General features: G+C 33.2%; 59 protein-coding genes, 1 tRNA gene and 1 pseudogene (2 of these 61 cut by a window edge). 43 read left to right on the forward strand and 18 right to left on the reverse strand.

Annotated elements, in window-relative coordinates:
* The 3 genes from fmt to M0214_RS14365 form a co-directional block, all read left to right on the forward strand.
* Positions 1-33 carry the 3' end of a methionyl-tRNA formyltransferase gene (gene fmt / locus M0214_RS14355; protein ID WP_248723251.1) on the forward strand. It extends 915 nt beyond the left edge of the window, so only the last 33 of its 948 coding nucleotides appear in the window; its start codon lies off the left edge, out of view; the stop codon is at positions 31-33.
* 189 nt (positions 34-222) lie between these two features.
* On the forward strand, positions 223-495 hold the full coding sequence (locus M0214_RS14360; protein ID WP_248723252.1) for an HU family DNA-binding protein: 273 nt from the start codon (positions 223-225) through the stop codon (positions 493-495).
* Between the two features lie 128 nt (positions 496-623).
* On the forward strand, positions 624-1,184 hold the full coding sequence (locus M0214_RS14365) for a YqgE/AlgH family protein (protein WP_248723253.1): 561 nt from the start codon (positions 624-626) through the stop codon (positions 1,182-1,184).
* On the opposite strand, the gene M0214_RS14370 is transcribed toward M0214_RS14365, so the two are convergent.
* Together M0214_RS14370 and M0214_RS14375 are read right to left on the reverse strand one after the other, a co-directional pair.
* Positions 1,181-2,023, reverse strand: a complete 843-nt coding sequence (locus tag M0214_RS14370; RefSeq protein ID WP_248723254.1) for an aminotransferase class IV — start codon at positions 2,021-2,023, stop codon at positions 1,181-1,183. The two genes, M0214_RS14365 and M0214_RS14370, sit on opposite strands and share 4 nt — an antisense overlap.
* Positions 2,024-2,088: 65 nt before the next feature.
* On the reverse strand, positions 2,089-2,481 hold the full coding sequence (locus M0214_RS14375; RefSeq protein ID WP_248723255.1) for an START-like domain-containing protein: 393 nt from the start codon (positions 2,479-2,481) through the stop codon (positions 2,089-2,091).
* A 129-nt stretch (positions 2,482-2,610) separates the two neighbouring features.
* Here M0214_RS14375 and M0214_RS14380 point away from each other — a divergent pair.
* The 3 genes from M0214_RS14380 (at position 2,611) to M0214_RS14390 (ending at position 4,802) form a co-directional block, all read left to right on the forward strand.
* A tRNA-Met gene (locus tag M0214_RS14380) sits at positions 2,611-2,684 on the forward strand.
* A gap of 53 nt (positions 2,685-2,737) precedes the next feature.
* Positions 2,738-4,066, forward strand: coding sequence for a site-specific integrase (locus M0214_RS14385; protein ID WP_248723256.1), 1,329 nt, complete (start codon positions 2,738-2,740; stop codon positions 4,064-4,066).
* Positions 4,059-4,802: a hypothetical protein gene (locus M0214_RS14390; RefSeq protein WP_248723257.1), complete on the forward strand. Its 744-nt coding sequence runs from the start codon at positions 4,059-4,061 to the stop codon at positions 4,800-4,802. Before M0214_RS14385 ends, M0214_RS14390 begins: the two co-directional genes overlap by 8 nt.
* 237 nt (positions 4,803-5,039) lie before the next feature.
* On the opposite strand, the gene M0214_RS14395 is transcribed toward M0214_RS14390, so the two are convergent.
* Positions 5,040-5,426, reverse strand: coding sequence for a hypothetical protein (locus tag M0214_RS14395; RefSeq protein ID WP_248723258.1), 387 nt, complete (start codon positions 5,424-5,426; stop codon positions 5,040-5,042).
* Positions 5,427-5,507: 81 nt separating this feature from the next.
* Between M0214_RS14395 and xerA the strand changes: the two genes are divergently transcribed.
* The 6 genes from xerA to M0214_RS14425 all read left to right on the forward strand — a co-directional run bounded on the left by xerA (position 5,508) and on the right by M0214_RS14425 (position 12,933).
* The gene (xerA, locus tag M0214_RS14400) at positions 5,508-6,638 is read left to right on the forward strand and encodes a site-specific tyrosine recombinase/integron integrase (protein ID WP_248723259.1); all 1,131 of its coding nucleotides are present in this window, start codon (positions 5,508-5,510) and stop codon (positions 6,636-6,638) included.
* Between the two features lie 107 nt (positions 6,639-6,745).
* Positions 6,746-8,464, forward strand: coding sequence for an ATP-dependent endonuclease (locus tag M0214_RS14405; protein ID WP_248723260.1), 1,719 nt, complete (start codon positions 6,746-6,748; stop codon positions 8,462-8,464).
* 273 nt (positions 8,465-8,737) lie between these two features.
* Positions 8,738-10,324: a DNA methyltransferase gene (locus M0214_RS14410; RefSeq protein ID WP_248723261.1), complete on the forward strand. Its 1,587-nt coding sequence runs from the start codon at positions 8,738-8,740 to the stop codon at positions 10,322-10,324.
* Complete coding sequence (locus tag M0214_RS14415) at positions 10,296-11,405, forward strand: hypothetical protein (RefSeq protein WP_248723262.1); 1,110 nt, start codon at positions 10,296-10,298, stop codon at positions 11,403-11,405. Before M0214_RS14410 ends, M0214_RS14415 begins: the two co-directional genes overlap by 29 nt.
* Before the next feature lie 148 nt (positions 11,406-11,553).
* A complete protein-coding gene (locus M0214_RS14420) occupies positions 11,554-12,087 on the forward strand; it encodes a hypothetical protein (protein WP_248723263.1) in 534 nt (177 codons plus the stop codon).
* 174 nt (positions 12,088-12,261) lie between these two features.
* Positions 12,262-12,933, forward strand: coding sequence for a hypothetical protein (locus tag M0214_RS14425; RefSeq protein ID WP_248723264.1), 672 nt, complete (start codon positions 12,262-12,264; stop codon positions 12,931-12,933).
* A gap of 464 nt (positions 12,934-13,397) precedes the next feature.
* Here the strand turns inward: M0214_RS14425 and M0214_RS14430 are convergent, their stop codons facing one another.
* The gene (locus M0214_RS14430; RefSeq protein ID WP_248723265.1) at positions 13,398-14,675 is read right to left on the reverse strand and encodes a DUF5686 family protein; all 1,278 of its coding nucleotides are present in this window, start codon (positions 14,673-14,675) and stop codon (positions 13,398-13,400) included.
* Positions 14,676-14,888: 213 nt separating this feature from the next.
* On the opposite strand from M0214_RS14430, the gene M0214_RS14435 reads away from it, so the two are divergent.
* The 17 genes from M0214_RS14435 (at position 14,889) to M0214_RS14515 (ending at position 32,803) form a co-directional block, all read left to right on the forward strand.
* Positions 14,889-15,926 (forward strand): sensor histidine kinase, encoded by a 1,038-nt coding sequence (locus M0214_RS14435; RefSeq protein WP_248723266.1) that lies wholly within the window; start codon positions 14,889-14,891, stop codon positions 15,924-15,926.
* On the forward strand, positions 15,923-16,654 hold the full coding sequence (locus M0214_RS14440) for a LytTR family DNA-binding domain-containing protein (RefSeq protein ID WP_248723267.1): 732 nt from the start codon (positions 15,923-15,925) through the stop codon (positions 16,652-16,654). Before M0214_RS14435 ends, M0214_RS14440 begins: the two co-directional genes overlap by 4 nt.
* Before the next feature lie 382 nt (positions 16,655-17,036).
* Entirely contained in the window at positions 17,037-17,723 is a 687-nt protein-coding gene (locus M0214_RS14445) for a V-type ATPase subunit a family protein (protein WP_248723268.1), read from the forward strand.
* Positions 17,724-17,864: 141 nt separating this feature from the next.
* Entirely contained in the window at positions 17,865-18,395 is a 531-nt protein-coding gene (locus M0214_RS14450) for a hypothetical protein (RefSeq protein WP_248723269.1), read from the forward strand.
* A 148-nt stretch (positions 18,396-18,543) separates the two neighbouring features.
* Complete coding sequence (locus tag M0214_RS14455; protein WP_248723270.1) at positions 18,544-18,816, forward strand: hypothetical protein; 273 nt, start codon at positions 18,544-18,546, stop codon at positions 18,814-18,816.
* Positions 18,817-19,464: 648 nt separating this feature from the next.
* Positions 19,465-19,905 (forward strand): hypothetical protein, encoded by a 441-nt coding sequence (locus M0214_RS14460; RefSeq protein WP_248723271.1) that lies wholly within the window; start codon positions 19,465-19,467, stop codon positions 19,903-19,905.
* A complete protein-coding gene (locus M0214_RS14465) occupies positions 19,902-20,282 on the forward strand; it encodes a hypothetical protein (RefSeq protein ID WP_248723272.1) in 381 nt (126 codons plus the stop codon). The genes M0214_RS14460 and M0214_RS14465 overlap by 4 nt, the downstream gene beginning before the upstream one ends.
* A 298-nt stretch (positions 20,283-20,580) precedes the next feature.
* Positions 20,581-20,904: a helix-turn-helix domain-containing protein gene (locus M0214_RS14470; protein ID WP_248723273.1), complete on the forward strand. Its 324-nt coding sequence runs from the start codon at positions 20,581-20,583 to the stop codon at positions 20,902-20,904.
* On the forward strand, positions 20,901-23,405 hold the full coding sequence (locus tag M0214_RS14475) for a DNA cytosine methyltransferase (protein ID WP_248723274.1): 2,505 nt from the start codon (positions 20,901-20,903) through the stop codon (positions 23,403-23,405). The genes M0214_RS14470 and M0214_RS14475 overlap by 4 nt, the downstream gene beginning before the upstream one ends.
* Complete coding sequence (locus M0214_RS14480) at positions 23,402-24,580, forward strand: hypothetical protein (protein WP_248723275.1); 1,179 nt, start codon at positions 23,402-23,404, stop codon at positions 24,578-24,580. Before M0214_RS14475 ends, M0214_RS14480 begins: the two co-directional genes overlap by 4 nt.
* Before the next feature lie 262 nt (positions 24,581-24,842).
* The gene (locus M0214_RS14485; RefSeq protein ID WP_248723276.1) at positions 24,843-25,637 is read left to right on the forward strand and encodes a cation transporter; all 795 of its coding nucleotides are present in this window, start codon (positions 24,843-24,845) and stop codon (positions 25,635-25,637) included.
* Between the two features lie 150 nt (positions 25,638-25,787).
* On the forward strand, positions 25,788-26,720 hold the full coding sequence (locus M0214_RS14490) for a transglutaminase domain-containing protein (RefSeq protein WP_248723277.1): 933 nt from the start codon (positions 25,788-25,790) through the stop codon (positions 26,718-26,720).
* A 213-nt stretch (positions 26,721-26,933) separates the two neighbouring features.
* The gene (locus tag M0214_RS14495) at positions 26,934-27,407 is read left to right on the forward strand and encodes a hypothetical protein (protein ID WP_248723278.1); all 474 of its coding nucleotides are present in this window, start codon (positions 26,934-26,936) and stop codon (positions 27,405-27,407) included.
* Positions 27,408-27,656: 249 nt separating this feature from the next.
* The gene (locus M0214_RS14500) at positions 27,657-27,998 is read left to right on the forward strand and encodes a hypothetical protein (RefSeq protein ID WP_248723279.1); all 342 of its coding nucleotides are present in this window, start codon (positions 27,657-27,659) and stop codon (positions 27,996-27,998) included.
* 174 nt (positions 27,999-28,172) lie between these two features.
* Complete coding sequence (locus M0214_RS14505) at positions 28,173-28,739, forward strand: hypothetical protein (RefSeq protein WP_248723280.1); 567 nt, start codon at positions 28,173-28,175, stop codon at positions 28,737-28,739.
* 441 nt (positions 28,740-29,180) lie between these two features.
* The gene (locus tag M0214_RS14510; RefSeq protein ID WP_248723281.1) at positions 29,181-31,604 is read left to right on the forward strand and encodes a TonB-dependent receptor; all 2,424 of its coding nucleotides are present in this window, start codon (positions 29,181-29,183) and stop codon (positions 31,602-31,604) included.
* Positions 31,605-31,663: 59 nt separating this feature from the next.
* Positions 31,664-32,803 carry a PepSY domain-containing protein gene (locus tag M0214_RS14515; protein ID WP_248723282.1) on the forward strand — a complete coding sequence of 380 codons (1,140 nt, stop codon included), beginning with the start codon at positions 31,664-31,666 and terminating at the stop codon, positions 32,801-32,803.
* A gap of 451 nt (positions 32,804-33,254) precedes the next feature.
* Here M0214_RS14515 and M0214_RS14520 read toward each other — a convergent pair whose 3' ends face one another.
* The gene (locus M0214_RS14520; RefSeq protein WP_248723283.1) at positions 33,255-34,247 is read right to left on the reverse strand and encodes an IS110 family transposase; all 993 of its coding nucleotides are present in this window, start codon (positions 34,245-34,247) and stop codon (positions 33,255-33,257) included.
* A 264-nt stretch (positions 34,248-34,511) separates the two neighbouring features.
* Here M0214_RS14520 and M0214_RS14525 point away from each other — a divergent pair, with 264 nt between their 5' ends.
* Positions 34,512-35,687 (forward strand): hypothetical protein, encoded by a 1,176-nt coding sequence (locus tag M0214_RS14525; RefSeq protein WP_248723284.1) that lies wholly within the window; start codon positions 34,512-34,514, stop codon positions 35,685-35,687.
* 181 nt (positions 35,688-35,868) lie between these two features.
* On the forward strand, positions 35,869-36,411 hold the full coding sequence (locus M0214_RS14530; protein ID WP_248723285.1) for a hypothetical protein: 543 nt from the start codon (positions 35,869-35,871) through the stop codon (positions 36,409-36,411).
* 553 nt (positions 36,412-36,964) lie between these two features.
* Here the strand turns inward: M0214_RS14530 and M0214_RS14535 are convergent.
* Entirely contained in the window at positions 36,965-37,567 is a 603-nt protein-coding gene (locus tag M0214_RS14535) for a DUF1684 domain-containing protein (protein WP_248723286.1), read from the reverse strand.
* Between the two features lie 285 nt (positions 37,568-37,852).
* On the opposite strand from M0214_RS14535, the gene M0214_RS14540 reads away from it, so the two are divergent.
* Both M0214_RS14540 and M0214_RS14545 read left to right on the forward strand, forming a co-directional pair.
* A complete protein-coding gene (locus M0214_RS14540) occupies positions 37,853-39,109 on the forward strand; it encodes an MFS transporter (protein WP_248723287.1) in 1,257 nt (418 codons plus the stop codon).
* Positions 39,100-39,478 (forward strand): annotated as a pseudogene (locus tag M0214_RS14545) (VOC family protein). The gene M0214_RS14540 and the pseudogene M0214_RS14545 overlap by 10 nt, the downstream one beginning before the upstream one ends.
* A 3-nt stretch (positions 39,479-39,481) precedes the next feature.
* Here M0214_RS14545 and M0214_RS14550 read toward each other — a convergent pair.
* The gene (locus M0214_RS14550; RefSeq protein ID WP_248723288.1) at positions 39,482-39,925 is read right to left on the reverse strand and encodes an Lrp/AsnC family transcriptional regulator; all 444 of its coding nucleotides are present in this window, start codon (positions 39,923-39,925) and stop codon (positions 39,482-39,484) included.
* Positions 39,926-40,048: 123 nt separating this feature from the next.
* On the opposite strand from M0214_RS14550, the gene M0214_RS14555 reads away from it, so the two are divergent.
* A complete protein-coding gene (locus M0214_RS14555; protein WP_248723289.1) occupies positions 40,049-40,444 on the forward strand; it encodes a hypothetical protein in 396 nt (131 codons plus the stop codon).
* Between the two features lie 17 nt (positions 40,445-40,461).
* Here the strand turns inward: M0214_RS14555 and M0214_RS14560 are convergent, their stop codons facing one another.
* Entirely contained in the window at positions 40,462-40,953 is a 492-nt protein-coding gene (locus tag M0214_RS14560) for a hypothetical protein (protein WP_248723290.1), read from the reverse strand.
* A 226-nt stretch (positions 40,954-41,179) separates the two neighbouring features.
* Between M0214_RS14560 and purU the strand changes: the two genes are divergently transcribed.
* From purU to M0214_RS14575, 3 genes are all read left to right on the forward strand, one after another.
* Positions 41,180-42,034, forward strand: coding sequence for a formyltetrahydrofolate deformylase (gene purU / locus M0214_RS14565; protein WP_248723291.1), 855 nt, complete (start codon positions 41,180-41,182; stop codon positions 42,032-42,034).
* Between the two features lie 155 nt (positions 42,035-42,189).
* Positions 42,190-42,891, forward strand: coding sequence for a DUF4197 domain-containing protein (locus M0214_RS14570; protein WP_248723292.1), 702 nt, complete (start codon positions 42,190-42,192; stop codon positions 42,889-42,891).
* 111 nt (positions 42,892-43,002) lie between these two features.
* Complete coding sequence (locus M0214_RS14575) at positions 43,003-43,200, forward strand: Lacal_2735 family protein (RefSeq protein ID WP_248723293.1); 198 nt, start codon at positions 43,003-43,005, stop codon at positions 43,198-43,200.
* A 247-nt stretch (positions 43,201-43,447) separates the two neighbouring features.
* On the opposite strand, the gene M0214_RS14580 is transcribed toward M0214_RS14575, so the two are convergent.
* From M0214_RS14580 to M0214_RS14600, 5 genes are all read right to left on the reverse strand, one after another.
* Entirely contained in the window at positions 43,448-43,591 is a 144-nt protein-coding gene (locus M0214_RS14580; protein ID WP_248723294.1) for a hypothetical protein, read from the reverse strand.
* Between the two features lie 43 nt (positions 43,592-43,634).
* Complete coding sequence (gene pyrF / locus M0214_RS14585) at positions 43,635-44,465, reverse strand: orotidine-5'-phosphate decarboxylase (RefSeq protein WP_248723295.1); 831 nt, start codon at positions 44,463-44,465, stop codon at positions 43,635-43,637.
* Positions 44,462-44,830, reverse strand: coding sequence for a four helix bundle protein (locus M0214_RS14590; protein ID WP_248723296.1), 369 nt, complete (start codon positions 44,828-44,830; stop codon positions 44,462-44,464). Before M0214_RS14590 ends, pyrF begins: the two co-directional genes overlap by 4 nt.
* 62 nt (positions 44,831-44,892) lie before the next feature.
* Positions 44,893-45,966, reverse strand: a complete 1,074-nt coding sequence (gene prfA, locus M0214_RS14595) for a peptide chain release factor 1 (RefSeq protein WP_248723297.1) — start codon at positions 45,964-45,966, stop codon at positions 44,893-44,895.
* Positions 45,967-46,114: 148 nt separating this feature from the next.
* Positions 46,115-46,312, reverse strand: a complete 198-nt coding sequence (locus tag M0214_RS14600; protein WP_248723298.1) for a hypothetical protein — start codon at positions 46,310-46,312, stop codon at positions 46,115-46,117.
* A 57-nt stretch (positions 46,313-46,369) separates the two neighbouring features.
* Here M0214_RS14600 and M0214_RS14605 point away from each other — a divergent pair, with 57 nt between their 5' ends.
* A complete protein-coding gene (locus M0214_RS14605; protein ID WP_248723299.1) occupies positions 46,370-47,029 on the forward strand; it encodes an ATP-binding cassette domain-containing protein in 660 nt (219 codons plus the stop codon).
* Between the two features lie 52 nt (positions 47,030-47,081).
* Here the strand turns inward: M0214_RS14605 and M0214_RS14610 are convergent, their stop codons facing one another.
* The 3 genes from M0214_RS14610 to M0214_RS14620 form a co-directional block, all read right to left on the reverse strand.
* Positions 47,082-49,640 carry an adenosylcobalamin-dependent ribonucleoside-diphosphate reductase gene (locus tag M0214_RS14610; RefSeq protein ID WP_248723300.1) on the reverse strand — a complete coding sequence of 853 codons (2,559 nt, stop codon included), beginning with the start codon at positions 49,638-49,640 and terminating at the stop codon, positions 47,082-47,084.
* Positions 49,641-49,825: 185 nt separating this feature from the next.
* Positions 49,826-50,785: a DUF3078 domain-containing protein gene (locus tag M0214_RS14615; protein WP_248723301.1), complete on the reverse strand. Its 960-nt coding sequence runs from the start codon at positions 50,783-50,785 to the stop codon at positions 49,826-49,828.
* Positions 50,786-50,857: 72 nt separating this feature from the next.
* Complete coding sequence (locus M0214_RS14620) at positions 50,858-52,036, reverse strand: AIR synthase related protein (RefSeq protein WP_248723302.1); 1,179 nt, start codon at positions 52,034-52,036, stop codon at positions 50,858-50,860.
* A 249-nt stretch (positions 52,037-52,285) separates the two neighbouring features.
* Between M0214_RS14620 and M0214_RS14625 the strand changes: the two genes are divergently transcribed.
* The 4 genes from M0214_RS14625 (at position 52,286) to M0214_RS14640 (ending at position 55,604) form a co-directional block, all read left to right on the forward strand.
* The gene (locus M0214_RS14625; RefSeq protein ID WP_248723303.1) at positions 52,286-53,641 is read left to right on the forward strand and encodes a TlpA disulfide reductase family protein; all 1,356 of its coding nucleotides are present in this window, start codon (positions 52,286-52,288) and stop codon (positions 53,639-53,641) included.
* 185 nt (positions 53,642-53,826) lie between these two features.
* Complete coding sequence (locus tag M0214_RS14630) at positions 53,827-54,198, forward strand: transposase (RefSeq protein ID WP_248722598.1); 372 nt, start codon at positions 53,827-53,829, stop codon at positions 54,196-54,198.
* A complete protein-coding gene (locus M0214_RS14635; protein ID WP_248724937.1) occupies positions 54,198-55,049 on the forward strand; it encodes an IS3 family transposase in 852 nt (283 codons plus the stop codon). Before M0214_RS14630 ends, M0214_RS14635 begins: the two co-directional genes overlap by 1 nt.
* Before the next feature lie 180 nt (positions 55,050-55,229).
* Positions 55,230-55,604 carry a hypothetical protein gene (locus tag M0214_RS14640; RefSeq protein ID WP_248723304.1) on the forward strand — a complete coding sequence of 125 codons (375 nt, stop codon included), beginning with the start codon at positions 55,230-55,232 and terminating at the stop codon, positions 55,602-55,604.
* Positions 55,605-55,715: 111 nt separating this feature from the next.
* Here the strand turns inward: M0214_RS14640 and M0214_RS14645 are convergent, their stop codons facing one another.
* Both M0214_RS14645 and M0214_RS14650 read right to left on the reverse strand, forming a co-directional pair.
* Complete coding sequence (locus M0214_RS14645) at positions 55,716-56,357, reverse strand: transposase (protein ID WP_248723305.1); 642 nt, start codon at positions 56,355-56,357, stop codon at positions 55,716-55,718.
* A gap of 263 nt (positions 56,358-56,620) precedes the next feature.
* Positions 56,621-57,175 carry a transposase gene (locus M0214_RS14650; protein ID WP_248723306.1) on the reverse strand — a complete coding sequence of 185 codons (555 nt, stop codon included), beginning with the start codon at positions 57,173-57,175 and terminating at the stop codon, positions 56,621-56,623.
* A gap of 311 nt (positions 57,176-57,486) precedes the next feature.
* Here M0214_RS14650 and M0214_RS14655 point away from each other — a divergent pair, with 311 nt between their 5' ends.
* On the forward strand, positions 57,487-57,671 hold the 5' portion of the coding sequence (locus M0214_RS14655; RefSeq protein ID WP_248723307.1) for a YgcG family protein. 361 nt of this gene lie beyond the right edge of the window; 185 of the gene's 546 nt are visible here — the first part of the coding sequence; its start codon is at positions 57,487-57,489; its stop codon lies off the right edge, out of view.

Genomic DNA, 57,671 nt, shown 5'->3' on the forward strand with positions numbered 1-57,671 from the left:
TATTCTTTTACAGATAATGCCAAAGCGCTCTAAACCCTTGTAAACACTACCACTACAAAGAAACCAAACCATTGGTCTATCCTTTATTAACAAATGCTCAAAGTTATCAACAAAAGCATGCATTTCCCTTGTTATTACTTGCGTGATTTGATAATCCGTATAAATTTGTAGAGGATTTAACAAAAATGTTTAACCAATTTATTAATAATTAAACTTTATATTATGAACAAAACAGATTTAATCGATGCAATGGCAGAACACGCAGGAATTACTAAAGCTGCCGCTAAAAAAGCATTAGAATGTGCACTTATTGAAATTGAAGGAGCTTTACAAAAAGGTAACCGTGTTTCTTTAGTAGGATTTGGTTCTTGGTCGGTTTCTAAAAGATCAGCAAGAGAAGGAAGAAACCCTCAAACTGGTGAAACTATCAAAATCAAAGCTAAAAACGTTGTTAAGTTTAAAGCTGGTGCAGATTTATCAAGCGCTGTTAACTAATATAATTTAGTTACTAAATATAGACGTTAAAGCCTTCTAAATTTAGAAGGCTTTTTTTATGACCCAAAGTCAAGAGTTGCTTTTTTGATAAATAAATACTAGATTTAGATAAAATTCATCAAAAAAGCATGACAGCTACAAACCCCCAAAAAGGAGACTTGCTCATTGCGGAACCTGCAATTATTGGTGATGTATCTTTTAATCGCTCCATAGTTCTAATTGCAGACCACTCCAGCGATGGCTCTATTGGTTTTATTCTCAATAAACCTCTAGATTACACCATCGATGAACTCATTCCCGAAATAGAAGCCGATTTTAAAGTTTATAATGGCGGCCCTGTTGAACAGGATAATTTATATTTTATACACAAGGTACCCGAATTAATTCCAGACAGCATAGAAATATCGCTAGGTATTTATTGGGGTGGCAACTTCGATAAAGTTGTAGAACTCATCTCAGAATCTAAAGTTGAAGAGGGTGATATCAAATTCTTTTTGGGTTATTCTGGATGGAGCGCTCTTCAGCTCGAAGAAGAGCTTAAAGCCAACTCTTGGGTAGTCACCGAGAATATTTACAAAAAGAACATTATCGGTAAGGACTACAAATCATTTTGGAAAGAAAAAATGTTAGAATTTGGAGGTGAATACAGTATTTGGTCCAATGCACCAGAAAATCCTAATTACAACTAACCCAATCTTACTTTTGCGTTAAGTTTTCCTATCAATGTCTTGGCTAGATTATTGGTAAAAGTCTTTTTTCTATATTTTGTAACAGATTGAATACCAACAATAACATTGGTAAAAAAAATTTCATCTGCTTTTTGAAGCTCGAATGGCGATACAGAATCTTCAACTACGTTGTAGTCAGACATGGTCTTTACGATGTCAATAATTTGCTTCCTCATCACCCCTTTTAAACATCCATCAGAAATTGGAGGTGTTTTTACAGTATCTCCTTTTATGACAAATATATTTCCGTTTAAAGATTCTATAACCTGTTTGTTAGTGTTTAAGACCAAACAATTGTCCAAGTTGTTCTCTTTTGCATAGACACTACCAACAACGTTCAAAGCCTTGTTGTTGGTTTTAAGCGTAGATAATAAACTTGGTGACTGGTAATAATCTTTAAACAAATCGACTTCGTAAGAACCTTCATCTAAGGTGTAGAAATCATTGTCTAGCGCTTTGATGGTGATAAGAAAATCTACATCGTTGTTGGTTGGCGTGTATAACCCACCAGATTTCCTATTCACTATTAATTTAACTCTAGCTGTTGAAGCCGATAAATCGTTTGCCTGTAATGTTTCCTTAATTTGTTCTTCTATATATTCTAAGGTAAAATTCATGGGGATTTCCATTCTCATAATTCTCATGGAAGCCATTAACCTAAAGTAGTGATCCTCCAAGAACAGAATTTTACCCAAACTCACTTTTATGGTTTCGAAAACCGCATCACCATAGGCAAACCCTCTGTTTTCTATTGAAAGTAACGCTGTGTTTTCAGAAATATTTCCGTTAAAATTTATCATAAAAAAATCCCGTTTTCAGGTTTATTGAAAACGGGACAAATATAGTCTAATTATACTATTTAAATCTACACAGAGCCTAATACATGCTTTAAATCTGATATTTGGTTTTCCCATAGCATTTTAGCTTCATCGACTTCGTCCTCTTCGGCAAAATCGGTAACCATTAAGGAAACATCCTTGGTGATTTCGTCGACCTGAATTCGTATTTCAAAGTAACAAGAAGCGCCTTCTTCATCGTCTGCAACCCATCTAAATTTAACACGTTCCCCACTTTTTTTACTCAGTAATTTAGCTTGTTCTTCGCTATCGTCCCATATAAAGGTAAACAACTCACCACGTGAATTTACATTGTCTGAAAACCATTCTGAAAGTCCCGAAGGTGTTGATATATATTGAAATAATAATTGAGGTGAAGCATGAATTGGAAATTCGATATCGAATCTTACTTTGTCGTCCATAAGTACGTTAAAAATTAATGTAGCGTAATATATACATTAATTAATAAGTAATGCAATTTTTTTCGCAATAATTTATTTCACTAATGTTTGTTGAGATTAATTTTGTTTTTATATTTGCAGCCACAAAATGGCGAGGTAGCTCAGTTGGTTAGAGCGTCGGATTCATAACCCGGAGGTCTCGAGTTCAAATCTCGATCTCGCTACAAGACATAAAGTCAATAAAACAAGCGGTTTAGCCTTTCTAAACCGTTTTTTTATGTCTAATTTGAAACAGATTCTTACTTTTGCATACGATTTTGAATACGAAAGTGCATACGATTTGTCCCAGAAGAAAAACTTTTCCAATCCTAAAATTTACGTTGCAGATGGCGATTTGACCAAGCGTTGGTACGTGTATTTCTCTTTCAGAAACCCCGATTCTGGAAAAATGAAACGGATGACCCCATTTTATGGTGTAGCAAACAAGTACAAGACCAAGGGAGAACGTATGGAGGTGCTTTCAGTCTATCGCAAGACATTGCTAAAATTATTAAAACAGGGCTACAATCCCTTTAACGACAATACCGAGCTGTTCAATAAACTGAAGGGCAAAAAGGAAGCTCCTAAAACCCAACCACAAGAAACCGCAAGTTTACCAGAACCTGAACAACCAGAAACCGTAAGCGAAACAACTAAATTGTCATTGAAGGAAGCCTTTGACTTCGGACTAAAACTAAAGAAAAATGTGGTGAACGCAAGAACTCTAAAGGATTACGAAGGTAAAATAAATGCATTCCTGAAATGGTTGTACACGAAACACCCAGATATCAAGACCATTGACGGTATTAACAAAAATATTGCTCTAGAATACCTAAATGACATATTATGCCAGACTTCTGCAAGAAACCGTAATAATTATAGAGCGGATATTAGCAGTATCATGCAGGTTTTGGAAGACAATGAGATTATTGAATCCAACTTTATAAAGAAAATACCAGTATTAAAGTCTAAACCCGAAAGGCACAAGACTTATTCCCAAGAAATGCAAGATGACATATTCAAGCATTTAGAAAATGAGGATCCAGATCTTTTGCTCTATATCAAATTTATTCTTTATGGCCTGTTAAGACCGATTGAAATTAACAGAGTGAAAATCAAGGATATCAACCTAACGGACAAGATCATACAATATAAGGCCAAGAACAGTAATTTAAAGACTAGGATTATTCCGCAGATTCTTCTGGACGAACTACCGGACTTATCAAAAATGAACGGCGATGATTTTCTGTTCACACCAAGCAAAATTGGTGGCGCATGGAAAACTGGCGAAAATAACAAACGTGACTATTTTACCAAACGGTTTAGAAAGATGGTCAAGGAACCCCTTGGTATTGGTGAAGATTACGGACTATACAGCTTTAGGCATACCAGTATTACTAAACTTTACAGAGAACTGGTAAAGGAATCTTCACCTTTTAAGGCCAAAAGCGAACTTATGCAGATCACGGGGCATACCTCAATGACCGCCTTGGAAAAATATCTCAGGAATCTGGACGCAGAATTACCAGCCGATTATTCAGAAATGCTAAAAAAGAACAATGGATAAAGATTCATTATATAAATACTATCTGGGACTGATCCCTAACCTATTGGTGGAATTTCATTTCTTTTTAGCAAAGAACAAGATTCCGAAAGAAGTTTTGCAGGAAATAGAAATCTTTAAAACCGACAAGTATCTAGACAAAATCTACGTAGCAGATTATTACGATGGTATCGTTCCATATATAAAGGACAGGAAAAATGACCAATTTATTCTTAAAAGCAGCAAACTGAACAAGAATATCTTCAGTCTTTTGGAGAAGAAAAGCAAGTTGACAGAACCTGAATTTGATTACGTATTGAACCAATATTTCGAATTGGCGGAAACGTTTTTCTATTTTGCAGATTGGTTGAACGACAATCTAGAACTTTTGGAATTAAATGATCGAAGTACAAAAGGCCTATTCAATATACAGTTCCTTAACTACAAAAAGCACTTTGAATCGTTCATCAAGAACTTTTATCCCGATCACAAAGCAGTTCCAAAAGGAAACTTTAATGCCCTGGAAAGGATTAAAAGCATTTATCCCAATACTCCGCAAGGGTTGGCTAGTGCAAGTGCAATGAAAGGCAAGTTTAATTTTCCTGATTTCATTGAAGCAACAGAATCCAAGGAGGCCGCTTTTTCGGTTTCCAAAAAAACACAAGCATCAAAAAGCAAAATTAAAAAACCGCTTATCACCAAGGAGGAAGCCGAATCGGAATTGTTAAAAAAGTATTTTGTTATAGACAATAAAGTATAATGCTTAAAATATATTTGCACATTTTGGCAACCTATATTTCAAAATCGTGATAATTATTGTAATCAAAAAAAGATGTTGATTTTTTGTTGATGCCCATGAAAAGTTGTTGGTTTTTTGTTGCTTATCTGTTGCTAGATCGTTGGTTTTTTGTTGATATGATTATAATAGTAATCAGAAAATGCCTAAAAGTATGCTTTTAAGGTTTAATTTTTGTTGTAGAATTTTTTGAAATGATTTTTATTTCATTGCCATATAGTCCTGCCAAATAATCAACACATACTTTTCTGCATTGTACTCCTTTTTTTTAAGAAAACCGAACTCATAAACGAACCAGTAGATATCCCCTTTTTGGTTCTTCCAGTAGTGGGTAAAGAAATTAGGGTCGAACCCTTGTTCCAATAACACCTTTGACCTTATAATCGCCTTTCCTGCCCTATTATAATGTTTCAGCAGTTTTCTGTTAAGCTTTAACTGATTGTCCACTTTGTTGTAAAATCTGGGAGCTGCTGTTTTGGACTGCTGGTACTGGAAAGAACTTTTGCAATGGTTATCGCAGTACTTTTTATCAGACCTACCAGTCAATTCCTTGCCACAAGACAGGCACTTTTTCCTTTCCAAATTCATAACTGAATATTATACGGATAATATACATATAATATTCGGCTTTTATATTAAAAACCTCTAAATTTAAGTAAAATTTTTCGCATGAATAGATTACCAAACATCACTTTAAAAAACCTGCTGATCGACAACAGGAAAAAGATAGGCCTTCAATATTTTTCAAATAAGGTTATTGATGCACTGCTTAATAATTTACCCAATGTATCTTGGAGTTCCTTGTACCATATGCATTACATCCCCTACTCTAAAGATAATTTAGACCTGATTTTCAAGACGTATAAAGGTGTCGCCTGGATCAATGGTAATTATTTCTTTAAGAAAGATAATTCTAAAGCCCTGAACGAAGAATTTGACGTAGAATGGTTTAGAAACAGACAACTACCAATTGATTATAAACAATGTCCAGAAGCCTACTTGGACAAACTTGAACTTAAGCGCTATGCTAATAATACCGTGAAGACCTATGTTTCATGTTTTGAAAAGTTCATAAACCATTACAAGGACAAACACATAGATGAAATTAACGAAAATGATGTTAGGGACTACCTTAAAGTTTTAGTTCAAAACAAATGGTCGAACTCATACCTAAATCAATTTATTAACAGTATCAAATTTTATTATGAAATCGTTCTGGGATTGCCCAATAGGTTTTACGACATAGAACGTCCAAGGTCTGAGCGTAAGCTACCCGTGGTACTCTCAAAGGAAGAGGTTCGTGAAATTCTTGATGCAACAAACAACATTAAACATCGTTGTATCCTTGGTCTCCTTTATTCCGCCGGGTTAAGGCGCAGTGAGCTTATTAATCTGAAGCTTACCGATATAGACAGCAAAAGAATGCTCATCAAGATAGATGGAGCAAAGGGCAACAAGGACAGATATTCTCTTTTGGCACAATCAATGCTCGATGATCTGAGGGAGTATTATAAAAAGTTTAGACCTACCAAATATCTTTTTGAGGGGCAAAAGAAAGAAAAGTATAGTGCCACAAGTATTGTAAAGATACTTTCTTCGGCAGTATATAAGGTGGGAATCAAGAAACACGTTACGCCCCACACCCTGAGGCATAGCTTTGCAACCCATTTACTTGAAAATGGAACTGACCTTAGGTACATCCAAATACTTTTGGGGCATAATTCTACAAAGACGACCGAAATCTACACGCACGTTGCCACCAACACATTTAATTCTATAAAAAACCCATTGGATTTGTAAGAATATTAACTATTTTTATCCAAATAAATATAGTAGATATAAAGACAATTGTCTTTATACAACCGTTGTGTTTCATACCGCAACAGACTCACCAATAAAACTTAAAAATGTCAAATATTAGAATCAATTCTATATCAATAAAGAATTATCGTTCATTTGGAGAGGGACAAGATTTTTCATTTCCTAGTGTAGATTATTTAAAACCGACTGCAATTGTTGGTTATAATAATTCTGGAAAAACTAATCTTATGAGTGCAATTCTCTATGGTATTGGTGAAAAATTTATAAGTGAAAAAACGTTTGAGAAAATTGACCTTCATAATTTAGATATTGATAATCAAATCGAAATTGTTTCGAACTTGTCTGGCAGTAATTATGGGGTTGATTACAGAGGAAACCCTAAATCAATTTCAGGGGAATACACAATATCATCGCAATTAGATGATAATGAAATAAAATCAAAAATTAGTAAATCATTTTTTGGAGCAAATAAACACTATGGCATTTTCTATGTCAATTTCCACAATATAAAAGAGGAAATTATAACTCAGAAAACAAGTTGGGGAAACATTCGCTCATTTCTTGGTCGTCATATTCAAAAACTTGTAGATTCGGATGGCACAATGCAAGTAAAAAAAAGTGTGTTCGAGTCAGAAGTATCTGAAAGTACAGATAAAGTATTAGAAGAATCTGCTTTAAGTGAATTCATAGAAATAATTAGAAAAAACTACTCAACGAACTTAAGGAACAATGATTGTAAAGTAGATTTTGGATTACCTAGTTACGAGGACATATTCTTAAAAATGATGTTTAAAATTGGATTAAATGGTAACATTGACAACTTAATTCCAATTGACTATTTTGGAGATGGTTTTATTTCAATGTTTGTAATGGCAGTTATTCAATCAATAGCGGAATCAAACAATGAGGATAAGTGTCTATTTTTATTTGAAGAGCCTGAAAGCTTCCTACACGAAAATCATCAGGAATATTTCTACAAAACTGTATTATGTGGTCTATCTGAAAAGGGACATCAAGTAATTTATACTACACACTCAGATAGAATGATTAATCCGTTTGATACAAGAGGGTTAATAAGACTTGAAATGGATGATAACAATCAAACTATTTGTAAATACAACGAAATTCAAAATTTCAATGTAGAACAAGTTGATGAAGAAACGGGAGAAGTTATTACCCTATCAAGATATAATGAATTTATAAAAACAGTAGAACCAAATTTAAACAGATTACTGTTTAGTAGAAAGGTAATACTTGTTGAGGGGCCAAATGATGTATTAGTTTACAAGAATGGAATTAAGAAGAAAATTATTGACTTTATCACTTTAGATGAAACAATAGAAAATAAAGAAAAGTATGCAGATGCATACCTTAATTTTGAAAACATCTCTTTTATTTGTCATCATGGAAAAACCACTGCTTTATACTTGATTGAGCTATGTAAACATTTTGATGTTGACCACTTCGTTATTAATGATTGGGATTTTGAATCAGAAGAACTCACAATTGAAGAGGTTTCTATTTTTGAAACCTTGGCAGACTTAAAACAAAGTGATTTATATATAAATAGTCCGAGTAAATCAATGATAACTAATAATTGGAATCTTATTAATGCTACATCCGGTAATATCCATTTTAATATAAAAAAGTTAGAATCAGTAATAGGTTATACTTCTAATGATAAAAGTAGTATTGGTATATGGAATTTGTTAGAGAGTAAAGAAGCAAATGACTTTAATGAAATGATAATACCTTATTCCTTATTAGAGTTTATTAAGTTAACTGAAAATGAAATAGTAGTGTAAAAAAGTACGAAAACACAACAAGGTATAAAAAACATAGGGCGTTTGTGCTTCATTGAAAGGTCTGTGTGTTTTAACAAAGTCCGCTAAATATAAAATTTGGCGTTTATAGAAGAAAAGATAAAAGCAAAATATTCATATTTAGCTAAGTAATAAACCGAAACGAAAGTGCTTGTCACCTGCCCTACGTTTCTTATACTGAACGTTAGCCACAAGCTGAAAAAAACACGAACAAGATTTAAAATTCGTACCTTTGAAAATTAAATATTTGCAAGTTTGAAACAAAAAAGAGACAGATACGAAATGCACAAATATTGGGGAAAAAAACCCTCAAATAACCTTAAAGAATTAATTGAAAAATATTCAAATGAAGGAGATACTGTGCTAGACCCATTTTCTGGGTACGGAGTTTTCTGTTCAGAAGCATACATTTTAAATAGAAATGTAATCTCAAATGACCTTAACCCTGTTGCGAATTATATTAATGTCCAACTTTTAGAAAAGGATATTGACTTAAAACTTCTTGAAAAACAGTGGGAAAAAATCAAAACTGAATTTCAACCATTTAATGAAAAATGGTTTAGTTTTATTTACAATGAAAAGCAAATTGAACTTACAACAATTTTAAGGGATAAAAATGACGTTCCATTAATGGGTAAATTCAAACCTATAGGTTCAAAAAAGTGTATTGAATTCAATTTTTCGAAAATTGAATCAAACGATTATCTCGAATTTGAAAAAAATCAAAAAATTACCGATTGGTTTCCAACCACAGAATTAATTCAGAATTCTAGAATTTCTGCTAAAATCGGAATGAATGTATCTGACTTATTTACAAAACGAACTTTAGCTTGCCACGCAAGATTATTGCACTTAATAGATAAACATTCTAAAGGCAAAGAAAAGGATTTTCTGAAAGTAGCTTTTACAGCTAATTTAGCAAATTGTTCAAAATTATTGCCACCTATAAAAAGCAGAGGTCCAATGGCACCAGGTGCGTGGATGACTGGTTTTTATATTGGAGAAACATACTTAGAAAATAATGTGCTTCATTATTTCGAAAATAGATTAAAAAAGATAATCAAAGGAAAACAGGATTTCCTAAATCAATTTGAACCCGTTGGAGAATTTAACTTCTACCCAATAGAATACTCAAATTCTTATCAAACACTTCAAAATGATGCTAAATCTTTGAATATAAAAAGTGATTCTATTGATTATGTTTTTACAGACCCACCATACGGAGATGCTGTACCTTATTTTGAACAAAGTGTTATATGGAACTCTTGGTTAAAATTTATACCAGATTATGAAAATGAAATTGTAATATCTGACAGCAAAGAAAGAGAAAAGGATATTAATAATTTCGAAAAAGAAATTAATCAAGCATTTTCAGAAATTCGAAGAGTTCTTAAACCAAACAAATATTTTTCACTGACATACCATTCTTTATCAGGTTCAGAATGGAAGGCTATTACAAATGCTTGTATCAAAAATGGTTTTGAACTTAAAGATTATGAGTGGCTTGTTCAAAAATCCTTTACACCAAGACAAATTAACCGTCTAAAAACCGTAAAGGGAGATGTTCTCGTTACACTACAAAAAAATCCTAATCCTGAACAGACAATCAACAAAACGGACAAAGAAGTAGCTAAATTATTCAAAGAACAGATAGAGTTATGGTTACTCGAAGAAGAAGGATTGGATACTAATGAAATATTTTTGAGGATAATGAAAAAGGTTTTTTCTGATAAAATAATTATTGGAGATGTTGACCTACTTAAAATATTAACAGAGAATTTTGAATTCTCGGAACAAAAGCAATGGATATTAAATGACCAATTTGAACTTCAAACAACTTGATAAATGCTTTAGAGGAAATGATTTCCCAAGCATAGAAAACGATTCTCTTGGAATCCGATTTTTAAAACTTCGTAGTATGTCTCGAAAAGACACTATGGAGGAATTCGCAGAATTACACGATATAGATTTATCGGAACTAAAATCAAAAGAATATTTCGCACACTTGTTCGAATTGGAACAAATTAGTGATGATGAAATTAACGATTTTATTAATTCACAGTATGGAACAGAGAGAGCTGAAAGAATTGAAAATCAAGATTATTTAATTGACCAACTTAACAGATTACAACATTTTGACTGGGGAGGTTCATTCGGAAACAGTCTTGAAAAAAACATAGTAAATAACTACGTTAAAAAAATTCAATCTTATGATTTAATTAACGAAGAAATTGAAGGAAATTTACTTTCTAGTTTAAGAGGTTATACTTTAAACTCTTGGTATAATCACTGGACTTCGATTCTGATTGAAGACCTTTTCAAAGACCACGAAACAGTATTGCCGACAGTAGGTTTGGTAAAAAAAATTGACTTCTTCATTAATGACATTCCTTTTGATTTAAAAGTCACATATTTCCCTGAACAACTATTAGCTGACAAATTGAAAGAAAGAGGTTATGGAAATGAACTTACAAGGTTAAAACAAATTTGTAGGAAATTAAAGATTTATATTCCTGATGACCTTAAAAGTAAAGCATTAAAACTTCACTTACATAACATAGTTTCAGAAGACCAAAGAAAAGAAGCTAAAGACTTTATTTCAGACTTAAACGAACACAAAAAGGCAATAATATCGGAAGCTGAAGAAAATCCAACAGAATTAAAAAGATGGTTTTATGAAAACCAAGGAGAAGCTAGATTTGATGCTTCTAACCGCTTCTTTTTAGTTTTGACAGACGAAAATGATATGTCTAATAGCTGGAAATTAAAAAGGAATATTGTCTACTTACGTGAAAAAATAAATCAGCATTTAGACAGCTTATCAATGGATATGTCTAGCCTAGAAACTGAATTTTATTGGAAAGGAGACCAAAAGACTTATAACTGTAAATCTGACATTTTGTTCATCAAGTACAGTGGATAAAAAAAGCCAGTGGCTAACAATGTATAAAAATAATAGCGGTTTAATCGCTAAAACAAAAGTAAGTAAATACAAAAATGGTCTGTGTTTAACCGAAAAGTTAGTGAGTGAAAATCCGCTACTATTCTTATACTAGACCGTTGGCTGTAATATGAAAAAAATCGCGATTATAATATTAGCATTAAGTTTCAACCTTGGATTTGGGCAAGTTGAAATTCCTTTTTTTGAACAAATCGCTTTTGATTTTTACAAAGACAGTTTATTGACAAAATTCCCTGTCGACAAGCGAATAAAAATTCCTAAATACACGACTGACTTTCACTTCTCTTCTTATAAATTTCAAGTTAATGAGTGTCTGTCTGGAGAATTATTGACAGAGGGAAAGGAACTGGAAATTTTTGGAATTTATGCTCTGGAACAAATGGATTTTGATTCCCCAACTCACATAATGAATTATGACAACTTGGACAAAAAACAGTTTCGGATTAAAAAATCTAAAAGTAGTAGCGGTATGAATTTAAGAATTTCTCAACCATATCATAAAAAAGATTATTTTGAGAATTTTTATGTAATTGTATCGGAAAACTATAAAAGAAAAAGCACCACTTATTATCTATTAATTGACAAAAATGGAAACGTAAATAATTGGTGCAGGAAAGAATCGGAATTGGTAATAATATATTAACGGATGGAAAAAATACTACAGCCAACAATGTATAACCGCAATTACGGCGGATTCGACTACGTCCGAATCCACTCGGAATTGCTGACATCAGTGCTTAACCGAAAATTAACGCATATAAACCCGTAACTGACGGTTATACGAGACCGTTGGCAAACATTTGACCCTCATATAAAAATGAAAGAGCTTAAAGACAAACTCAAATTATGGCCTTTAAATTTCGTAAAGAAAAATCCTAAAACAACCCTTTGGATTTTAGGAGTCACATTACCTCTTTGTCTTTTATTCATTTTTGCAATACTATTTAATGGTGGTAGGATAAAATACAAGGAATATATCGATATTGACACTAGAAATATAGAAATTGTTGACACTATTAAAGTTGTTGAATATGACACTATCAATAAAATAGTATATGACACCATAACAAAAGAGGTGGTAAGAACAATAACAAAAAAAAGACCTAGCAATAATATTACTAATGGTTCAAACTCTAATTTCGGTACAAATTCAGGTATTATTGGAGATAATGGAACAATAAATAATTTTGGCGAAAAACCAATAACACTTTCGTTAAGAGAAAAACAAATCATACAAGATTCTTTAAATTATTATATTAATTCTAAATTAGACATAAACAAACGTATTAACTTAAACATAGAGCAATCTAGCGGAAACATTAGGTCGTATGAAAAATCTATGTTGATTTCAGAGTATATTTTTGGAAAAAATAATCCGAATTATGGTAAGTTATCAACTTATGTAACAACTTCTCCTTTATATAAAAAATTCGTCTTTAAGGTCAATCCAGCTGACAATTCAATATCAATAATGGTGGGTAACTATTAATCATTTTTCAGTAACTCTTCATAAACCAATATTATTACGACTATAAATAAGCAATTCCAAAATTGAATAAAACCCAGAGCAGTAAGCCAACCAACGGTAACTGAACATATATATCCAAAAAAAGTTTTTATCATGATGAGTTTAAATAAAAACGTTTGCCAACAATGTGTAAAAACCATTGCTTCGGACATTTCCTTCGGAAAGTCCTCGTCCACTCCTAATTTTGTTTCTTTTTTCTTTCATTTTTCTCTAAATTTACGCAACGGATTCTTACACGAACCGTTGTACGCAAGCTGAAAAAAGAGCCATCCCACATTCAAGCACATTTGGTTTTTGCCGAAGCTCAACCCAACGCTGAAAAAACCAAAAGAGCTTGACTTCCCCACCGCCACCCGATATTGGAAAAATTACAGTGAATATTCAATATCTAACAGGCAATAAATTCAGTGTATGAAAATGAATCATTAGTTAATATTAAATCCTATGCGTACCCCAAAACTCTCGTATTTACTATCACGCCAACTATTGTAAAAATCAACTCGCCAGTTGTCAAAAATTTTATCCATCCCAACACCAAGCTCAACATAATTTCCGCTAGCTTCTGTATAAAGATAATTTACCCCCACAACTGGTTGAAACTTTACTTCATCATAAATAGTATAGAGTGATTCAAAATAATGTTCGTAATGTCCCTGAATATAAAAATCTGCTGTACTATTACTATAATATTCCAATAACTGAAATTGGTTATTGCCATAAGTTCCATACACCGTTTCCTTCCCCTTAAAATGATTGAAATCTACAAAAGTCAGATTATCCTTTTTAAGGAAATCACCAACCTCAATAAAAAACCTTCCACGATTATAGCCTATTTCATAATCATCCTGAATACTTAAAGAAAGTTTTTCATAAGAGACATCGCCACCAAGAATGTCATCATTAGCATTTGTATAGGAAAGTGTAAGTGCAGGATATTTCCCTTTGGATATCAATTGCCCTCTCTTTCTTTCTAAACGATGACCTATTTGCCAACGTAGCTCTGCCTCAAACACTACAGCCGTGTTTTTTTCAAAAGCTGTATTTGCAAGTTCCACATTTTCAGGGTTGTTTGATGTAAAGTCTTCATCGTCTTCATATTTGGTTAGATTGTTCAGAGGATTCCGCTCATTCCAACTAAAGGTTGTGCTTAAAAGAAAGTTTTTAAACGGAGATACTGTTTGGCTAAATTCGATGTATGACCGCTCATAAGCTTTCAAGAAGTTTTCGCTAAAAGCGAAAGTGTACAAAGTGTTATTGAATGCGCTTAGTGTACTTTCATCATATAGTTGTTCAATAGCTCGACCACCAGACAGTTCAAGCAGTCCATTCTTATTCGGATTGTAGAAATACTGTGTTTTCAATTGTGCTTGAAAACGTTCGTTCCCAAATCCATATCTGAGATTTGGATTTAAGCTAAAAAACCGACCATCTTGATAATTTTGAGTAAACTTTACCTGTGGGTTGAACACAAAACCTTCCACGGTGTTTGCTGAAAACAGCTCGAATGCATTTGAGATATACCAAACTTGGTTTTTCTCTGGATTCTCAAACAACACACCCGAAAATAGAATTTGTGGAACACTAATAGCGTTAGTTTTCCTTTTTTGTGGTGTTTCACCATTCTGCGCCTGTAATGCTTGCATAAAAAAGATACAAACCAAAAGGACAAATATACTAATGCGATACGTTCTAATTGCTTTCATAATAATTCGATTTGAAAATTGATACTGCAAATGAATTGAGAATCTGAATGTTGGAAAAGCAGTTTGTGTCGGGCGGGCAAATAATCATTTGAACTGCAATAATTCATTCACACGGCTATATTGCAACTCGCCAGATTCCATTTTTGGGAAATAAATTTATTTTAAATATTTGCCATTCAATGAATTAATAATCGTTTCTTGTAAATACTATATTTGAATACATTGAAAAAAGAAATCCTACTTATCGTCCTTTTTTATGCACTTATGGGTGTGTTCTATCAAGCTGTACTGAACATTGATATTGGTCGGTGGCTCAACCCAATGGGTATGATAATAAACTTCGTGCTCAAAGCTATATTGACCATTCCCTTGATTTGGCTTTTCTTTAAAAAACTAAGGTCACTTTCCATTTGGAAGAAAGGATGGCTACACCTAATCACAATGCCACTGTTTACATTGATATGGATTTATGTGTATTATGTACTCTGTGATTATTATGGCCTTTTTAGGCTTCAAGGGCAACGCGTGGTTTGGGATGTGTATCTAACCCTTCTTTTTTATGCGATTCAATTTGGCATTTTTCACATCTATATATATTCCAAAGAACTCAGGGAACAAGAATTATTGTCTGCTGAACTGAAACGATTGAATGCAGAAAGCGAACTATCGGCTCTAAAAGCACAATTAAATCCCCACTTTTTGTACAATGTGTTCAACACAATAAACTCTGCTATACCAACGACGGCGAAAAATGCCCGAAATATGGTCAACGAACTTTCGGATTTGTTTCGATATCAATTAAAAGCTTCTCGAGAAAAACGAATACCTCTGGAAGAAGAACTGGAATTTGTTAGAAAATATCTGGATTTGGAAAAAGAACGATTTGGAAAGAGGCTGACTTATGAGATAATTGCTGACAGAGAATCAGCAGAGCTACTAATACCACCTATCATTATTCAACCTATAGTTGAAAATAGTGTAAAGCACGGTATCTCGCCACAAATAGAAGGCGGTCATATTACAATTAATGTGACCCGTCGTAATGATGAGCTCGAAATTTCTATCTCCGATACAGGTAAGGGCATTAATGGTGAATCAAAAGATACATTGTTAAGCAAAGGCGTTGGACTATCCAACACTAATGAAAGACTTATAAAAATATACGGAACAGGAATAAAACTAACAGAAAACAAGCCCAAGGGACTGTGTGTAAAATTTTCCATTCCGTTAGAAAAAATTGAAACACAATGAAAAAGGTAATTATCGTTGATGACGAGGAGCCAGCAAGAAAGCTGATTAAAGAATTTTTACAACCCCATAAAGACTTGGTCATTATTGAAGAATGCAACAATGGTGTTGATGCGGTAAAGGCCATAAATACCTTTAAACCAGATTTAGTATTTCTAGATATTCAGATGCCAGGGTTTACAGGTTTTGAAGTATTACAACGTTTAGATAAAATGCCACAAATCATCTTCTCAACGGCCTATGACCAATATGCGTTTAAAGCCTTTGAGGTTCACGCTGTGGACTACCTTTTAAAACCTTTTAAGCAAGAACGGTTTGACGAAGCCGTTCAAAAAATTATGGATAATGATAAGGGGTATTTATCTCAGTTACAAAACTTGGTAAGCGGTTTAAACGAACAAGAAACTCATTTAACCAATATTTTGGTATCGGTTCGGAATAAGCTCATAAATATTCCTGTTGACACCATTATTTACATTAAAGCAGATGGCAATTATGCAAAACTGATTTTAGAAAAGGATTCGCACTTAACGAGTTACGGTCTTTCAAAACTGGAAGAAAAACTGAACACCCAACAATTCATCAGGGTACATCGGTCAACCGTAATCAATATCAATGCGGTAAAGGAAGCCTACAGTTATCCTTCGAGTTACGAGCTCATTATGACCAATGGAGATATTGTCAAAGTTAGCCGAAGCTATTTGGAAAACATCAGGAAGTTAATTGTTTAAAATCTTCTCTCTTTAATCAATAGTTTCACTTAAAGGAAAGCCATATTAATTATCAAAAACGAACTGTTATGAAAATCAAGATAATCGTATTATTTCTAATATACATTACCAGAAATTTAAACAATTAGAATGGAGTACCTAAAACCAAAGCTAGTTCAAGCACTTTCAAAGTTTTCTCGTGCCTCACAAATTTAAAAGAGCTTTCACGCCAATGCTGAATGACAGTCTGAACGGAAAATGCCAGCGTACAACAACGTATATAAAAAATAGCTCACTAAGTATAAGACTCGAAGTTTTGCACTTTTTTATTACTTTAGTTTTAATAATGAAAATCTAGCAAATTAACACGCTACTTTTCATATACCAACCGTTACCTACAATTATGAAAAAAATTTCGTTACTGATTTTAACTTTGATTTTTATTGCAAGTTGTGACTCAAAACAAACTTCATCGGAATTAAAAGAATTGACCGAAAAATTAACCGAAAAAGAAAATCGGATTTCGGAATTACAAACTCAAATTGAGAATTTAGAAAAAGAAAATAAAACGTTCGAAAACACTCAAACTTCTGATTATTATCGCTTCGTGCAAACTTCGGACTCTGAAATAAATGTTGCGGAAAAATTAAAAAGCGGAGAAAGAAAATTAATTGATAAAAAGGATTTTAAAGACACTTTAGATATTTCAGACAATTTTTTCGTTTATGAACACACATCTGAAATTACTCAAACGTCTGAATCGGAATTTGAATCTATTCTTCGTGATTTTGACCAAGTCAAATCGGAATATGGAAATGACTTTTTTGTGAGAGTAATGACTTTTTATAATGGACAAAGTTTACCTCTTGAAACTGAAAATTCTAAAACGGATATTCATATTTTAATTCAACCGACTGAATTGGGTTATGAAAATAAAACGTTCGTGATTTCGGACTTTTATGATGTTGACATTAAAACACTTGAAAAGAAAGCAAATAGTGTTGAACTAACTTTTGAACACGGAAAGTTTCCGAGAAAAAAGGAATTCGTAATTATAAAACCTGAATTAGTGAAATTTGGAAATAAATAACTGTAGGTAACAACGTATATAATCCATTGCTAGTGAAGGCTTACTTACGAAAATCCTCGCGGATTTTCTATTCGGTTTTTATTTGCTAAATTACGTGCTAAACCACGCAACGTATCATATACAAAACCGTTACCCAACATTTTGAAAAACGTCACGAAAAATAATCTTGAATTGAATTTAAAAGAGGCTACTTCTACTCTATTAGAAATGGCAAGAAACTCTTGTTGGAATAACATTTCGGAAAATACGAGCTACATAATTTCGGAAATCAAAAATGACTCTCGAAATTTTAAAATCCAGAGACTTGAGAGGAATAAAGCGAATCGAAAAAAGAAACCTGTAACGCTGGAAAACGCAACAACTGAATTAAAATCGATTTACGAAAACCTGTACGACATCAATCTGGAAATTTATAAAAGTCGGAAAAACGAAACGATTGTTGATATTCGATATTATCCGAAATCAGCACTTGAATCTGACTATTACAAAAAAGTAAAAAATAACGAGCCAATGCTACATTGCAAAGTTGGAATTCCACCTTATGTAAGTGACAAGTCAAAAAAATATGACGTGAATTGGGAACTTGGCGGAATAAGACACGAATGGAACTCATTTTGGAATAGAATCCAATTCAAATGGAAATACAGAAACCGAATAAAAAACGTTGGGTAACAATGTATAACCGCAATTACGGCGGATTCGACTACGTCCGAATCCACTCGGAATTGCTAACGTCAATGCCAAACCGAAAATTAACGCTTATTAACCCGTAACTGACGGTTATACGAGACCGTTACCACACATTTGAAAAACGAACACCATGATAAAAATTAAAACTAAAAATTATAAGTCAAAGCCACTTATAGCGTATATGACCGAATTAAAAGAAGCAACTTTTAACGAAACTTTAAAATCTGTCAAACATGAGTTTGATAAAATTTTTAAAGACTATAAATGTTCCGAACATGATAAACAATCAAAAGGAACAATTACAATAAGTGTTAACGCTTCAAATGATAAATTAAAGTATGATTTAACAGACTTTTGCTGTGAAAATTTTAAGAAAGAGATAAATAGCAATCTTAAAAAATAATTTCATTTTTATAAGTCATACTAAAACCAAACTTTGATAATTGAACTTTATTTTGTTCAATTATTTTGAGCGATTCAATTATTTCGTTGACATTTTTAGTTTTTTTTTCAAACTCATTGACAACTTGCTCAATAGTTTTTGACATAATATAAAATTTATAAAATGCTAAAAAAGAACTTTGATATAAGATAGTGAGTTGAATATAGTTAACGTTTGGTGTACTCACTTTAATGCAAAACCATCATTCGTAGGCTTAATTTAGTTAGGAGGTTTTCTAACGACTAAACTAAATCAAATGATTTATGTTAAGTTTAAAAAGTTCGAGATTAAAATTTCTCTACTCGAACTTGGAGTGCTTTACTTGATACTATTTTAAGTAAACTAAAGGGTGTTAACAGCACCCTTTTCAAATCACTAATCAAAATATCAAAGAACTTAATTAACATAAATCACTCACTTAATAACGGCGGAATGAATAAACCGTAATATAATTAATAAAAAACGTGTGGTAACAACGTATATAATTTATTGCTAGTCATAGTTTGCTTACGAAAATCCTCTCGGATTTTCTATTCGGTTTGTACTTGCTGAATTTGTTACCTTACCTCGCAACAAATCATATACAAACCGTTGTACACCATTTGCGAAATGAACGAAAACGAGATAATTAATAAAGCAATTCAAGAATTAAAATCTGCCGAAAAACCATACGTTATGTTTAAAGACTTTTCGTTTTTAAGCGGAATGGAATGGGGAGAAGACCGATTTCAAAAAATCAGATATTTATTAATTAAATCCTCGCCATTTGAAAAACATACTGACCACGCAATTAAATTTTCAGAAATTGGACTTGAAATTGCTAATAACCACAAAGATTGGTTTGCTTACAAAAAGTCCTTAAAACCAAAAACGGATTATGTAAAATGGATTGGTGTTGGAATAGCTGGATTGTCTCTGATTTGGAATATTTATCAAGGAATTACGAATAGTAAATTAAGGGATGACAATCGAATTCTTGGAGATGAGATTGAAGCGTTGGAAAAGGAAAATGCTGGTTTGGAACAATTATTAAAAAAAGCGCAGGAATGAGTTGGGACATTGTACTTTTTAATTCAAAACAGAAAATCCAATCGGTTGCTGAACTGGACGAAAACCAACTCAAACCAACTGACTTTAGCGGAATATTAGAAAAATCATTTGACCAATTAAAAAAGGACGGAAATCACAGAGAAATAATCGGAACTGATTTTACGATTGACTTTTTTGCCGACAACGAGCATTCAAGCAATTTTATGCTTTCATTATATGGAGAAAACGCAATTTATGCCTTGATTGAATTATCGAAAAAGTATAATTGGCAGATTTACGACTCTGGAATTGATGGAATGGTTGACTTGGAGAATCCCGAAAATAACGGATTTGACAATCACAGAAAATATGTTGAACAGATATTAGAAAATAAATAAAAACGGTGTACAACAATGGCTATAAGTAATTGCTTGTTCTCGCCTACTTCTGAAAATCCGCGAGGATTTTCAGCTTGGTGTGCACTTGCAAAGTTAACCGCTAACCCACGCAACTACTCATAGCCGAGACCGTTGTACACAAGCTCTGAAAAGCCAACCGCACAGTCAAGCACATTTTATTTTGCTCGTACCTCACAAAATAAAAAGAGCTTGCCTTTTCCAACCGCTGATTGAAAATAAAACTGAAAGTTGATATAAAAATCGCAATTTATTTTTACATTTGCTAAAAATGGGTCAAATGACAAGTTTCGGAAATTATATTAAGACTGAAAGAGAAAAACGAGAATGGACACAAACCGAACTCGGAACTAAAATCGGAATCAATACAAGTGCTATTTGCAGAATTGAAAATGGTAGTCAAAAATTCAGTAAATCTAAATTGAAAAAGCTTTCAGAACTATTTCAAACTGATTTACAAATTGTTACCGATTTATTTTTTGCTGACAAATTTGTAAAAGAAGCTCTAAAATATAAATGCTCTGAATCCATTTTTTCTGTAGCAGAAGATACTGCTAATTATTACAGAAATGTCAATGTAAAACAAGGAAAATTAGAATTATGAAAAAACCATTAACATATATTAGCCTTTTCAGTAGTGCTGGTGTTGGATGCTATGGCTTCAAACTTAATGGTTTTGAATGTATTGCAACTAACGAGCTACTTACTAAAAGACTTAAAATACAAGCTTTTAACAACAAATGTAAATACGAAAGTGGATACATTGATGGAGATATTACCAAACAAGAAGTTAAAAGAAAACTTCTAAATGAATTAGAGTTTTGGCAAGAGAAACATAAAATTAAAACGCCAGATGTTTTAATAGCAACGCCACCTTGTCAAGGTATGTCAGTTGCAAATCACAAAAAGAATGATGAAATATCAAGAAATTCTTTAGTAGTTGAATCAATAAAATTAACAAATAAGATTCTTCCAAAATATTTTGTTTTTGAGAATGTACGAGCATTTTTAAACACTACGTGTACAGACATTGATGGAGTTGTAAAACCAATAAAAGAAACGATTAAATATAATCTTGGTGGTAGTTACAATATTTTATACAAAATTGTAAACTTCAAAGAATATGGTTCTAATTCAAGTAGAACAAGAACATTAGTTATTGGAGTTAGAAAAGATATTCCAAACATCACACCTTATGATATATTTCCAAAAAAGCAAAAATCAAAAACTTTACGACAGCTTATTGGAGATTTACCATCATTAACACAAATGGGAGAAATTTCAAATGACATTTTTCATTCTTACCGAGAATTTGACCAAAGAATGCTTCCTTGGATAGAAAATTTGGAAGAAGGTCAATCAGCATTTGAAAATTCAGAACCTGAAAGAATTCCTCACCGAATTATTAACGGAGAAGTTGTTTACAACAAAAGTAAAAATGGAGACAAATATGCTCGTTGGTATTGGGATAAAGAAGGACCTTGTGTTCATACAAGAAATGATATTTTAGCAAGTCAAAATACGGTTCACCCATCAGATAATAGAGTATTTTCAATAAGAGAATTAATGAGAATGCTATCTATTCCAGAATCTTTTGAATGGTCGCATATTAAAACTGAAAAACTTAATAAGTTTACAGAATTAGAGAAAAAGGCTTTCTTAAAAAAGGAAGAGCTTAACATTAGACATTGTTTAGGCGAAGCAGTTCCAACAGGAGTTTTTAAAAACATTGCCTCTAATATTAAAAAAGCTAACAAAAATGAAAGTTTGTCTTTATCACAAATAAAATCTCTTGAAGAAGAATTCAAGCTAAACGAAACAGATAATATCGTAAGTTTCATCAAGACTAACTTCAAAAACTATTCTTTAGATAATATTTTTTTAATAGCAGAGCATTCAAACTCGGAAAGATTAAAAACAAGTGCTTATTTTACAAGAAAAGACATTGCATATTCTGTAATTAAGGATTTACCAGAACTTAAGAAAAAAAAGAAAATAAGAATTCTTGAACCATCTGTTGGAGTTGGTAATTTTATTCCATTATTGTTTGAAAAATATGAAAATAAGGACGAAGTAATTCTTGATGTTTGTGATATTGACAACAATTCACTACAAATTTTAAAGACAATTTTGTCAAAAATTAAAGTTCCGAAAAACTTTAAAATCAATTTCAAACACACTGATTTTCTACTTTGGAATTGTAAGACAAAATACGACATTGTTGTTGGTAATCCACCATATGGCAAAGTAACAAAGAACAAAGAATTATTAGATTTATATAAGTTTAAAGCTCAAAATTCTGACACTAATAATATATTTTCCTTTTTTATAGAAAAGTCATTGCGTTTAGGAAACTATGTTTCTTTAATCGTACCTAAAAGCTTATTAAATGCACCTGAATTTAATAAAACAAGAGATGTTTTAAAAAGTTGTGATTTAAAGAAAATTTGCGACTACGGAGAAAAAGCTTTTAAAGGTGTAAAAATTGAAACCGTAAGTTTTTTATGTTCTTCTTCTGTTCCTACAAGTGATAAAGTTATAATAGAAAGTTACATCAAAAACTCGTACAAAGAAGAAAGCAAAGATTATATTTTTTCTAATGATTTTCCTTATTGGTTAATTTACAGAGATACGAGTTTTGATAATGTTGTTTCGAAAATGAAACTTGATATTTTTAATAGTTTCAGAGATAGACAAATTACAAAATCAATCACACAAAATAAAGGTAAAGTAAGAGTTTTAAAATCAAGAAATATTGGTAACAATGAAGTAAAGGAAATTGATGGCTATGATTGTTACGTTGATGAAATTGAGAAACTTGCAGTTTCTAAATTCTACAACGAATCTGATGTAGTAATGGTTCCAAATTTAACTTACTACCCAAGAGCAAGTTTTTTACCAAAAAATACAATAACTGATGGTTCAGTTGCTTTATTGACTTTAAAAAATGGAAGTCGTTTACCAACGGAACAAGATTTAGAATTTTATAGCACAGAAGAATTTGAGAACTATTATAGAGTTGCAAGAAACTACGGAACAAGGTCTTTAAACATTGACAATAACTCTGTATTTTTCTTTGGCTTATTAAAAGAAATAACTGAATGAGCAAAGTATTAAATGACCATTTTAATGGTTTAGATTTAGATATAAGAAAAAAAAATATTGGAACTTTTATGGACCAAAAAGTAACACCTGATGTAGTTTCAGGTGTTGCAGAATGTGTTTTAGAGTATTTGAGCAAAAATGAAGAACCATTTACTATAAATGATATTAGATACTTTGATTATTCAAATCAACTTGTAAAGGAAGTATTTAATAAACCAGATGTTCAAAAAGCCGAAAACGAATATGATAAATTCTTTTCTCAACCAATCAAGATGTTTGCATATGCAGGTATATTAGAAGAAGATTTAACAAAGAGACCTTATAAATATTCTGTTGCAAACAATGCTATTTTAGAATATGTTGGAATGCGTGAAAGAAATGCAGTAACGTTTTTACAAGAATATTTAGAGAAATTAATTTCAGATAGTGGTATTAAAAAACTTTTTGATGACTTTTTTATTTCTCAAAATAGAGCTGGCTATGAACGATTAAAAACTCGCTTTATTGATTTTATTATAGAGAACACACCTAAAAACGACCCAGTTGATATTTCAAGAATATTTACAAAAATCATAAACCCATTAGCTTATAAAGAGAAAAAATTCGGAACAAGACGAGGAAGAATTTCACAAACAGTAATTTCTCTTGATGAATTATATTACAACAGACCTAATTGGCGAGATATTAATAAGGATAAATCTCTTACAAGAGAGGAAGCTAAAGCTCTATTTGAAGATGTAGTTGACAATAAAAATTTCTTTAGATATCAAGTTTCTAAAGCAAAGAATTTTGTTAGAAAACTTCAACCATATAGTGAAATACATCGATTTGAACAATATCCTGGTTTACAAGCGCATCATATATTTATGGAAAGTGAATTTCCTCAAATTGCAGATTTGCCAGAAAACATAATAATCCTAACACCTAATCAACATTATTTTAGAGCTCATCCAAATAATAAAACTTCAGTTATAGATGAAAAATATCAAGCCATATGTTTGATTTCAAAATTAGATTCTATTGAGATAAACAATCGTTCTGGAGAAAGTGATTACTCATTAGAAGATTTTATTAATGTGTTAAATGTTGGTTTTGAAACAGACCATTTCAATACAGGAATGGATTATGAAGAAGTTAAACATCAAATAATGAATCACGTTTATGCCAACGCTTAAAGCCATACACATTTGCAATTCGCTACAGCCAACACACAAGTCCAAAATTGCAAAAGAGTATGTCTTTGCCAACGCTGAATGACAATCTGAATGGAAAAAGCCAGTGTACAACAACGTATATAAAAAATAGCGGTTAAATCGCTTAAACGAAACAAAATGAATAAATTAAAGGTCTGTGATAATCTGAAAAGTTAGTGCTTAAAATCCGCTACTTTTCATATACAAGACCGTTGTGGTTAATGTCCCAAAACCGAGAAAGTGAATGAACAAAACGATATTTGAGATTACCAAAATGGATTGTCCTTCCGAGGAAAATCTAATCCGAATGAAGTTGGACGGAATCTCAACTATTGCGAATTTAGACTTTGACATTCCCAACAGAAAGTTGACCGTTTTTCATAGTGGAGAAATAGACCAAATCGAAAAGTCCGTTCTCGAATTGAATTTAGGCGGAAAGAAAATATCGACCGAACAAACCGACCAAACGGCATTTAACGAAAACTCAAACCAGAAAAAACTACTCTGGACTGTGCTCGGAATAAATTTCGCATTTTTCCTAATCGAAATGACAACTGGAATAATCTCAAAATCAATGGGATTGGTTGCAGATAGTTTGGACATGCTTGCCGACAGTTTCGTTTATGGAATCAGTCTTTTTGCGGTTGGTGGAACTCTGACAAGAAAAAAACGGATTGCAAAACTTGCTGGATATTTTCAAATAACACTAGCCATTATTGGATTTGTGGAAGTCTTAAGGAGATTTTTCGGAAACGAGAAACTTCCCGATTTTTCAACAATGATTATCGTTTCGATTTTCGCGCTTATTGCAAACGGAATTTGTCTTTACATTTTACAAAAGTCAAAAAGTAAGGAAGAGGCTCATATGAAAGCAAGTATGATTTTCACTTCGAATGACGTGATTATCAATTTAGGAGTAATAATTGCTGGAGTTTTGGTAAATTGGTTAAGCTCAAATAAACCCGATTTGATTATCGGAACAATCGTTTTTGTTTTGGTAATTCAAGGAGCATTTAGAATATTAAAATTGAGTAAATAAAAAAACACTAACCACAACAATGGCTATAATTCAGCGTGGCTGAATTCATAAAATGAAACTAAAAACATTAAATAAAGCTGATTTCTATTGCGGAACGATTCTGCCGAATCATTCCACGCCGAAATCATAGCCGAGACCGTTAGCACACATATGAAAAAACGAATCTTAATCCATTTAATATTACTTTGCGTCTCAACCATTGGTTGGACTCAAAACTATAAACTGGTTGATTCTACTGTTTTGACATATCCGACGAAATTCGGGTCTACATCCAAACTTGCAAAAAGAATAAGTACAGATTTTTCAAACGATTTTGAAAAAACAAGGGCAGTTTTTTCTTGGATAGCTAACAATGTAGCTTATGACCCAAGTGAATATGGAAAGTTTGACTTTGAATATTCTTCAAAAACCGAACTTGAAAAAAAGGAAAAAGAGTACGAAAAAAAACTATCTAAGAGAGTTATTTCAAAAGGCAAAGCTGTTTGTGAAGGTTACTCTACTTTATTTAAAGTTTTATGCGATAAACTAAATATAAAATCTAAAGTAGTTACTGGTGGTTCCAAGACACAAATAAAGGACATCGGAAAAAGATATTACTCTGACCACGCTTGGAATATAGTGTTCATAGAAAACAAAAAATACCTTGTTGATGTAACTTGGGGAGCAGGAACTTATGAAAATAGATTCGAGAGAAAAGTAGATTACTTCTTCTTTTTTACAGACCCAAAACTCTTTATAAAAAATCATTATCCCGATTATTATGAAAATGCGTTATTGAATGAAAAAGTTAGTAAGAAGGAGTTTTTAAATGAACCTCTGATTTACGATTATACTTTTGAATTAATAAGCCCACAGAATGGAATCATAAAAAAATCAGAAGTCGACAAAGTCCTATTTCGGTTTAAAACTGACAAAGATGTAAACTCGATTTCATACGATTTAGACTCCAAAAATTACCCAGTAAATCAAATTAAAAGTGGTGGAACTTTGGAATTCGAAATAGATTTTACCAATTTAGAAAGACAGAGAGAATTAGTGTTCTATTTTGACTATGAACCTGTTATTGGATTTAAATTGAAATAAATACGTGTGCTAACAATGGCTATAAGTAATGCGGGCTGATGTTTTAGACGAAAGGGATTTTCTTATAGCATCGCTCACAATTTTGTAAATTGGTAAACAACAAAAAACAAATTTAAAAATGGTTCGCTTGGGTTCGTGCTTGACTGAAAAATAGCGCTTTTCTATCCCGCACTACTCATAGCCTAACCGTTACCCAACATTTGAGCAAACAAAATGAAAAGAATAATTTTAATTTCGCTTTTAATCCTTCCTCTTTTTGTTTTTTCACAAGAATTTAAAAAATCTGATTTAATTGGAAATTGGGAATTTGAATCGGCCGAAAAAAATACTGAGATTAGTAATGATTCATTGAGCAAATTACTCACAAAAGAATATGGAATTGAAGTTTTTGTTACTGATGAAAAAATTATTCGTTCTGATTTAAAAATAACAAACGACCACTATAAAGTAGATGAATTTGAATCTGACTCATGGACCATTTCAAAGAATGAAATTATTGTTAATACACCAGTCCCTTCGGACAAATTGGAATACTATAAAAAAACAACTGTTGGAGTAATTGAAAAATTTGAAAACGGAAAATACTATTTTATCGGACAGCAAACTCGAATAAAGATTCTGTCATTAAAAGAAAATGAATTAGTGATAACTGATTTCCCTTATAAATTGACTTACATTAAAAAATAATAAACGTTGGGTAACAATGTGTAAAAATAATGCGTAAGTTTATTCCTCAATCGTTTGTTAGTGCTCATTTGCTTGCGTCCGATTTTCCTTCGGAAAATCAAACTCTCTCAAATCCGCACTATCCTTACACCAACCGTTGGCGTGCATTTCAAAACAGAACGGATGAATAACAAAATGAATAAACGATTAAAATTCTATCTTGTCAATTTATGTCTAGTCATTCTAATGACTTTTCTGTTATTCCTTTTTATGAATGGAACAGGAAATGATTATCCGACTAAAATGTTTGGAATCTCAATTCTGATTTCAATACCAATAATATATTTTCAATATCCGATTTTAAATTTCAGAAAAAATTGGATTTATAAGTCACTGATATTTTATTTGAGTATGGTAATATTTCTATTCATTTTTGGAATAGTAATGGCTTGGAATGAAAAAGTTGGAAATAATGAAGCTGGAACTTGGCTTGCTCGATTTGACTCTGGATTGAGAATGAATATATATGGACAAATTTTCGGTGGATTTTTTGCATTTATAATTATCTCATTGATGAATTTTGGATTTAAAAACCAGTTATTTGAAAAATAAAAACGACACGCCAACAATGTATAACCGCAATTACGGCGGATTCGACTACGTCCGAATCCACTCGGAATTGCTAAAGTCTGTGCCAAAGCGAAAATTAATGCATAATAACCTGTAACTGACGGTTATACGAAGCCGTTACCTACAATCTGAACCAATTATAAACCTAAATTTATTTTGAAAGATTTAATACCTCTAAAAGTAAATAACGAATGGACTTATAAACAATTTATTTATGATAAAACTAAGTCCAAAACGACTGAAAAGATTGTCATCAATAAAGTTTCCGACTTAAAAAAACATGATGGGCAGACATGGTATTTGCTTAAAGAATTTGGTGATGAGTTTTATGTACAAAACACCGACGAAGGACAGATTTCTGCCGAATTTGACAAAAATACTCTAATTCAAACTTCACTGTTTCTAAAGAATCCAGATAGCATAGAATTTACTCCATTTGAATATACAGAAGTCACAAAGCAGAACGACCTAGAAGGAAACTCAAACATTCCTGACATAGATACTAATAAAATAACTCTAGTCTCTAAAGATGTTCCAATTATAATCGAAAACCAAAAGTACAATTGCCACGAATATGAAGTGAATCCAATATTAGAGGCTGACGACGAAATAGAAAGTTATAAAATCACAATGTATATAGAATTAGGAACAGGAATAGTCAAACATATAATCGAAGATGATTACGAAATAGTTACAAGCGAATTAATAAATAAAAAACTGTAGGTAACAAAGTATAAAAATAATGCTTAGTTTTAAGCTTAATCAAAGGTTAGTGCGTATTTGGTCACTCTGATTTTCCTGCGGAAAATCCTCGGACACAAAACCGCACTATTCTTATACCAACCGTTGTACACAATATACCAATCACATTCGGGATATGTAAAAACCTACTGAAAATGGGCTTATTTTGAATAATCCTCGCTTAAAAAGTTTTCAGAAAATTTAGTGCTAAAATTCCGCAAGAGCAAAAAATTACTCTGCGAGATAATTTCTTTGCACTTGCTACTTTTCGTCTTCGAAACAAAAAAAGCACCCTAGTAATAACAGAAAATCAGACTCTTAAAAATTCTTATTTAGATTTATTTTAAATAATTTGGTTATATCAAAAGACAAATATATTTTTGTCCAAAATTTACTATTTATATTAAGTCTAAATAAAAACAAATGAAAAACCTATTACCAATCTTAACCTTATTTCTGCTAACAAATTTAGCTTTAGCACAAAACGGCACAGTATCAGGAACTGTAAAAGATAACAATCAAGCACCTCTTTTCGGTGTGAATGTTTCTTTAAAAAACACAACTAAAGGCACACAAACAAACGAAAATGGAGAATTTGAAATCTCAAATTTGGAAAATGGCGATTACACGCTTTTAATTTCTTATCTAGGTTTCAAAACAAGAGAAATTCAACTTTCAGTTTCAAATAATCAAAACAAAAATTTAGAAACAATTACACTTTACGAGGGAAATGAAATTTTGAGCGAGGTTATTGTAGAGGGAGAACGTCGTAACAAATTTTCAAGAAAGAAAACTGCTTATGTTTCAAAACTTCCTTTAAAGGATATCGAAAACACGCAAGTTTATAGTACAGTTACTAATGAAATTCTAAAATCACAAATTGTTACAAATTTCGACGATGCGTTAAAAAACGCAACAGGTGTTGAACAACTTTGGACTTCAACAGGTCGAGGTGGCGATGGTGCTGGTTACTATTCTCTTCGTGGATTTTCCGTTCAACCACAATTGGTAAATGGACTTCCTGGTTTGACAAATGGAACCATAAATCCTGCGAACATTGAACGTATTGAAGTACTAAAAGGACCTTCTGCAACTTTGTTCGGAAATGCAGTAAGTTCTTATGGTGGACTTATAAACGTTGTTACTAAAAAACCTTACGTTGGAACTGGTGGCGAATTGTCTTTTACTTCTGGAACTTATGGTCTAAATCAAATCGTCGGAGACTTCAATACTGCATTAAGTAAAGAGGATAATTTATATTTTAGATTAAATACAGCTTACACTACAGAACAAAGTTTTCAGGACGCTGGTTTTAGAAAGTCATTTTTTATTGCACCATCATTATCCTACAAAGTAAACAACAGACTTTCTTTCTCTTTTTACGGAGAAATTACCCAAGCAGAACAAACAAACCCAACTTTCTTATTCTTGAATAGAAGTGCACCAACCGTAGCATCAAATCTTGATGAGCTTAATTACAATAACAAGTTGTCGTTTACAAGCAACGATTTAACACTACAAAATCCAACGCAGAATTACAGAATTGAAATGGATTATAAATTATCGGATACCTGGCAATCGCAAACGTTACTTTCCAAAAGTTCAACATCTACAAAAGGTTATTATTCATACTTATTTGATTTTGGGATTTTAGAAGGTAATACGTATTCTCGTTTTATTAATAAACAAAATGCAAATACACAAACAACCGATATTCAACAAAACTTTATTGGAGATTTCAAAATTGCATCTTTAAGAAATAGAGTTGTTATTGGTCTTGATTATTTTAATGAAACACAAACCAACAATAGCACAGGATATGCGTTTTATGGCAATGTAACACCAAATGGAGGTGCAAATGCAGACAATCCTTTTACACCAGATGTGGAAGACGATTTATATCCGCTTTCAACTTCAGGAGTTGATGCTGCTTTAGCCACACAAGGCGTTAGTAATGTAAAGTCGAAATATCACATTTACAGTTTGTATGCGTCTGACGTCATCAATTTTACAGATAACCTTTCAGCAATGATAGGTTTACGATTAGACCATTTTGATAATGAAGGCGATTTAGCAAATCTTGATGATGATTATGACCAAACCACTTTATCACCAAAATTTGGCTTATTATATCAACCAATAAAAGACAAGCTTTCTGTATTTGGAAACTACCAAAATGGATTTACCAATGTAGCACCTCAATTGGTGGGTAATCCCGATGAAGGTCCGCAAACTTTACAAACTTTTGACCCAGAACAAGCAAACCAATTAGAGTTTGGTATTAAAACAAATCTTTTTAATAATCGTTTAAATGCCACAATTAGTTATTATGATATTAAAGTGAAGGACCGTGTAATCACCGACCCTTCATCACCTTTCAATAAAATTCAAGGTGGCGAAGTAGTAAGCAAAGGTTTTGAAATTGAAATAAATGCCAACCCTATTAACGGTCTGAATATTAGAGCTGGTTACAGTAATAATGATAGTGAAACAACCGAGTCTGATAATTCAGAAATCCTAAATAGAAGACCACTTGAAGCTGGTCCGGAGACACTTTATAATTTTTGGGCAACCTATGAATTTCAAAATGGAACTTTAGACGGTTTTGGAATTGGATTAGGGTTTAATGGAGCAAGTGAACGTTTTGCGATAAACTACGAATCGACTGGCGAATTTATTCTGCCAAGTTATACGATTGCAAACGCTTCCGTTTTTTACCAAGCTAATAAATACAGAATTGGTTTAAAGCTGAACAATGCTTTTAACAAGGAATATTACAAAGGTTGGACTACTATAAATCCACAAACGCCAAGAGCATTATTGGCAAACATTTCATATCAATTTTAATTAGTCAAGTGAGAAAGAGCAACTTTTTATTCAGGTTGCTCTTTTTTAAATTTAAAATAATGACAGCTAAAAAATTCATATTTCAATTACATAAATATTTAGGTTTAACAACAGGATTAGTAGTTTTTATTGTGTCTATAACTGGTTGTTGTTGGGCGTTTAGAGATGAAATTGAAAGTCTTTATGATGACTATAAAAAAGTCACACCACAAGATCAATCAATATTAACACCAACAAAAGCGAAGGAATTAGCAAAAGAGATATTTCCAAACAACACTGTTCACGGAACTCTATTCAAAAAAGAAGATGATGCAATTGAAGTCATATTCTATGATGCCGAACCAGAATTTTATCAAAGTGTTTTCTTAAATCCATATTCAGGCGAAGTGATTCAAGTAGATAATCATCTTTCAGGATTTTTTGCATTTATTCTAAAAGGCCATATGCGACTTTGGTTACCCAAAACTATTGGCGAACAAGTTGTTGGAGTTTCTATTTTAATTTTCATATTAATCATCATTTCAGGTTTTATTATTTGGCTACCCAAAAAGCGTAAAAACTTAAAACAACGTTTAAAATTTGACTGGAAGAAAACAACACGTTGGAAACGTAAAAACTTTGATTTGCATACTGTGGTTGGATTTTACATTTGTTCACTTGCATTAATTTTAGCTTTTACAGGCTCAATGATGTCTTATAATTGGTTGAAATATGTAGTTTACAAATCTACAGGTGGCGAAAAAGAGGCACGTTTTATTATTCCTGAAAACCAAAGCCAAATCGGAGAAAGAGATAGTGATATTCCAATGGACTATTTAATCACAAAACTTTCAAAAGAAAACCCAAATGCAGAAAGTTTTGAATTACACTATCCCAAAACATCGGACGAAAGTATTTACGTAGAAGTTTCAAACAGCAAAGGAATTTATTACGATTCCGATTTTAGATTTTTCGACCAAAATACATTGGAGGAAATCGAAACACCGAGTATATACGGAAAATACGAAAATGCAAAAGTTGCGGACAAAATTCAACGAATGAATTACGACATACACATTGGAGCTATTGGCGGAATTGCGGGGAAAATTATTGCGTTTTTGGTTAGTTTGTTAACGGCAAGTTTACCAGTAACGGGAGTTATATTGTGGTATGGACGGAATTACAAAAAGAAAAAAGTTTTGGAAAACATTAAAGTTTAGTGCACAAATTACCATTCCACACACTTTTACACCAACGCTACATCCAAGTAAAAAAGAGTGTTCCATTACTTCGTAAAGAGACATTTGAGAAGAAAACTTTTGAGTAAGTTAGTTGCATATTTACTATGGCTTGTGCTATCTGGAATTGGGACAAATCATAAATAGAAAGTAAATACATAAACGGAATATATAGTGCATTAATCAAAGGTTTTGGAAATAAATACTGTGTACAACAATGTATATAAAACATAGCTATTACAGGATTTCCGAGAGGTTTCTGTTTCTTTATTAAGTCCGCCAAATTTTTATTTTTGTATATTTAGAAAAGAATAAATTAAACATAAAAAATAAAAATTCGGCTCGTGTTAAATCCGAAAAATTAGCTTTTATTTACACGCTACGTTTCATATACGTATTCCAAGATAAAATCCAAACTGTTTTAAATTTTTATTTAAGCCGCATATTGTTTCAATAACACATAGGGTGTTCCTCTTTTTACAACAGCAAAAGCTCTAGCTAAAAGTTTATTTCTAACATTGTTCAAAGCAATCATTTTTGGTTTTCCTTCAGCTACTTTAGATTTATAATACAACCTTAGTTCCTGGTCATGTTGTATGGCAGAAATACTAGCCATACTCAATAAACTTTTCATTTTCCTATCTCCAAGATAATGACATTTTTTACGTCTGTGAATACTTGTTCCTGAACCATATTCAAATGGTGCCAGTCCGCAATAACTTGAAAACTGCCTCCATGATTTAAAGCGCTTGAAATTGTGAGTATGATATATTAATTGGCAAGCTAAAACAAAACCAATCCCTTTCATAGACAACAATAACTTAAAACTTTTATTAAGAGACTCTTCCTTTGTTATTAGCTCATACAAGCGTGTCTCTGTTGCTTTTATTTGTTTTGACAGATAATCTATACTTCTCTTAAGGACAGTACAACAAACATCTGTAGAGGGGCTGTTCAGCAACTGCTGAGTTTCTTTAAGTGTTCCAATAAGACCAGCTCTATTTCTAACCAATTGGTCTCTTAAGCCTATCAACCTTCCCATTTCCTGAAATACAACACCCCTTAACTTACTAGGCTCTAATTCCTCTCTATACAACCAGGCATATCTAGCTATAATACCAGCATCTATTTTATCACTTTTCTCCCTTACCAGTCCACTGGAACGTTTAATTGTGATTGGACTCTCTTCTACATAAGGAACTGCCTTTTGACTTAGATGAGTAGCTAACTTTAGAGAATAGTTCCCTGTGTTTTCAAAACAATAAAAAACACGACTTCCCTCAGTTACTTTTTCTACCCACTTAAACATCCCCAAATACCCTTTGTAATCATTGTTAAACACTTTGTGTGCACCCGCTATGTGACATTTTACATCAATAGTCTTTTTTGATACATCAATCCCTACTGCTTCTTGATAATTTTTCATACTTTTAAAATTAGAACAATTAATATTGTTGCTTTAACTATTTCCTTTGGTGGGTTCTTAACAACCTGGTATTCCAATTAGTTCTTTGCAACCTTTAGAAGAAAAGAGGACTGGTACGTCTAATAAGCCATTAACTTGAAGACCGTTTTAGTTCTCCTCTTTTCTTCTATTAAATTAATAATTCAAAGTAAAGGAGACCGTAGAGTAACAAAAACTCCAATTAATCGTCATACAAAAAACATAACTAAAAAATCACAATATTTAATGAAATATCTAATATCTATATGCCTAACATTAGTATTAATTTTTCCCAATATGGGAATGGCATGCAGTATGTACAAACTAACACAAAACGGGAAAACTATAGTCGGTAACAATGAAGATTGGACTAGCCCAAATGGTCAATTTTGGTTTGAACCTGGCGAAGAAAACGCATTTGGTGTAATGTATATGGGGTTCTTAAATAATTTTGCCCAAGGAGCAATTAACGAAGCAGGTTTAATGTTTGACGGGTTTTGGGAGCCCTATTTAGTAGTAAAAAACACAAAAGATAAATTAGAAATCCCGATACAAGATGCCTTAAAAAAAGTAATGCAAACCATGAGTAGTGTTGAAGAAGTGCAGTCTTATTTTAATACAATTAACCTAACAATACTAGAAAATGGACAGCTGGTTTTTGTTGATAAATCAGGGACATATTTAATAATAGAAGGTGATAATATGTTTTTGGGGAATGAAGCTGAAAAAACCTTTTCCAACTTCTACTATTCGCAAATTAATTCTTTGGAAGATGTAGAATTGCCCTATTTTCAGAAAGGGCAAAATTTTTTAGCAAAAACCCAAAAAGTAGGGTCTATGAAATATTGTGTTGAGGCAATGGCAAACTTTGCGCAGTCTGGAGGTATCGCACCAACACAATACACCACAATTTATGATTTAAATACTTTAAAAATTAGAGTTCATTTGTTCCACGATTATTCCAATTATATCGAAATAGATTTAATCTCTGAATTACAAAAAGGGAATCAACGTAAAATGATTGCCGAACTATTCCCGAAAAATTCTAAAGGTTACATACACCACAAAAAATATAATAATCCTGAACACCCAACTTTACTCTTAGAAGAATTAATAGGAGACTACGAATTAACCGAACAAGATTTTCTGAACCAAGGTTTTAATAATATTATTAATGATTTAGGGTATGAATGGCTTATGCAGATTAAAAACCCAAAAGCAGCAATCAAAGTTTTTAAATATGGTTTAAGCCTTATGCCGAATAATGCAAATTTATATGACAGTCTTGGAGAAGCATATTATCTAAGTGATGATTTGAATAACGCCATAAAAAATTATGCTCAATCATTAGCACTTAATCCAGAAAATAAAAATGCCATTGCAATGATTTCTAAAATAAATCAGTTGAGAATAGAAAAGTAATTGAAAATAAAAAAAACTATTAAAAGCATTCTATAAAACGACAATTGGAGCGATTCCTGGCCTTCTACACTCATACGCAACCGTAGGCACAATTTGGTAAAAAATGTAACCCCAAATAAAAAACATAAGTCCTTAAATAAAATCTTCTCACCAATTATATTGACCCATTTTTACTAACAACATGAAAAACTTCATTAGCATAATTTTATTTAATATCCTAATTTCTAATTCACCGACTTATTTAAATGCTCAATCTATTATTAAATGGTCTAAAGAAACTAAACTGGATTGGTCGGATTTCAAAGCTCCACCAAATACAGATATTATTGAATATGCTCAAACATCATACAAAATAGAAATTGTGCCATCTGATGTCTTAGTAGATCAAAACAATAATATCCAAAACTATCAATCTCTTAGTGTTGTTGCTAATTTTTATCCTAATCATTCCTGGGTTTTTAAAAAGGATAATTATTTACTCAAACACGAACAACTACATTTTGATATTGCTGGATTATACGCTCTTAAAATGACGGTGGAATTTGACAAATTAAAAAGGAACAAAATTGCGGATTTCGATTCTTACATGGACATCTATAAAAAATTGTGGGCAGAATGTCGGAATATTCAAAAAAGATACGACAAAGAAACTAATCATGGACTATTAGCTGACATAAACAATAAGTGGATAGAAGAAATCACAACTCAAATCAATAATATTTAAAAAATATTTACAAGAGTGATAATAATTAATTTCTTCCAATTTCACCAATTCCAATAGCTTAAAAAAAATTATTCGCCCCAGTTTACTTTTTCAAATTTTTATTTTTTTTTGAATTTTAAATTAGAAAATTCAAAAAACATATGGTTGTAAAATTTCTAAATTCTTGTATTTCCAAGCATTTTTTTGTTTAAATTGCCTTCGTAATTATTGATTAACTCAAGGTCAAAACTGCATACGTTTTTGCATACGATTTTATAAAATAAGGGCTTATGAACCCGTGTAAAACCGCATTAGCAAAGGAATTACCTGAATTCATAACCCGGAGGTCTCGAGTTCAAATCTCGATCTCGCTACAATATTAAAGCTTGGTAAAACTATACCAAGCTTTTTGTTTTACGATAGTTTTTATGTATCCAATAAATACTATCTATACCGGTCATTTACTTGCCATATAGTCCTACCAAATAGCCAATAAATAACTCATATAATGTTAACGACAACATACCTTTAAATAAAAGCGGAATGCAAAATCTACCTTAACAAAATTAAAAGGTTATTTTTTCTTGTATGCCTTTACTCCAGCTTCTATTTTAACTCTTAAATAATTTTGCCTAGGAACTACCGGACATGAATACTTCGAATTATAGGCGCAATATGGGTTATATGCTGTATTAAAATCAATAACCATAGTATCCCCTTCTGGGATTCTAGCTTCAATGTAACGTCCACCTCCGTAACTTTCTTCACCGTTCGTTTCATCTAAAAAGGGTAAGAATAGATAATCTTCATAACCCTCTTTTTCTAGTAATCCTTGGTTTTGATAGATGTTCAACTTTAAATCTTTTCCTTTTATAGTAAAGGATAACTCTCCATATTTCACATACAGCGGACGCCTGTTTGTGGTTGTTTTCATTTTAAAAGGTTTTTCGTTTGGGGTTCTTTTAAAACTAGCTGTAACCACATAGATAGAATCAAACTTAAAGAATTCTAAAGCTGTAAAATGCTTTCTGTCTTTCTCAGTTAACGGAGTTTCTGTAGCATCTTTAAATTGGGCATTCATCTCTCGTTGAAACTCAGTTTCTCCTTGTATTGGCCTTTTGTCTTGACCACAAGAAATGAAAGATACAAACAACAAAAGTAGGGTTAGGTTTCGCATAAGTAATTTATTTTCTTTCGTTCAAATGTACAACTTAAGAATATTTTACATAGCTTTGAACTTTCAAAAGAATTTAATAATGAGACATTACGTCGCAATTTGTAGAAAGCAATGGATGATTTCCTTAACCAAAAAGGAAACATGTCGGGCTTGTTATATATTGTGATTATATGTTAATATAAAATATTGCAATGTTAAAAAGTCCGACTTCACAGTCGGACTTTTTTTTTGACTGTCAACCGTTCAATTAAATCAATTTATTTATGACTTAGAAAATTAGAAATCATGAAAACACTATTTAATAACTATGTAAATACTTTTAAAGGACTTTCGAAAGAAGTATGGTGGTTAGCTCTCATCACACTCATTAACAGAGCTGGCACCATGGTTATACCATTTTTATCCTTATACCTAACCAAGAGTTTAAATTTCTCCGTAAGCGGTGAAGTGGCCTGGATAATGAGTGCTTTTGGTTTAGGTTCGGTAGTGGGATCATGGCTTGGAGGGAGATTAACCGACCTCATAGGCTATTACAAAGTAATGACATACAGCTTAGTGAGTACGGGACTTCTATTTATTGCTTTACAATTCTTGGATACCTTTGTTTCATTCTGTTTTGGTATTTTTTTGGTAATGCTTGTGGCAGACACCTTTAGACCTGCCATGTTTGTAGCATTAAGTGCCTACAGTAAACCAGAAAACAAGACACGTTCTGTAACACTAATTCGTTTGGCCATAAACTTAGGGTTTTCGGCAGGACCGGCTATAGGTGGACTCATCATCACCACCATGGGTTATAGTGGCTTATTTTGGGTAGATGGTATAACTTGTATTTTAGCTACATTGGTGTTAATCAATGTACTGAATCCGAAATCCACAAAACCGTTAGATGATATAAAAGTTGAAAATCCAAAATCGGCTTATGGAGATAAAGCCTTCATCATTTTCCTGTTTGCTATGATGTTTTTTGGTATTGTATTCTTGCAATACTTTTCAACCATGCCAATTTACTACAAAGAGGCTCATTTTTTAACAGAACTAGAAATTGGTGTGTTGTTAGGGGCAAATGGATTTTTAATTTTCCTATTTGAAATGCCTCTAATAAAATGGTTAGAAAACACAAGATTTACAAAAACAGGACTGATGATTTTTGGTGCTATTTTAACAGGTCTTAGCTTTGTAATCTTAAATTTCACCAGTTGGACGGGTGTTTTGATTTTAGGAATGCTTTTAATGACTTTTGGGGAAATGATAGCCTTCCCCTTCTCTAACGCTTTTGCAATGGATAGGGCTAAAAAAGGCAACCAAGGCGAGTATATGGCTTTATACAGTATTGCATTTTCTATAGCTCATATTTTTGGTCATAACCTTGGTTTACAACTAATTGATAATATGGGCTTTGACAATACTTGGTTAATAATAACCAGTTTATCTGGGTTGTGTGTGTTTTTATTATTCTTTTTAAGACGTTATTTAAATGTTAAAAAGAGAAAAAAACAACAAGTTATTGAAACTGAGGAAGAAGAAATACTATGGATTTAAACCAAATTACAATTCCTTCTATAAATGTTGCTAAAGCAACTGAATTTTACCAAACCTTGGGGTTGCGGCTTATTGTGGACGCACTCCCAAGGTATGTAAGATTAGAATGCCCTAAGGGTAACAGTACGTTCTCTATACATGAGGTGGAGACACTACCAAAAAAGTGAAGGTATTTCAATATATTTTGAAGACGAAAATCTTGATGAACTCGTAAACGCTTTACAAAAAAAGGGAATTACATTCTCTTCAATGCCAGAAGACAAACCATGGTTTTGGCGTGAAGCGCACTTAATTGACCCAGATGGAAATAAAATTATTTTGTTTAAGGCTGGTAAGAACAGGAAAAATCCACCTTGGCGAATATCATAATTACTATTTAATGGGCTTTAACTCATTTTGTTTTACCACATCAGATAACACAATTTGAGTTTTGCTTTCACCATAAATAATAAGTTGATCGATAAAAGCCTCTAGATGTTTTTGGTTTTTTAGAACCACTTCCATTACAAAGTTCTCGTCTCCAGTAATACGGTAACAGTTTACTACCTCATCGAATGTTTTAACCTTTTCTAAAAAAGGTTTTAGTTTACCCATGAAAGCTCTTAAGGTTACAATAGCTTTTAACTGATACCCTATTTCAAAAGGAGAGACAACAGTTTTATAACCTTCTATTACCCCAAAATCTTCCATTTTTTTAATACGCTCTGAAACAGCAGGAGAACTAATACCAACTTGGCGTCCAATTTCGGCATTAGAGAGCCTGGAATTCTTCTGTAAACACCTTAAAATCTTTGTATTAAGTTCGTCTATTTGCATTTAAAGACATTAAATGTTAAAAACATATAATCTAAGGCAAAAATACAAAATTACTTTAAATATTAAAGTTGAATATAAAATCTTGTGAGTAATTTTGGGTAAATTGCAGTGAAATTTAGAAAGATGTTACACAATACCCCACCAAACCTATCGGAATTACCGATTTATAGAAAAGCCTTAGAGATTTTTGCGCTCTCTCAAAGTATTTCTACATACTTACAAGACGATTTGGCACCACTTAAAGAAGATGGCTCTGAGGATTCTAGTATTTATTTTTCTGGGGATATTGTTCAACAGTCTGTATCATTAGCACCTGAGATTGCCAATGCAGAACTGCAACGTCATTCTGAGAGAAAACACAAACATGTTGCTTCTCTTAAACAACTTACAAACTTACTCTATAGAAATTCTTATCGCTTAGAGAAATCCAGTAGTAATGGTAAAGATTTTTTACCCGTACTAAGAAATGAGCTTAAAAAATTTAAAAAATTACAGCGCAGCTGGATGCTGAGTTTATAGACGCTAATCTTAAATGTTTAATTTCCTTTCAATTTAAAAATAGCATTAAACGTCTTTTTTACATCGCCGTAAAAAGTGATGTCTAGATTTATACGCCACCTAGTATCAGATATTTTTTCTCCTATTATAATACCCATTGGGTTAACATTCTTTTTGGCAGCATCTGGAAAGTAACAAAAACATGATTTTGAATAGGTAACTTTTGCTGCAACTAACTCATCATCGGTAATTTTAAAACTATCATCGGTTGGGTCTATTTCAAAATAAATATAATCTGAAAAACCACCATCGTAAGCCATGGCCTCTTCATCAAAATGATATTCGTAAACGAAAACTGTTTTATAGCCTTGAGAAACCACACCCCTTTTCATGTAAGAATCTGGTAGTTGTTCAACCTCTAACTTACTAGACTCAAAATAATTATACTCAAATCTTTCTTTATCTTTTTCTGAAATATTACAAGACAATATAAGTACAGAAAGAAGAAAAGGAAATATTAGTTTTTTCATCAACAACATAGTTTCTCTTAAGGATGCCAATAACTCCAATAGGTTGCGTAAAACCAATATCATCTTTTTGATTGGGTTTACTCATAATAAAAACAGCGATTTTTTCTATCCGATTTATTAAATATTCAAAAAAAGTATGTTATTGTACATTATTTTTAAAAATTAGAATTAAGATTAGCATTACTACTTTTTTAGGCTATTTTTACCAACTGAAATTTAGCACCTTATGAATAAAATTACCATTTTAATAAACTGTAATGATCAACCAGGTATTATCGCTTCAATTACCAACTTCATTGCGCATCATAATGGAAATATTGTATACATAGACCAGCATGTAGATCGCGAACAAAATATCTTTTTTATGAGATTGGAAAGTGAATTCACATCAGAAAGCTTTTCAACCGAAGCATTTAAAGGTGCTTTTAAAGATGTATTGGCAGATAAGTTTGAAATGAAATGGCGTATTTATTCCTCTGAAGTGAAACCTAAAATGGCACTTTTCATTTCCAAATACGATCACTGTTTATATGATTTATTGGGTCGCTACAATTCTGGAGAACTTAATTTAGAAATTCCTTTCATTATTAGTAATCATAATGACTTAAAGCCTATTGCTGATAACTTTAACATTCCTTTTTATCATATTCCAGTTACCAAGGAAACTAAAAGTGAGGCTGAAGACAAACAATTAGAACTGCTTAACGAACATAAGATAGACTTTATAGTATTGGCAAGGTATATGCAGATAGTATCACCAAAACTAATTGATAAATACCCTAATAAAATAATAAACATACATCATTCGTTCTTACCTGCTTTTGTTGGAGCCAAACCTTACCATTCTGCTTATAAACGTGGGGTAAAGATTATTGGTGCTACCAGCCACTATGTTACCGAAGAGCTCGATGCTGGACCAATTATAGAACAGGATGTGGCTCGGGTTACTCATGCTCATTCCATATCAGATTTAATAGCAAAAGGACGAGACCTTGAAAAAATTGTTTTGGCTAATGCCGTTAAACTTCATGCCGATAGAAAAGTGATGGTTTACAACAACAAAACTGTTATTTTTTCATAACACATATTAATTGGATGTGACTTCATCCATTAGTCTGGTGTCTTAATTAAAAAGAACTCGTAATATTCCACAAAAAGAATGGAGGGATTATAAGTTTTTAAAGAAAAGACACCATTCTCCCAGGTGTCTTTCTATTTTTGTTAAAAAAATAAATCATGAAGAAAAAAATTGCGATTCTAATTATAGCCTTTAATCTAGTGGCTTGTGCCGAACTACAACACGTAGTGAACCAATTACCTCAAGGAGGAATTTCTAACGCAGATATGGCCTCGGGGTTGAGGCAAGCATTACATTTCGGTATTGATAAACAAGTGACTAAACTCACCCAAAAAGATGGCTTCTTTAAAAATGAACTAGTTAAAATTTTATTACCTGAAGAACTACAAAAAGTTGACAAAACCTTAAGAGATATAGGATTAGGAAAGCTCGCAGACGAAGGTTTAAAAGTGCTTAATAGAGCTGCCGAAGACGCCGTGAAAGAGGCTACACCAATATTTATCGATGCTGTAAAAGGCATAACCTTTGCCGATGCAAAAAATATCCTTTTAGGGAACGACAATGCTGCCACAGCATATTTAAGTAGTAAAACAGAAACGGCATTATACGCTAAATTCAATCCGGTTATTAAAAATTCGTTTTCTAAAGTTGGGGCAGATAGTATTTGGAAAAACCTTATTACCAAATACAATAATTTACCTTTTACAAAAGATGTAAACACAGACCTTACGGACTATGTCACTAAAGAGGCTCTAAACGGTGTTTACACAATGATTGCCCAGGAAGAAAAAGAAATAAGGACCAAGGCATCATCGAGAACAACCGATCTACTTAAAAAGGTTTTTGCTCTACAAGACTGATAACATTTTAAGAAAATAAATAAAAGAATACGAGTTAAACCATCATGGTTTTGAGAATTTTTTAAAATTATTTTAAATTTATTATATTTAGGATAATTTAAATAATCAACCATGAGTCGTTCAAACTTAATCAAGAGTCGGAAAGAAACTCTTAACAAACGTTACAAGGAACTTGTTGAGCAGGCTTACAACTTAAGACAAACCGATTCTGCACTAAGCGACTTTTCTGAATTCAAGGCCATAGAACTTTTAGATGAAATAAACCGCCTTAATTACCTATACAGGGACATGGCCCAAACGCCGCTCTAAGATTTACATTTCTTTAACACAATACCCACATCCAAGTTACATTAGTTTACGTATTTTAAAGTATAATAAAGATACGTTATGAACAATCATTTTTGTAGAGTTGGCAAGATCAAACCAAACTTTAGCAGTTTAAGTCTTAAGGAAATTGAAAAAAGAATCAACAACTTTGTTGATGACATTAGCAAAGTAGATCTTTCTAAAGATTTAAACGGAGTGCTTTAAACTAGGTAAACGCTTTGGTTAATCTTTAACCAAACCAAAAAAACATTACACCATCTACCAAAACTATTTTAGCTTTTGGGTAATACTGTTTAAACTCTTTTTTATGCTTTTCGGAAAAAGGGAAACGGTCTCTTGAGAGTAAAATTAAATCGACTGTTTTAATACTCATAAATCCTATTCAGAATAACAGACTTTCAATATATCATAACCCATTAGGAACTTTTAGAATAACGTGACAACTCCAATTGCATTTCCTTTTGTAGTTGTTCTGCTTTAACAGCGGCAGCAGTTGCAAAATCATTTCCATTAGAAGAATAAATAATACCTCTAGAAGAATTAATAAGTAATCCAACAGAAGCATTCATACCATATTTACAAACATCTTGCAAATTCCCTCCTTGTGCACCTACACCAGGAACCAACAAAAAGCTATCTGGAATAATTTGTCGTATATCTGCTAAATATTCTGCTTTGGTGGCTCCAACAACATACATTAGGTTTTCTGTATTCTGCCAAGTTTTTGAAGTTTCCAAAACCTGCTTGTACAGTTGTTTATTATCTACCGTTTTTGTTTGAAAATCGAAAGCACCTTGATTAGAAGTTAAGGCCAAAAGAATGGTATGTTTACTTTTGAAAGCCAGAAATGGCTCAACCGAATCCTTACCCATATACGGCGCTACCGTTACAGAATCGAACGCTAGGTCTTCAAAAAAAGCCTTTGCGTACATGGTACTGGTATTGCCAATATCGCCACGTTTAGCATCGGCAATAGTGAAAATCTCAGGATGATTCTCATTAATATAATTAATAGTCCTTTCTAATGCTCGCCACCCCTTTATACCGTAGGCCTCGTAAAAGGCTGTGTTAGGTTTATAGGCTACACATAAATGGTGTGTTGCATCTATAATCGCTTTATTAAATGCAAAAATAGGATCTTCTTCTTTCAGAAGGTGTTCTGGAATTTTATTCAAATCTACATCCAACCCAATACATAAAAAGGATTGTTTTCTTTTGATTTCAGAGATTAGTTGGTTTTGGGTCATTGGTTTTGGGTATTAGCGACTTTCTTTGAATAATTAATTAAGGATTTTATTCTTTTTTGAATTACATTAATCTCTGCGATAAGTTCTTTAGGATATTTAAAATATGATAATTCTGAACAGATTATAATATGGGTTTCCAGCTCAAAAGCAGACCCTAAACTTATTTGTAAAAATCTAACAAAATCTTTTTGGGAGTCTTTAGCACAACCTTCTGCTATATTTGCTGGTATCGAAACAACACATCTTGAAATTTGAGATTTCAATCCAAACTTTTCGGTTTCAGGCAAATTTTCTATTAATGAATAAATCTTTTTAACAAGGGTTATAGAATCTTTCCAGATATCTAACTCTCTAAAATTCCTCATCTATTGTTTTCTTTTTAACCTTTTCCCTTTTTCCAAACACCTATTACCTAAAACCAAAAACCTTACAAGTCATCACTAGCCTTTAACTTTTCGGTGTTTTCAGCTAGCATAAGTTCATCAATTATTTTTTGAATATCTCCGTTTACAATATTCTGCAAATCATAAAGGGTAAGCCCAATTCTGTGATCTGTAACACGGCCTTGAGGATAATTGTAGGTCCTAATTTTGGCACTCCTATCTCCAGACGACACCATACTACCGCGTTTGGCAGCATCTTCTTCCTGCTTCTTGGCCAACTCTAAATCGTACAAACGCGATCGTAAAACCTTAAAGGCTTTTTCTTTGTTTTTATGCTGCGACTTTTGATCCTGGCATTGCGCGACTAAACCGGTTGGAATATGCGTTAAACGCACTGCGGAATACGTTGTGTTAACCGACTGCCCACCCGGACCCGAAGAACAGAAAAAATCGATCCTAACATCTTTAGGATTAATTTCAATATCAAACTCTTCGGCCTCAGGAAACACCATACATGTTGCCGCACTAGTGTGCACTCGACCTTGTGTTTCGGTCTGTGGTACGCGCTGTACACGATGTACTCCAGCTTCAAATTTTAAAGTGCCGTAAACGTCCTCTCCCGAAACTTCAAATTGAATTTCTTTAAAGCCACCATTAGTGCCCTCACTAAAATCTACAGTGCTAACTTTCCATCCTCTGCCTTCACAATACTTTGTGTACATTCTAAACAAATCGCCGGCAAAAATACTGGCCTCGTCCCCACCTGTTCCGGCTCGTAATTCAACTACAGCATTTTTAGCATCCTCGGGATCTTTTGGAATTAATAGCACCCTTATTTCTTCTTCTAACTTTGGGATACCGTCCTTGGCTTCATCATACTGCATCTTGGCCATCTCTACCATTTCGGCATCACTTCCATCGGCTATAATCTCTTCGGCTTCAGATAAATTATCTGTGAGCTCGATATAAGCCTCGCGCTTATCCATTAAAATCCTTAAATCCTTGTATTCCCTATTAAGCTCCACATAGCGCTTTTGATCTGAGATAATATCGGGCTGAATGATCAAATCACTCACCTCATCAAAACGCTGCTTCACTATTTGTAGTTTCTCTAACATCTGCCTCATTTAATTGAAGCCCAAAAATACGATAATTTATGAATTCTAAACATGCACAGCGAAAGCTATTATTAACACCAATAGAATATTTTTAACGCTGAAACGTTTCTAGTATTATCATGCATCAATTGTATTCTATTTTTACATTTTATAAACCATTCATTCTTTGGTCTTTTATCATTAACTTATTACTTTCTTTTTTTAAAGTAGAACCTATTATCATTGTGATTACCAAACTGTTTCTAATAGGGTTTTTATGGTATATTATAAATGAAACCACCGCAAGAAGAAAGTTAATCTTGTACAAAAATTTAGGCATTTCATCATTTAAATTATTTTCGTTCATCTATGTTATCGACATTTTATTAAGCCTTCCTTTTCTTATAATATTGAATGAATTTGTATGATTTTAGAAGCAGATAGCATTGAACTCTATTTTAAAGGTAAAACAATTTTAAACGGGGTTTACTTAAAGGCACAAACAGGAAAGGCTACAGGTATCCTTGGTAGAAACGGGTCAGGAAAAAGTTGTTTGTTAAGAATAATTTTTGGTGATTTAAAACCAAAATACAAGTTGATAAGAATAGAGAACCAACCAATCCTTAAACCACTTTTTAAAACAAGAAAGACACATTATCTACCCCAATACAACTTTATTCCTAAAATATTTAAATTAAAAAAAATATTCAAGCTGTTTAAAGTTAACTGGTTTGATTTTATTATTGAATTTAAAAATTTCTCAATTTATAGGAACACCAAATTTGGCAAGCTCTCTGGTGGTGAACGCAGAATTATTGAGATCTATTTAATACTTAAAACACCTGGAGAAATCGTTTTATTAGATGAGCCTTTTAATGGAGTGGCTCCGATTCATATTGAGACAATTAAATCTTTAATACATCGAGAAAAAAGCCAAAAAGCCATCATTATTACAGACCACCGATATGCTGAAGTCATTGATGTTTGTGACACTATATATCTTATTAAAAACGGCTGGACTAAACCAATAAACAATCTAAACGAACTAGAAGATTATAATTATTTAAGTGTTGGTACCCTTTAACTAAAAAAGGAAGCCTTGTAAGACTTCCTTTTAAAAATCAGGTTATTGATTGCTAACCACACTTAGAAGAACCACAGTCCTTACAAGTTAAACAACCCTCTTGGTAGATTAAATTATCTGAATTACAATTGTCGCAAGTTTGCCCCTTAACCTCTGTACCATCGGCCACATAGCGCTTTAAGGCTCTACCTACTCCGTTTTTCCATGTATTTATGGACTCTGTGTCCAATTGAAGACTATTAATTAAATCAACAATTTTTACAATTGGCATACCATGGCGCAATGTACTGGAAATTAGCTTGGCATAGTTCCAAAATTCCGGATTAAACTTATGCGACAAACCTTCAATGGTTATTTTATAACCACGCTTGTCTTTATATTGAAAATCATACCTCGTAGTAGCATCTTCACTCTTGTTTTTGATAATCAAACCGTCGTTTACCCAACGTGGTATTAGGATACCATCTTCATCATCTACCAAACCGGTGAATATTTCATAAGGTTTTCCATCTATTAAACCAATAAACGCTATCCATTTTTCCTTATTATTTTGAAATCTTACCACATCGGCCTCTAAGACCTGTGGCCGCTTGGTTGGAAATGGTGTTAAGGTTTCAGCTTTTAAATCTTCTTCCTTTTTTTCATCGTTGGAAATTAATACTCCAGAGCGTGAACCATCACGATATACGGTAACTCCCTTACAACCAACTTCCCATGCTTTTAAATATAAATCGCCTACTAAGGCTTCAGAAACATCGTTGGGTAAATTAATAGTAACACTAATAGAATGATCTACCCATTTTTGAATTGCACCTTGCATACTTACTTTGCTCAGCCAATCAACATCATTTGATGTAGCACCATAATAAGGCGACTGCTTCACCAAATCGTCTAGCTCTTCCTGCGAAAAATTCTTGGTCGTATCTATGCCGTTTACCTCCATCCATTGTTTAAACCTATGATGGAAGACTACATATTCTTCCCAAGAATCGCCTACTTCATCAACAAAATCGACCCGTACATCTTTATCTCCCGGGTTTACTTTTCGTCTTCTTTTGTAAACTGGCAAGAAAACTGGCTCAATTCCCGATGTTGTTTGGGTCATTAAACTAGTCGTCCCTGTTGGCGCAATAGTCAACAAGGCTATGTTTCGCCTACCATATTCCAACATTTCGTAATACAGTTTACTATCGGCTTCTTTTAATCTATTAATAAACGGATTTTCTTTTTCCCTGTCGGCATCAAAAATGCTGAATGCCCCTCGTTCTTTAGCCAAATGCACAGAAGCTCTGTAGGCTTCTATAGCGATAGTTTTATGAACCTCTAGCGAAAAAGCGTTTCCAGCTTCACTACCATATTGAATCCCCAAGGCTGCTAGCATATCACCTTCGGCAGTTATACCAATACCAGTTCTTCGTCCTTCTTCTGCTTTTCTTTTTATATTAATCCATAGGTTTTGTTCTACAGCTTTTACTTCATCCAATTCGGGATCCGAATCGATTTTCTTAAGAATAGCATCAATTTTTTCAAGTTCTAGATCAATAATATCATCCATTATACGCTGCGCATAAGCAACATGTTGTTTGAACAAGTCGAAATTGAATGATGCCTGTTCTGTAAACGGATTTTCTACATAAGAAAATAGATTGATAGCTAGAAGCCTGCAGGAGTCGTAAGGACAAAGCGGAATTTCTCCACAAGGATTTGTAGATACGGTCTTGTAACCCAAATCGGCATAACAATCGGGCACAGATTCGTTTATAATAGTATCCCAAAATAAAATTCCAGGTTCGGCAGATTTCCAGGCATTGTGTACAATTTTAGACCATAAATCGTTTGCTTTTACCGTTTTAGACACTTTAGGATTAGCACTAAAAACCGGATACTTTTGGGTATAATCGGTTTCGTTTTTTACGGCCTTCATAAACTCATCATCTATCCTCACCGAAACATTGGCTCCAGTAACCTTACCTTGTTCTAGTTTGGCATTTATAAAGTCTTCAGAATCTGGATGGTTAATCGATACCGAAAGCATCAAAGCGCCCCTTCTCCCATCTTGAGCAACTTCTCTAGTAGAATTGGAATAGCGCTCCATAAAAGGTACGATACCCGTAGAAGTTAAAGCCGAATTTTTAACACCAGAACCTTTAGGACGAATATGCGATAAATCGTGCCCTACACCACCACGACGCTTCATGAGCTGAACCTGTTCTTGATCTATCTTCATGATGCCTCCATAAGAATCGGAATCACCGGAATTTCCTATTACAAAACAATTGGAAAGCGACGCTATTTGGTAAGGGTTGCCAATCCCGGCCATAGGACTGCCTTGCGGTACGATGTATTTAAAATTCTTGATTAAATCGAAAATATCTTCCTCACTTAGCGGGTTGGCATATTTAAGTTCTACGCGAGCAATTTCTTTGGCTATCCTCCTGTGCATATCGTTAGGTGTTAGCTCATAAATGTTTCCGTCAGAATCTTTTAGGGCATATTTATTGAGCCATACCCTTGCGGCGAGGTCGTCGTTCTTAAAATAATCTAAAGAGGCTTGAAAGGCTTGATCTTGTGTGTACGTTTTGGGCAAAGTTTTGGTTAGATTTTGTTTCATTAGCAAGTGGTAAAATATAGTTCAAGATGGATAAAAAAATTTGAACATAAAGATACTCAAACAAAATAATTTAGAACATGATAAAAATCATAAAGTCTACAAGAAAAACAACATAAAATACTAATTTACAAGTATTTAAAAATTTATCAACAACAAAAAGTTAACAAATAATTGAAAAGTATTTTTTAAAAATCAACAGCAAAACCCACGCCGAGAAACTGTTTCCACTGAATTTTAGCACCAGCTTCATCAAATTCACCTTCTACATCGGTTTCCCTTTGGGTTTTCACGTCGTCATCATATCGAAGATGAGATCCAAATCTGGCGCGCACATAGTTATTCACTTTAAAATCGAAGTCTAACCTCCAGTCTAAATCCACATTGCCGAAGTTATTTATATAGTCTGTATAAAGGCTTACACGATGCTGCATGTTTATATTTTGTGCTACTTCCATTTCATAACTGTTGGTAACCAATAACCCCAACTCGCGCCTAACTCTTTTACCGGGAACGATAATATTACCCAATTCGTCAATAACAGCAGGATCTACACCAAAAGCTCCTGTATTAGCTAAGTCCTCATCTAAAACAAAAGTAGCTTTTAAGGTAACAGGTGAAAAATAAAAGGATAGCTTATCAATATGTTTACCATATTCCATACCGCCACCAAAAAATAAATATCCTGGCGCCATAAATTTAGAAATAGGATCGTTGGTGTTGGGATATTTAAAACCGTTAGCAAATTGGGTTCTAAAATTTAGTTTTGCAGAATAATACCAATTAGACTCTAAACTTGGACGGTAACCCATATCAGAGTTTATCTCAATTAAATCGTCTGTTTTTCGTAATTCTTTAGATTCTTGTTTATTCACCCCATAGCGCATAATTAAATTATTCCGCCAGGTAAAATATTTATCGCTGTAATTTCTAGAAGACTGTAAGCCTATTAACCCCGAAATGGAATTTACCCCTCCGGCATTCCAATTTACAAAGGCCACTTCGCTTAAATCTATAGAAGCCTTGTTTTTGCTTACCCATTGTGGGCCATCGTACTTTTTAGGTTTTTCTTTGAGATATAGAGAATCTGGTTGTGCATTAGAAAAACAAAATAAAAGGCACAAAAAAACAGATAGAATGTATCGCATGGTTATGTTAGGTTGTTTAAGTTCCCTGTTTATCAATAACCATTCCATTATTGCTCTAGGAACTCATTATTTCTAGTAACTAAACTCTCCAAACTCACTTTTTATTGTAAGTTTCTTTTCTTCTGAAGCCTCAACCCTACCAATAACCTGGGCATCGACATTAAAGGATTTAGAAATCGCTACGATATCGTCTGCTATTTCAGGCTTCACGTACAGTTCCATTCTATGGCCACAGTTAAAGACTTGGTACATTTCTTTCCAATCGGTCTTAGATTGCTCTTGAATTAATTTGAAAAGCGGCGGAATTGGAAACAAATTATCTTTTACCACATGATTCTTATCTATAAAATGAAGAATCTTAGTTTGGGCTCCACCAGAACAGTGTACCATACCGTGCACAGAGTCGCTGTTATATTTAGAGAGTATTTGTTTAATGATAGGCGCATAGGTTCTGGTTGGCGATAGCACCAGTTTACCGGCATCTATAGGGGCGTTTTCTACAGCATCAGTTAATTTTACATTACCAGAATAGACTAAATCCGATGGAACAGCGGCATCGAAACTTTCTGGGAATTTTTCGGCTAAATATTTGTGGAACACATCGTGGCGTGCAGATGTTAGTCCATTACTGCCCATACCGCCATTATATTCCTTTTCGTAAGTGGCTTGACCAAAAGAAGCCAGGCCAACAATAACATCGCCAGGTTGAATATTGGCGTTGTCTATCACATCGCTACGTTTCATTCTAGCAGTAACGGTAGAATCTACAATAATGGTTCTTACCAAATCGCCCACATCGGCAGTTTCGCCACCTGTAGAATGAATGGTAACACCATGTGCTTTAAGGTCTTCCAACAACGCTTCGGTGCCGTTTATAATTGCTGAAATAACTTCTCCTGGAATTAAATTCTTATTCCTTCCAATGGTAGAAGACAGCATAATGTTATCGGTTGCACCAACACACAATAAATCATCAATGTTCATAATTAGAGCATCTTGAGCAATGCCCTTCCAAACCGAAACATCTCCCGTTTCTTTCCAATACATATAAGCCAGCGACGATTTTGTGCCCGCACCATCGGCATGCATGATCAAACAATAGTCCTCATGGTTGGTTAAATGATCTGGTACTATTTTACAAAAGGCTTTAGGAAACAACCCTTTATTTATGTTCTTAATAGCATTGTGAACATCTTCTTTCGAGGCCGAAACCCCACGCTGCGCATATCGTTTAGAAACTTCTTGACTCATAATTATGTAATGTGCTGCAAAGGTAAACGTTTAAACGAAACTACAACTGTTTTTAAATCTGTTTTGCTAACAGGTTCTTAACTAAAATACAGACTTTATTTATCGCAATAATTAACAAAAGTGCGTAAATACATTATTTTTATTGCTATTTTTACTACGTCCAATATTCAAAAAGAATTGGGACATAATAAAAATAAACTCCCTAGGGAGTTTATACAACTGTTGTAGCACATTAAAAAAACCGACTAAATGAAATCAAAGTACCTATTGTTATTTGCAACTTTATGTCTGTTTTATAAATGTAAAGAAAGAAATACTGGATTTAATACTAGTGTTAATTCAGAAATTGAATTAGATACAATCTGTATTTCAGAATTGATTACTAGAAAACCAATTGCTAAAATTTACGAGAATAAAAAAATAAAAAAAATTTCATTAGATTATCCAATAGTAGCAAGCATTCATAACAAAAAAAATGACAAAGTATACCTTACAATACTTGAGCGGAATAAAAATTTGAATATTTCTATTTTAAAGGATTCTACAATAATAACGAATGACAGAAGTGACTCCTTAGTTAATTATCTATGGAAAAGTAATTTAAAATTCATTCAAGAAAATAGTTCTTTTATATTTACAACTCAAAACACAGACTCTATACCTCTTTTATTTGAAAAATTTAGAGTAAAAAGAGAAAACGAAATCAACAAATTTAAAGACCAATTCAGTTCAAAAACATTAGAAGTTCTTCACTTTCAAAATAATGCTCGAATTTATTCATTTTTATTTTGGCTAGGTAGAATTTCCAAAGGCTTAAAACCAAATGATAAGTATTTTGATTTTACAGAGAAAATTCAAAAAGCTACCAAATCATTAAAATCTCTTCCCCATATCTATCTTTACAAATACGAAGTAGATTATTTAAGGAAAAATAAATCCCTAGAAAGTATTACAGATTTTTTACATTTTATAGAAAAAAAGACAAACAGTAAAGATTTAGCAGATTATTTGAAAGCAAACTATATCAAATCACTGATAGAAATGCCTTCTTATTGGGAAAAACACGAAAAACTATTTAATACAGAGGTTTTAACTCAAACATTAAATTCTGAAAAAAATAATATTTATTACAATTTAATAGAACAGCCTTCTTCCTCTTTTTACGCCTCGCAAAATGGGGAAATGGCATATTTATTTCAAGCAGAAAATAAATTTGGAAATCAATTTAATTTAGAAAGTATAATAGGAAAGGTCATTTTTATTGATACTTGGGCAACTTGGTGCGGACCTTGTATCAATCATAGACCAAAGGTTCTGAAATTTGCTGAAAAATATAAAAACAATGATGAAGTAGAAATTTTACTAATTTCTGTGGATTCTTCAAAAGACAAATGGTTGTCATTTTTAGAAAAAGAGAAGCAAGAATTTGGTAAAAATCTATTTATAGAAAATGGTATGCAAACCGAATTCGGAAATAATTACAATATTAAATCAATTCCGAGATACATTCTCATAGGTAAAAATGGAAAAATAATTAACTCAAATATAAACGAACCTTCAATTGCGGTTGAAAAAGAAATTGAAAGTGCATTGAAAGAAAAATAACGTGCTACAACAAGGTATAAGCTATATTGCTAGTTAATCACTTACTTGGGAAAGTTCTCGCGAACTTTCTAATCAGTAATTTATTACTTACTTTTAGTTTGACAAAACCGCAACAAAGCTTATACAGAGCCGTTGGCAACAAGCTTGACCCGTCCTGAATAAAGGCTACATAATCTTAAACAATTATGTACAAAAATGACAAAGTAATTAGACGGTATTCAGAATCTTTTAAACTCAAAATTTTAGACGAACTTACCACCGGAAAACTAAACAAGTATCAATTAGGCAAGGCTTACGGCATCAACTCTTCTACCATTAACGAATGGATCAAGAAGTACAACCGTAAGGACTTAATGAACACACGAGTAACCGTGAAAACAAAAGACGAGATAACACGTATCAAACAGCTTCAAAAAGAGATTGAACAGCTCAAGAAACTCTTATTGAAAAAGGATATGGATGCGCTTGTAGATGAATCCTATCTTGAAGTAGCCGCAGAACAGTTAGGCTACAAATCTGTCCTCGAGCTAAAAAAAAAGCTAAATATCAAGCCCTGATAAAGGCCAGGGAAAAGTCTAGGGGATTTGCTTCTTTAGCTACTGTTTGCAGCTTCTTCGGTCTTAAACGCGATGCATACTACAAGTATAAACGTAGAGCAGACAAGCGATTACAGATTGAACAGAAAACCATTCAGATAGTCAAGCAGAGACGTAAATCCCTGCCTAGAGAAGGCACCAGAAAGCTTATTAAGTCTCTAGATAACAACTTTAAGCAAGCTGGCTTAAATGTCGGTAGAGACACCTTGTTTAACATCTTAAGAAAACACAATATGCTGATTCACAGAAAGAAAGCACATCATAAAACCACAAACTCATTCCACAGGTTCTACAAGTACAAGAACATCATCAAGGATTTGGAAATAAAGGAACCAAACCAAGTTTGGGTAAGCGATATAACCTACATCAGAACTATCAATGGCTTCTCCTACCTTGCCCTCATTACAGATATGTACAGCCGTAAGATAGTAGGATATGACCTTAGTGACAGCCTTGAGCTGGCAGGCTGTGTAAGGGCTCTTCAAAAAGCCCTGAAACAGTCTGGTAAGCGTACGCCTCAAGTACACCACTCTGACCGTGGAATCCAATATTGCAGTAACCTTTACACTAACATTCTAAGAAATAAAAACATCAAAATCAGTATGACCGAAGACAATCATTGCTACGAAAACGCACTTGCAGAACGTGTAAACGGCATCCTTAAAGACGAGTTCTATCTCGACCAGACCTTTGACAGCCTGAAACACGCTAAGCGTGCAGCAAAAAATGCTATCAACTTATACAACTCTATAAGATTACATTTATCTTTAGATTTTAAAACACCTGAAATGGTATATACAAATGCAGCGTAAAATCAATTATTAACCTGTAGCCATATTTCAGGACGTGACAGCTGAAAAAACCGTATGAGAATAAACATTTTAACATCTGAATTGAAAAAAGTCAACCGAAATCTGAATTTCTCGTTACTGATTTTCGGATTGTTTATGTTGCTGTTTTTTATTTCGTTTTGGTTTCCTAAAAGTGATTTAATGAAAAGCGTTTATCTGATTTCATTATTTGCTTCTGGTGTTCTAATATTAGTATCAATTATCCTAACAATATTCCGCCAAAGTAAAAAGCAAACTATTGAATTAGATAAAAATCAAATAGCGGAATTGACAATCAATTCTGAAACAGACGCTGAAACAATCACCAAAAAATCGGAAATTGAATATGCTGGAAATGAAATACAAACCAAATCGGACTCAAAAGTTTATGAAATAAACAATAAATGTGCTTTTGAATTATTAAAATGCGGGCAAGAAATAATGACAACAAATCTGACCAAAAAAAGTAATGGTTTGGAAATGTCACCAAAAGAATTGTTTAATGATTTGATGTCAATTTTATGGGCATCGAGTTGAATAAAAGCCAGTTGCTAACAATGGTAATCGTTGCGCAAGCCAGTAAAAAACATAAAATTTAGTCCGAAAGCTCCTTTTTAAGGGGCTTTACTTTTTTGTAAGCTCCGTTTTCTATGTGAATTTCAAATACTTTTTAAGATTATAGGCCATGGCAGAGAGGTGCATCACCTTGTTGGCCTGTGCGATGCCAATGGTATTGATTTTCCTCAGGCCCATAAACTGGGTAAGGGTACCGAACACGGGCTCTACTGTACTTTGCCGTTTCCCCTTCATGTAGCTGCCCCGTTCGCTGTTCACCCGTTTGTTGTTCCGTTCGTATTCCTCTCGGTAATAGGTGACCGAGAACTTCTTTTCCTTGGCCGTTCTTCCCAAGCATTGTGATGCCAACGGGCAGCCCTTGCACTGTTTGGAAGAACTACGGTACTCTTTCTTCTTGGTCTGCGTCCTATGGTCCAAAAAGACTTTCTTAAATGGGATTACCTCGCCCTGTGGACAGATATAATGGTCTTCTGTCCTGTTATAAACAAATCCTTTTGGACCACCTTTATATGTGCCATGGGGCGGTATAAAACTCTCCAAGCCTTCTGCTTCCAAAAACGCATAGTTCTCACCACTGCTATAGCCCGTATCGGCCAAACAGTTGCGCCAGATAAGCCCTTGGTGATGTAACCTATCTTTTAAACGCCCTGTGATATCCTGTAAACACTGGTTGTCCTTCTTGTCCGCATGGTAAGCCTTGATGTCGGTAATCACATGATGCCCCGTATCTACACTTAGTTGGCCCAGGTAATTTAGCTTTCTCGCCTTGCACGGTTTGACACTGATCCTAGCATCGGGGTCAGTAGGACTGTAATGCGTTTTATTTGAAGTGTACTTGCTCCCCTTGTTGCCGGCCCCTGGACGTTGGTCCTGGTCTAGTTGCCAACGCTTATTTCTACTCGATATAGCCTGTAATTCCGTGGAGCTGGCCGTAAGCTCCTGTTGGGATCTTGATGCTTTATTGAGCTTGGATTTCCTTATCGGACTTTTTTTTTATCCATCGAACTGATGTGACGGATCTGGTGCAGATGCGTTTCCAGATCCTCCTTGGGGGCTTTAAGCTCCAGACTGTCCATCGAGGCATTGGCCTTGACCGGGGCCGAGTCTATGGCCTGGGTATGCCCGCTTACCATACCCTTGTCAACGCACATGCCCAATATCTCGGTAAATACTGCTTCAAATACAGACTCTGGATATAACTGCCGCGTACGGCTGATGGTAGAATGCCATGGCAGCTCTTCGTCTATATCATAACCTAAAAAATATAGGATATCCAAGCGCATACTACTGTGCTGCACCAATTGCCTGTCGCTGACGATATTCTCCAGATAACCCACCAGGCACAGCTTAAAGAACACGACCGGGCCGATGCTCTTTTGTCCACTTGAACCATAATAGCTCTTGGTCAGGCCATAAAGGAAATCCAAATCCAGAACTCCCTTTAGCCGTCTATAAAAATTCTCCTTGGGAATGCGCTCACTGAGTTGAAACTGGGCGAACAATTTTTCTTGGTATTCTTTCTTGCCTTGCATAACACAAAATAAGAAATTTCTGTATCTTTAACAAGCATTTGTGCAACAGGCACATTGGCTATAAGTAATTGCTTGTTCTCGCCTACTTCTGAAAATCCTCGCGGGTTTTCAGTTTGATGTGTACTTGCGAAGTTTCGTGCTATCCCATGCAACTCCTAATAGTCGAACTCGATGGAAGACATTCAGTGAAAGCTGATGTAAATAGCTCCGCAACTAAGTTGCCCCCACTATTTCGGCGCATGTATTGCACATTTTGCATCTTCTTTTTAATAGCCGAACTTCGCGTTTGGCAGGTCGTTGTATAAATAAAGATGAAATTCATATTCAAAATAATATTACTGGCATTTTTGACCATTTCTGGTTGTAAACCAAAACAGATTGATAAAACCAAACCGAGATTAGAAACGCCACAAGTAGAGTTTACGCAATTTGATTTGGGTGAAAGTGACTTACCAAAACTGAAACGAGAAGTAAATGATTATGAATTAATTTTCAC

The sequence above is a fragment of the Seonamhaeicola sp. ML3 genome, from assembly GCF_023273855.1.
Lineage (GTDB): Bacteria > Bacteroidota > Bacteroidia > Flavobacteriales > Flavobacteriaceae > Seonamhaeicola.

What these genes read in the sequence shown, in the direction of transcription:
- M0214_RS14370 (WP_248723254.1), bottom strand. Translation starts at nt 2,023, where the DNA reads ATGATAAATTTTAACGGAAATATTTCTGAAAACACAGCGTTACTTTCA.
- M0214_RS14525 (WP_248723284.1), top strand. Translation starts at nt 34,512, where the DNA reads ATGAAATATCTAATATCTATATGCCTAACATTAGTATTAATTTTTCCC.
- M0214_RS14560 (WP_248723290.1), bottom strand. Translation starts at nt 40,953, where the DNA reads ATGAAAAAACTAATATTTCCTTTTCTTCTTTCTGTACTTATATTGTCT.
- M0214_RS14640 (WP_248723304.1), top strand. Translation starts at nt 55,230, where the DNA reads ATGAAAAGCGTTTATCTGATTTCATTATTTGCTTCTGGTGTTCTAATA.
- M0214_RS14615 (WP_248723301.1), bottom strand. Translation starts at nt 50,785, where the DNA reads ATGCGATACATTCTATCTGTTTTTTTGTGCCTTTTATTTTGTTTTTCT.
- M0214_RS14460 (WP_248723271.1), top strand. Translation starts at nt 19,465, where the DNA reads ATGAACGAAAACGAGATAATTAATAAAGCAATTCAAGAATTAAAATCT.
- M0214_RS14395 (WP_248723258.1), bottom strand. Translation starts at nt 5,426, where the DNA reads ATGAATTTGGAAAGGAAAAAGTGCCTGTCTTGTGGCAAGGAATTGACT.
- M0214_RS14550 (WP_248723288.1), bottom strand. Translation starts at nt 39,925, where the DNA reads ATGCAAATAGACGAACTTAATACAAAGATTTTAAGGTGTTTACAGAAG.
- M0214_RS14385 (WP_248723256.1), top strand. Translation starts at nt 2,738, where the DNA reads ATGTCTAATTTGAAACAGATTCTTACTTTTGCATACGATTTTGAATAC.
- M0214_RS14625 (WP_248723303.1), top strand. Translation starts at nt 52,286, where the DNA reads ATGAAATCAAAGTACCTATTGTTATTTGCAACTTTATGTCTGTTTTAT.
- M0214_RS14520 (WP_248723283.1), bottom strand. Translation starts at nt 34,247, where the DNA reads ATGAAAAATTATCAAGAAGCAGTAGGGATTGATGTATCAAAAAAGACT.
- M0214_RS14405 (WP_248723260.1), top strand. Translation starts at nt 6,746, where the DNA reads ATGTCAAATATTAGAATCAATTCTATATCAATAAAGAATTATCGTTCA.
- M0214_RS14650 (WP_248723306.1), bottom strand. Translation starts at nt 57,175, where the DNA reads ATGCAAGGCAAGAAAGAATACCAAGAAAAATTGTTCGCCCAGTTTCAA.
- M0214_RS14455 (WP_248723270.1), top strand. Translation starts at nt 18,544, where the DNA reads ATGATAAAAATTAAAACTAAAAATTATAAGTCAAAGCCACTTATAGCG.
- M0214_RS14415 (WP_248723262.1), top strand. Translation starts at nt 10,296, where the DNA reads ATGACCAATTTGAACTTCAAACAACTTGATAAATGCTTTAGAGGAAAT.
- M0214_RS14440 (WP_248723267.1), top strand. Translation starts at nt 15,923, where the DNA reads ATGAAAAAGGTAATTATCGTTGATGACGAGGAGCCAGCAAGAAAGCTG.
- M0214_RS14430 (WP_248723265.1), bottom strand. Translation starts at nt 14,675, where the DNA reads ATGAAAGCAATTAGAACGTATCGCATTAGTATATTTGTCCTTTTGGTT.
- M0214_RS14570 (WP_248723292.1), top strand. Translation starts at nt 42,190, where the DNA reads ATGAAGAAAAAAATTGCGATTCTAATTATAGCCTTTAATCTAGTGGCT.
- M0214_RS14610 (WP_248723300.1), bottom strand. Translation starts at nt 49,640, where the DNA reads ATGAAACAAAATCTAACCAAAACTTTGCCCAAAACGTACACACAAGAT.
- M0214_RS14470 (WP_248723273.1), top strand. Translation starts at nt 20,581, where the DNA reads ATGACAAGTTTCGGAAATTATATTAAGACTGAAAGAGAAAAACGAGAA.
- xerA (WP_248723259.1), top strand. Translation starts at nt 5,508, where the DNA reads ATGAATAGATTACCAAACATCACTTTAAAAAACCTGCTGATCGACAAC.
- M0214_RS14390 (WP_248723257.1), top strand. Translation starts at nt 4,059, where the DNA reads ATGGATAAAGATTCATTATATAAATACTATCTGGGACTGATCCCTAAC.
- M0214_RS14630 (WP_248722598.1), top strand. Translation starts at nt 53,827, where the DNA reads ATGTACAAAAATGACAAAGTAATTAGACGGTATTCAGAATCTTTTAAA.
- M0214_RS14515 (WP_248723282.1), top strand. Translation starts at nt 31,664, where the DNA reads ATGACAGCTAAAAAATTCATATTTCAATTACATAAATATTTAGGTTTA.
- M0214_RS14490 (WP_248723277.1), top strand. Translation starts at nt 25,788, where the DNA reads ATGAAAAAACGAATCTTAATCCATTTAATATTACTTTGCGTCTCAACC.
- M0214_RS14535 (WP_248723286.1), bottom strand. Translation starts at nt 37,567, where the DNA reads ATGCGAAACCTAACCCTACTTTTGTTGTTTGTATCTTTCATTTCTTGT.
- M0214_RS14620 (WP_248723302.1), bottom strand. Translation starts at nt 52,036, where the DNA reads ATGAGTCAAGAAGTTTCTAAACGATATGCGCAGCGTGGGGTTTCGGCC.
- M0214_RS14425 (WP_248723264.1), top strand. Translation starts at nt 12,262, where the DNA reads ATGAAAGAGCTTAAAGACAAACTCAAATTATGGCCTTTAAATTTCGTA.
- M0214_RS14475 (WP_248723274.1), top strand. Translation starts at nt 20,901, where the DNA reads ATGAAAAAACCATTAACATATATTAGCCTTTTCAGTAGTGCTGGTGTT.
- pyrF (WP_248723295.1), bottom strand. Translation starts at nt 44,465, where the DNA reads ATGACCCAAAACCAACTAATCTCTGAAATCAAAAGAAAACAATCCTTT.
- M0214_RS14485 (WP_248723276.1), top strand. Translation starts at nt 24,843, where the DNA reads ATGAACAAAACGATATTTGAGATTACCAAAATGGATTGTCCTTCCGAG.
- M0214_RS14575 (WP_248723293.1), top strand. Translation starts at nt 43,003, where the DNA reads ATGAGTCGTTCAAACTTAATCAAGAGTCGGAAAGAAACTCTTAACAAA.
- M0214_RS14360 (WP_248723252.1), top strand. Translation starts at nt 223, where the DNA reads ATGAACAAAACAGATTTAATCGATGCAATGGCAGAACACGCAGGAATT.
- M0214_RS14530 (WP_248723285.1), top strand. Translation starts at nt 35,869, where the DNA reads ATGAAAAACTTCATTAGCATAATTTTATTTAATATCCTAATTTCTAAT.
- purU (WP_248723291.1), top strand. Translation starts at nt 41,180, where the DNA reads ATGAATAAAATTACCATTTTAATAAACTGTAATGATCAACCAGGTATT.
- prfA (WP_248723297.1), bottom strand. Translation starts at nt 45,966, where the DNA reads ATGTTAGAGAAACTACAAATAGTGAAGCAGCGTTTTGATGAGGTGAGT.
- M0214_RS14590 (WP_248723296.1), bottom strand. Translation starts at nt 44,830, where the DNA reads ATGAGGAATTTTAGAGAGTTAGATATCTGGAAAGATTCTATAACCCTT.
- M0214_RS14480 (WP_248723275.1), top strand. Translation starts at nt 23,402, where the DNA reads ATGAGCAAAGTATTAAATGACCATTTTAATGGTTTAGATTTAGATATA.
- M0214_RS14445 (WP_248723268.1), top strand. Translation starts at nt 17,037, where the DNA reads ATGAAAAAAATTTCGTTACTGATTTTAACTTTGATTTTTATTGCAAGT.
- M0214_RS14580 (WP_248723294.1), bottom strand. Translation starts at nt 43,591, where the DNA reads ATGAGTATTAAAACAGTCGATTTAATTTTACTCTCAAGAGACCGTTTC.
- M0214_RS14600 (WP_248723298.1), bottom strand. Translation starts at nt 46,312, where the DNA reads ATGAACGAAAATAATTTAAATGATGAAATGCCTAAATTTTTGTACAAG.
- M0214_RS14555 (WP_248723289.1), top strand. Translation starts at nt 40,049, where the DNA reads ATGTTACACAATACCCCACCAAACCTATCGGAATTACCGATTTATAGA.
- M0214_RS14510 (WP_248723281.1), top strand. Translation starts at nt 29,181, where the DNA reads ATGAAAAACCTATTACCAATCTTAACCTTATTTCTGCTAACAAATTTA.
- M0214_RS14500 (WP_248723279.1), top strand. Translation starts at nt 27,657, where the DNA reads ATGAATGGAACAGGAAATGATTATCCGACTAAAATGTTTGGAATCTCA.
- M0214_RS14375 (WP_248723255.1), bottom strand. Translation starts at nt 2,481, where the DNA reads ATGGACGACAAAGTAAGATTCGATATCGAATTTCCAATTCATGCTTCA.
- M0214_RS14465 (WP_248723272.1), top strand. Translation starts at nt 19,902, where the DNA reads ATGAGTTGGGACATTGTACTTTTTAATTCAAAACAGAAAATCCAATCG.
- M0214_RS14605 (WP_248723299.1), top strand. Translation starts at nt 46,370, where the DNA reads ATGATTTTAGAAGCAGATAGCATTGAACTCTATTTTAAAGGTAAAACA.
- M0214_RS14420 (WP_248723263.1), top strand. Translation starts at nt 11,554, where the DNA reads ATGAAAAAAATCGCGATTATAATATTAGCATTAAGTTTCAACCTTGGA.
- M0214_RS14540 (WP_248723287.1), top strand. Translation starts at nt 37,853, where the DNA reads ATGAAAACACTATTTAATAACTATGTAAATACTTTTAAAGGACTTTCG.
- M0214_RS14365 (WP_248723253.1), top strand. Translation starts at nt 624, where the DNA reads ATGACAGCTACAAACCCCCAAAAAGGAGACTTGCTCATTGCGGAACCT.
- M0214_RS14495 (WP_248723278.1), top strand. Translation starts at nt 26,934, where the DNA reads ATGAAAAGAATAATTTTAATTTCGCTTTTAATCCTTCCTCTTTTTGTT.